Here is a 57,671-nt window from a genome sequence, read left to right on the forward strand (position 1 = left end):
CTTCATACAGCTGTTTGAAACGCTTCTCGATCGCGATTTGCGCTGCCACCGCTTTCTCGGCGTCCTCTAAATCCTCATGCATGTCGCGGATATATTGGTCCGTCAGTTTGATCGGATCTTCAGCTTTCTCAATCAGTGAATATACGTTCGATAACGTCAGGTCGCGAAGTCTTTTGAATACAGACATGTTTCATTTCCTCCTCGATATTGTGCTGTTCTCAGCGTTCATGCTACCTAATACGGCTATGGGTTCGATTGCGTTTCAAAAAAAACACACCTTGATATCCCTAATTTACCACAGCGAACGGGAACAAGGAAAGTAGGCGGACAAGAAGAAGGCTCCCGCCCTTGACGGAAGCCCTCTTGGTATTATAATGGCGCCTTGCGTCAGTTCGGCGAACGATTACTGTTAAATCGGCGCTTCACATCACATCGATCGGCGCACCGACGACCGGCTGCCGGCTCGGAATGGGCACCGTCTCCGGCGATTTGTACGCGTTCTCCCCATGAAGGCTGATATCGAGGCCGACCTCTTCCTGGTCCTTCGCGACCCGAAGCGGCACGATGAGGCTGATCAGCTTCAGCAGCACGAACGTGCCGACAGCCGCAAGGACGATGGCGACGCCGACATCCAGCAATTGAATGAATACTTGCTTCGGATTGCCGAACAATAGCCCGTCGTTGCCTGCTGGATTAACGGATTTGCTGGCAAAAATCCCCGTCGCGATAGCTCCCCATATCCCGCCGAGCCCGTGCAGTCCGAATACGTCCAGCGTGTCGTCATAACGGAATCTCTCCTTCAGGAAGTGGACGCCGAAATAGCAAACGAAGCTGGCAACCGCTCCGATCGGGAGCGAGGAGACGACCGAGACATAGCCTGCGGCAGGCGTGATCGCGATCAGTCCGGCAATGACGCCCGTAACCGTCCCGACCAAGGTCGGTTTGCCCTTCTTGTACCATTCGACCGCCGCCCAGGCAATGCCGCCGGCAGCCGCCGCCATATGCGTCGTCGCGTAGGCGAGTCCCGCAAGCGAGCCCGATGCGAGCGCGCTTCCGCCGTTGAAGCCCATCCACCCGAACCACAGCGCCATGCCGCCGATAAAGAACAGAATGACGTTGTGCATCGACTCTTACTGATGCGGGAAGCCTTCCCGCGGCCCGATCATAAGCGCCACGACGAGCGCGCTGACGCCGGACAGGATATGCACGACCGTCCCCCCGGCAAAATCCAGCCCGCCCAGCTTCATCAGCCAGCCGCCGCCCCATGTCCAATGCGCCATCGGCGCGTATACGACGACTACCCACAGCGCGGAGAACAACACCCAGGCGGAGATGCGGATCCTTTCCGCCGCCGCCCCGGATATAAGCGCGACGGTAATCGCCGCGAACAAGCATTGGAATATCGCGAATATCGTATGCGGTATCGTCATCGCGCCTGCCGGGTCCCCGCCGACGCCCTGGAATCCGAAGAAATCGGCTCCTCCGATCATTCCGCCGAGATCCGGCCCGAAGGCGAGACTATACGCGCAGAGCAGCCACACGATGCTGACGACGAGCATGCTGCTCAAGCTGTACATCATCGTGGAGAGCACGTTCCGCGAACTGACCATGCCGCCGTAGAACAGCGCCAAGCCGGGCACGAACATGAACATGACGATTGCCGAGGAGATGAGCATCCAGGCCGTATCACCCGTATCGACGACAGGCGCCGCCGCATCCTCCGCGAAAGCCGACGTCATCGACAGCAGCCAAACGACTGCCGTTGCCAACGTGATTTTAAGCATTAACGAACGAATGGATCCTGTCCCTCTCGCACCCTTACGCACTTTCATCTCCTCCTTATTACGACGCGGCAAACGTCGCGATGCCTGCGCCGACGGACAGAAGCGACACGGCCGCTTGAATCCAGCCGGCGCGTCCTCTACGCTTCGAGCGGTTACGCCACAAGCGGACCATGAGACGGCCCGTATAATACAGTGCCATGCCATTCAGCATGAACAGGATGAACGTCATCCAAGACAGCGGGCTTTCGCCGCCCATCGGCATCGTCATAGTCATGTCGGTCTCCGCCTGAACGTGGGCATGATGCATGTGCGTGGCGCCCAGCCCAATACTCAGACCGGCAAGCAGCGGAACAAGCAGCAAGTGAACGCCATGCAGGAGCAGCATCGCGACGACCGGAAGCGTCGACAGCGCGAACAGTCTTCTCTCTTCTCCTCTTCTATGTTCCCCGCGCCTTTCCTCGAGAGGGCGGTCTTCTTCGTTGCCCTGCGGTCTCTCCAACGTCCGCGCCATCAGCCATGTCCTTCGCTGGAACAGCACGAGCCGGATACGCTGGCCGAAGCTTTCTTGGCCGTCGGCGGCACGTCGAGCGCGGGGCTCGCGCTGAAGAAGCCGACCGGCTTAAGCAGGAATCCCGTATACGCCGCCGGCATGACCGGCCAATCCTCCGGACGTGGAATATGATTGTGACCCATGGTGTACCAGACGACGATATCCGTATCCGCGACAGTGCGATCGGATTGCGTCCATTTGGACAACCCATCGCCGCCGGCATGCTGATTCGGATAGTTGCCTGCCGCGTACATTTCATCTCGATCGTAAGGCGTCACCCATAGATGATGCTGGATGAAGCCTGCCCGCTTGATCAAATCCGACCCAGGAGCGGCGAAAGGGAAGCAGTTCTCGCCGGGTACGATTTTGTAGCCGACAGAGCCGCCCATCTCGTTCTTCACATTGTCGTTCACGAATTTCCAATACCGCGCCGTCTCCAGCTTCAAATCCCGGATCGCTTCCTGCTCCGTCGCCATTAACGTCGACCTGGCCATGAACGCATTGCTCATCGGGTTGCCCGGTCCGGGCGGCGCAGGCACCGTATCCACCTCGTACACGGAATTGTCGCTCCCGTCGATCTGCAGATCGAGACGGACATTGAAGAAATGCTGGTGATTCGGCGCATACAGCTCCGGCGCGACCATCGTCCCGTATAAAGGCTTCTCACCTTCCTCCAGACATCCGACGGACAAAATGCCGGTCAGCTTGATCTGAAATTCAATATTGCCATCCTGATAGAAATACCAGAAGAAGCCGTATTCGTAATTGGCCACGGTCGAAATCGACGAAATGACGAGCCTTCTCGAACGCCGCACCTCCACCTCGTTCGTGCGCCAATCGGTATGTTTCCACAGAATGCCGTAATCCTCCTCGTGCATGCAGATCGCATTCTTGATGACGACCGTCTCGCCGCGGCTGTTCGTCATGGCGGCGTCCAAGTAACGGATGAAGCCGACGCAGTCGCAGCCGAGTTCCAAGCTGTTGGCCAACTGGCCGATGCCGTATTCGCCGCTGTCGAACGCATTTTTCCGGTTCTGAGTGGGTCCGGGATCACCGTAGGGCACGACCATCTCCGACAATGCGGCACGATACAGAATCGGCCGCCTTCGTCCCCCGTCCTCGTAGCTGACCGTATGGATCGTCAGGCCTTCGCGGGCGTTGAAGCCGACGCGGAGGTTCCATTTCTGCCAATTGACCTCGTGCGCGTCGACCGTGAAGCTTGGGCCTTCCGGCTGCGTGATATCGATGGGCTTGAGACCGGTCCGAAGCGGTCCGGTCTCGCCAAGCGCATAGGCTGCCGGCTTCGTTGGAATGGACCGGTAGGGATACTCCTCGACGCGGAGCACTTCCATCCTATTGAGGTCGATGACGGGAATCAGGCCAAGCGGACGCGCATAGCCGTTCTCGCCGGGTTCGCTGCGCAGGAAGCAGAGCGGACGGGCCATTCGAATCGAGTTCTCTTCCGTCCCGCCGAAATTTCCTGCCGACCATAGATCAACCATGACGAGAGAAGGGTCGGTCACGCCAAGCCGTGCCAGCGCGCTTCGAAATGCCGGCGATGCTTTGACCGCCTGCTCGCATTCCACCTGTTCATCCAGCATGATCGTCGGCTGGACGCCGGGCACGTGCTTCCAAGAGATGACTTCGCCGGCCGTGATGGATACGACGCCTTCATAACAGGCGTTACGCTCGTTGTTCAAAATCACGACGAACGCTTCCCGCTCCGGCGGCGCGTCTGCTTCAAAGGCTAGCACGGCTTCTTTGTCCGGCTCCCGCAGCATGACGGACACGAACCGGTCGTAGGCGCCCAGCTGCAGCTTCTCTTTCAGGATGGAGACCGCGCATGCGATTTCCTCCCCGCTGAGCGGTTCCAGCGGATGCCTTACTTTCTGCTCCTGTATGAGTTCCATTCTCCATTCCTCTCTTTCGATCGTCTCTGTGTCCCCAACCTTCAGGCAAGGCTGATAGGCTGCAGCATGCTCCATTCGAAGTTAGAGCTTCGACGGAAACCAATCTGCCGTTTGCAGCATGCTCCATTCGAAGCTTTGGCATCGAACGGAAACCAATCTGCCGTTTGCAGCATGCTCCATTCGAAGCTTTGGCTTCGAACGGAAACCAATCTGCCGTTTGCAGCATGCTCCATTCGAAGCTTTGGCTTCGAACGGAAACCAATCTGCTTAAGTTAGGTTATCTCACATTATATTGACGAACGAACAAGCGCCAAAGGGACTTTTCCCACATAGCGGGATCGAATGAAAATTTACTGTTTTTGCCGCTCGGCACCGCCTTGATATCCCAGCTCGGTGGAGATCAGACTCGCGTATTTCTTCACGTAATAGCTGTATTTCTCGATCTTGTCCGGTTGAAACCGCAGCTCCGGTCCCGCCACGTTGATGGAGCCGACAACCGTCCGCTCGTAGGAGAAAATCGGCGCGGCAATGCCTGTCGTTCCTTCTGTCGCCTCTCCGGTCGTAACGCTGTAGCCTTGCGCGCGAATTTGCTGGAGATCGTTGCGGATGTAGTCGAGCGTAAGCGGCTTGAGGGACGGGGCTTGAGGCCAATCGACGCTGCTGAGGAGCTGGTTCTGGAGCTTGACGGGCAGGAAGGCTAGAATGGCGCGGTTCGAGGCGCCGATGTAGAGCGGCAAGCGAAGGCCGATCGGCTCGGAGATTTTCAAGATTTGCGGGGAATCGATGGAGTCGATGTAGACGCCTTCGTTGTTCTCGCGGCTGGCCAGATAGACGGTTTCCCTTGTCTTCTGCGACAGCTCTTCTATGTAGGGGCGGGCGACGGAGCGAAACATGAGGCTATCCCACATCAGAAAGCCGTATTTCATGAGCGACAAGCCGAGCTTGTATTTCTTCGTCTTGCTGTTCTGAGCGACCAGGCCGTATTGCGTGAGCGAATTCAGGATCCGGTGCGCGCTTTGGACCGGCATATTCAGCTGCTTGCTGATTTCCGTGACGCTGAGCTCCTTCTCCATCCCTTGGGGAACGAGCGTATCCAAGATTTCGATCGCCTTTCCGATAACACCTGACAAGCCCATCACCTCATCGTCAGATTACACGTTATATATTCTGTCATCAGTATAACAAACAACTGGCTTGGCCAGCAGCGTGTTTTCCCATTATGTGAGAAACTTGAACATTGTTTTTGCAACTACCAGTTCCCTTGCTTGTCGCGCGCAAAAAAACCGGGCAGGTTTCCCTGCCCGGCTCAGATTGTAGAGAAGCCCATACGTTTTTCAAAATGGCGGGTTTCTCTTTTTCGTTTCCAGTTCAGCATTCGGGCTTCGGAGGACAAAATACCCCGCTGAGCCGTACGTATCCATCCACCTCTGCCCGAGGCAAGCGGTGGAAGGTGACGCGGAGCATGTAGCTCAGGGTTCAACAATCAACATTCAGTATTCAACATTCAACATTCAACATTCAACATTCAACATTCAACATTCAACATTCAACATACAGCATTCAGCATTCAGCATTCAGCATTCAGTATTCAGTATTCAGTATTCAGTATTTAGTATTCAGCGTGCAGCATGCGTTCGGACGGAAACTTAACGGTTGCCAGCGTTGCTAATTCACGTATTAGGCTGCGTGCAAAACTCTAATGGTTCTGACAGACGTTATTGAGCGTAGAGGAGCTGATTTACTCGGGAATTACTTGCAATAAGCTCGCTGACAACCATTAGTGAACCAAGAGGGGCATTTTGAAGCGAATAGCCAATCTTTCAACCGTTAGAACCAGGATCGCTAGGTCCATATTCGGAAACACGGCGATATTGGTCTGCATTGGCGATCTGCATCTCAATTGGTGCGGTTTTGATTTTCTCGACACCCAAACCGGGCAGGAAACCCTGCCCGGCTCCCGCATGCTTCATCTTCTTGGTCCAGTTACGGCGTGCTTGGATATACGATCTGCAAGTCTCCCCAGTCCGCATGATCCCAATCGCCGCCGGCAATGCCGTTCGTAACGACCAGCTTCAGCTCGTTGACGCCGCTGATGTCCAGGTCGATCAGCTTTGTATCCGTGGTTGCCGTCATGACGCCGCTGTCGGCCGCTTTGACGCCGTCCAGCCATACCTCGAAGCTGACATCTCCGTTACCGAACGTCTCGTCGTCGACGCCGACGGCCGCATGGAAGGAGGCATAACGTCCGCCCAGCGTATACACGACGGTCGAAGCCGCATGCGTGCCTAAGCCTTTCGGATATTCGACGCCGTTCAACGTGATCGGTTTGCCGTCGGACGATTTGTCCTTATTGACCGAGCCCCATCCTGCCGTTCCCGAATCGAACGCATAGTCGCTGAGATACACGACCGGCGAAGACGGCGGCGCCAAGACGGCTTCCGCCTCATTGCTCGCTTCCGAACGATTGCCCGCCGCATCGATCGCCTTGACGGTAAAGAGGCTTGACGTGCCCGGAATCAGGCCGCCTGCCGTATACGACGTTGCGCCAGCCCCGGTCGTCGTGCCGACTTGGATGCCATTGCGATAGACAATGTAGCCCGTCACGGCTTTGTTATCCGTGGACGCGCTCCAAGTCAGGCTCGCGCTCGTGCCCGTTACCGATGCTGCGGCCAGTTGGCCCGGAGCCGTAGGAGCCGTCGCATCAGGCGCTTCCGTCGTCACGCCCAGCGCGGCGCTTGGATCAGAAACGTTACCCGCCGCATCTCTTGCCTTCACCGTAATGCTGTAGTTCGTAAGAGCCGTCAATCCGGTAAGCTTGATCGAGGTTTCTCCAGGAGCCGTGGAGCCTGCAAGGACACCGTCCCGGTACACGTCATATCCGACGACCCCGACATTATCGGAAGCCGGATTCCATGTCAAAACGATCGTCTCGTCGGTTTGGGACGGAGAAGCGACGTTCGTCGGCGCCGACGGCTTCTTCGTATCCTTCGCGCCCGGTCTGACGAGAATGATGGATTCCTTCAAGCCCGCGCGGCCTTCATTATCCCAGACGACGAGCGTGACGCGATAGATGCCGGCTTGATTGTAGACGAACGTAGGCCTCGACGAAGCGCTTGGAAGCCCCGTGCCGAAATCCCATAAGTAAGTCGCGATCGATCCATTGTCCGTCGACGTACTGTTAAACGTTACGGGCTCGCCTTCGCGGACGAGCAGCGGAATCGTAAAATTGGCTTTCGGCTTCGCGTTCGCGAATCCTTTCGAGGTCGGCTGCGCGTTATTCCCGTTCTTGTAGACGAGATTGCCCGACCATTCCAAATCCTTGGCAGCCGTCGGATACGGATCCATGGTAACGTCTTTGTTGCCATAAATCAGATTATTGGTGAAGCTCAGCTTGTCCACGCCCGGAGCGCCAGTAAGCTCGATCGCCTTGCGCCCGTTGCCCGAGATGAGGTTGCTGTCGAACGTCAGGTTCTGCGAATTGCCGTGAATACGGATGCCATTGCCTTCGTAGCCCGGGTAAGCTGCTTTCGGATTGCCGAGCTGCGTATTGATGAAGCTGTTCTTATAGAAATATTGGAACTGCTCGGTCTCCGAAGATCCTGCGCCTTGGAGCTGCATGCCCCACATGACGAGGTTTTTGACTACATTGTAGCCCCACAGCTGATGGCCCGTGCTCGGCGATTGCTGGATGCCGACCTGCTGGCCGCCGTCGACCACGTTGTCGGACGTGACCGTATTGTCCGCCATGATTTCAAGTCCGATCGCTCCGACGGAGCCGTCTGTCGCATGCACGACGTTCCGGCGAACGGCGATCGTCTTGGAACGAACCGCGCTGATCCAGTGATCGACGTCGTTGTCCTCGATAATGGAGTTGTCGGTGTCCGTATGAAGCTCGATGGACAGGCCGTTTTCTTTCTTGCCCGAGCCGGTGATTTTGTTACCGCGAACGATAGCTCCCGAACTGCCGTCATTGAGGAAAATGCCGCCGCGCCCCGTATCCGCGATGACGTTGCGTTCGATAAGCGCGTTCGTCGAATTCCATCCTACGCGAACGCCCGCGCCCCAGATGGATTGAACGCCGATATTCGTAATGACATTGTCCGAGACGGTCAGACGGTCCGTATGGTCGCCGAGCAAGGCATGCGGGCCGAACCCTTCGGTCGCCACGAAATCCCTCACCTTCAAGCCGCTCATCACGTTGCCGCTGCCGCCTTCGGATACGGTTGCCGACATCAGGATCGTGCTGTTGTTGCCGTCCAGCGTCAAATTCTTGATCGCCGCATTGGAGGCGTTGAGGAATTTGAACATAAACGTATCCGTGGTTCCCGCGTATTTGACGATGGTGCTATCGCGATTCTCCCCCTTGATGGTCACGCCTGATTTACCATTCACGGTGCCTGATAATACGTACGTTCCTTTAGGGATAAGAACGGTGTCTCCTGCCTGCGCGGCATCGATCGCCGCTTGGATACCGGCACGGTCGTCGAGCGTATCCGCCCCGTTCGCCCCGTATGCAGCAACGGAAATGAAAGCGTTGGGAAGACTGGGGCCTGCTGCATAGCCGGTCAGTGGCACGGTCGTCAGCGTCATGGCCATTGAAGCGAACAAACTGATGCTGGCCCGCTTGCTAAGTTGAAGCTTCATGAAGTGGAACATCTCCTCTACGACGATATTTGGGCAGCTTGCTTCAATGCTTGGATCGGATAAGCTGCTTTCCTATCGTGCAGGATATGCACGTCCGTTCGTACTGTCCGATACGCGATTCGGTCGAGATCGGACTGTGAATTTGCAAGAAAGCTGTGATTACGTGTAAGCGCATACAATTTTCAGCAAAAAGCGACAGCGTTTTAACTTGCAGAGCTTACCGTTTCGAGCGTCATCATCCACGAGGAAAAGCCTGTGCAAGCTATCGTCATTTCACCCCGCTTGTGGTAATAAACTGTACAAAGCCGCATTCCATGCTTCTATGGGAGGTTGATTCGAATGATCACGGAAGCCTTAATCGATGCCCAGCGCCAGCTGATCCAGGGCGACGGCTGCCGCGTGCATGCCATCGCGGAATCCAAGCACGGCGATACCGTCATCCTCTATTCGCCCGTCGGAAGTTTCGATCTCTATGCCCGGGTCATTTACGCCAGCGGGATCGCAACGAAACGTTATGTGAACGACTTGTCGCTGCATGTCTCTCCGATCGACGGAATCCGGAATAAAGCCTGGTTCCTGCAGTATATCCGTATTCTTGGGGACAAGATCAACTGCGGCTTCGGCTCGATCATGCTGGCTCAGCTTCTGTTGCTTGCCGAACGGGAAGGAATCGCCTACATCGAAGGCCGAATGCAGCAAGCGGAGCATCGCGCGCATGCAGATCGACTCCGGCACTTCTATACGAAGTTCGGTTTTGCCATCGACGATGAAGGCCGTTTGCGATGGCGCAATGAGAAACTCGCGTCTTATTCCTCATGCATGGAGACGACGAATCAAGCGCCGCGCCGGCGGTTTAAAATAATTTAAAAAAAGGACTTGCATCTTTTTATTTAATTATGTTAAGATACTTTTTGTGTTCAGGACACATTCGCCGGTGTAGCTCAGTTGGTAGAGCAACTGACTTGTAATCAGTAGGTCGGGGGTTCGAATCCTCTCGCCGGCACCATCTTCATCTCGGGACGTAGCTCAGCTTGGTAGAGCACCTGGTTTGGGACCAGGGGGTCGCATGTTCAAATCGTGTCGTCCCGACCATCTATAACCTTTATCCGTCCAACGGATCGTTTGAAAGCTCGAGCGCTGCTCGGGCTTTTTTTGTTGTGCGCAGGCACGGGTTCGATTGACGGTCATTTTGAGATCATGATATAGTCGGAATGCAAATGATGTAACCGGTATCATACTAATGGGTCAAAGGATGATGAAGATGACGCGCATGCCGCGGATCGCCGTTGTCGGCAGCTTGAACATGGATTTGGTCATCTCGCTGCAGCGGATGCCGAGAATCGGAGAATCGATTCAAGGCGACGATATTCATTACATATCTGGCGGAAAAGGCGCCAATCAAGCGGTGGGCTGCGCCAGGCTCGGCGCGGAAGTGAATATGATCGGCGCCGTCGGGGACGATGGGTTCGGCGAGCAGATCCTGAAACGGATGAACGATTTCGGCGTCGGCACGGAAACGATTGCGGTGCTGAATGAAGCGCCCACGGGCACGGCTGCCATTCTTCATACGGAAGGCGACAATTGCATCGTCGTCGTTCCAGGCGCGAACGGCCTGTGCACGCCGGAAGCGATTCAGTCCCATGCAGCCGTTATTGCCGGTGCAGACGCACTGATCGTGCAGCTTGAAATTCCGCTGCCCGCGGTCGAAGCATCGCTGCGAATCGCGCGCGAAGCCGGCGTCCGCACGATCATTAACCCCGCTCCCGCTCTGCGGCTGTCGGAGGAGCAGATCAGCCTCGGCGACTACTTTACGCCGAACGAAACGGAATTCGAATTTTATTGCGGCAGCCCTGCCGCGAGCGAAGAGCAGCTCTTCGCTCAGATGCGGGCTTGGCGCGATCGTTTCCCGCAGCAGACGTTGATCGTTACGCGGGGCAAACACGGCATATCCTGCCTGGACGGGGAGGAGATCGTCACGGTTTCCGCCCCTATCGTAGAGGTCGTCGATACGACCGGCGCGGGCGATTCCTTCAATGCCGCGCTCTGCTTCGGGCTCGCCTCCGGCTGGAGCCTGGAACGGACGCTGCCGCTGGCCGTGAAGGCGGCTTCGCATTCCGTAACGGTCTTCGGCGCTCAGGACGGCATGCCGTCGATGACCGATCTGGTGTAGCATCCAGCGCGTAATTCCCCCTCTCATCGCCTAATCTTGCATCCTATTTAGAGAGTTGGCCACGCAGCATTCCGCTGAGCCATAACACTTACGTTTAAAGACTGTCAACGAAGCAAAACCGGCCTCCTCAAGCTTGCTAAGCAAGCTTGAGGAGGCCGGTTTGTTTGTTATGGAGATTTCCAAGGGGATAGCCCGCCTAGAATGTACTTGCCGGCGTCGTGTCCGAGCACCAGCGCGTATTGAACAGTTCGCTCATCAGCACGTCATGCGCTTCCTTCGTTCCGATGCTGCGCAGTGCTTCCAGCGCATGGCCGCGAACGTAGCGGTTCTCGTCATCGAGCGAAGCCTCGAGCGCCGGCACGGCGTCGGCAGCATCCGGACCGATGCGCACAAGCGCCAGACCTGCCGTGAACTTCACCTGGGTGTCTTCATCCGACAGCGCTTCAATCAGCGCGGGAACGACGGAACGCGGGTTGCTGCTCATCATGCCGAGTACTTCCGCGACCGTACGGCGGATCTTGACGGACGGATGGTTGATAAGCGCCGCAACTTGCGGAACGGCCGCTTCCGCCTGTCCGCGCAGCTCCGAAAGCGCGAACAAGGCATGGTTGGCAACATGCTCTTCCGAGCTGGACAGCGCTTGCGTCAAGCCGTCAACGGCTTCCGCGCCGGCTGCCGAAAGTCCATAAGCGGCAATACGCGATATCTTCTTCGGACCTTCATTGAGTGCTTCGATCAAGCGGCCGATTCCGGCTGCGCCGCTTGCCGCCAATTCATAGGCAGCTGCAATCGCTTCCGGCTCTTCCGCATTGTTCAGGCGGTCAGCGAACTCCGCGACTTCCTCGGCAGTGCCGGGCTTAGAACCCGCGCGCGCTGCCACTCGGCCGGACAACCAGTTCCATACCTCATCGGCAACCGGCTGATAGACGGCACGTCCGCCGACTTCCGTAATATCCCCGATTTCTTGCGCTTGATTGTCCCACGACGGAGCCGCTGGCGCCTGCGTCCGCATAAATTCGAATTTGAGCATGAAGCGCGGAGTACCAAGCAGGTTCGGCGTCGAACGGTGCCAAATGTCGTAGTGGATGAGCGCGAACGTGCCTGCTTCGCCCTTCGCCGTTGCTTCCTCGGCCATCTCGTCGGATGCGAAGTTGCGCGAGTCCTCGAAATGCGTACCCGGCAAGACGCCCGTCGGTCCAAGCTCTGCCGGCGTGTCTTGCGGGAAGTACATGATCATCGCCCACCATGGGTGATGGTTGCGCAGTTTGGAATAGCCCCAGTAGCTGTCCTTATGCCAGCCGCCCGGCTGCGGAATGGAGTTGTAATGACCATGGCGATGCGTATGCAGCAAGTATTCCGGACCGAGAACGCTGGTAAGCGCGCCCGTAATGACCGGATGCTCGAACACGCGCTGCAGGTCGCGGATACGAGGCAGGATATTGTTGCCCGGGTTGCCTTCTTTATCGTAGATTTCGTTCAGCTGCGACACGAGCTTCTCATGGAACTCGCGAGAAAAGTCTGTTTTCAAAATTAAAAATCCATTGGCGATAAAGGATTTCATCTGTTCGTCGTTGAGCAGAAGCGGTTGCTGCGCCATAGCCTGTCGGCCTCCTCGTTCGTGTTTGTTTCTTCCCTCTCATTATAGAATCGCAGATTGCGCTTTCAAATGGATAGGGCTAAGAATGATGGTGCCAAAGTTAAGGTATCCTTTTCACCGGAGGGCGAAATCGTCTATGATGGAACCATAGGGCCGGCATGCCGGCGAATGATCGGCTCCGAGATTCGATCGGACCGGGTTAGGAGACTTGCGGCAATGAACATGAAACGCGAACACGGCGCTTTGACCGATCTACTCCATACGCTCCAAATCGACGTCCTTACCGCCTACAAAACGCAGGTGACGCGAGACTGGCAGGATTTCGACTTCGTGCCGGAGTACAATAAATTTTATTACATCCTGGAGGGCGAAGGCTGGCTGAAGTCCGGCGACGCGGAGCTGACGCCCGTATCCGGGGATCTCTGCATGCTTCCGGCCTATATCAATCAATCCTACTCCACGCTGAAAGGACGGCCTCCTTTCCTTAAGTATTGGTGCCATTTCACGACTTCGATCGGTCCCTTCGATCTGTTCCAATGGATCGGCGCGCCGCTCTCCATTCCGGTCATCGACCGCGAAGAAATGGATGCGCTCTTCAAGCTGCTCGTCAGTCTGCGTGCCAATACGTCCGTCGTGGCCCGGCTGCGCGAGAAATCCGTCATGCTGGAAATCATAGCGCGCTATTTGGAGCATGTGCCGATTACGATTCTCCAGCACCGGTCGGAGGATCTGAAGCGGATCCAATTCATCCAATCCTACATCGACAGCCATATGGAGGGCAGCCTGAAGGTCGAAGACATGGCGCGGGCCGCGCATTTGCACCCGAATTATTTCATCGCCTATTTCAAAAAGCATTTCGGCGTATCGCCGCTCAAATATATGAATCGCCGGCGCGCGGACAAAGCGAAAATCCTCCTCTCGACCACCGCGCTCAGCATCAAGGACATTGCGGATCAGACGGGCTTCAAGGAAACGAATCATTTCGCGAAGTTCTTCCGCAAGGAGACAGGCCAAAGTCCGACCGAATATCGGCTTCTGCACGGCAGCAGCTAGTCGTGTTCTTGGCCGTCATGAAATTTGAAGTGCCTATAACGTCCGGCTAATGAATGATTCCTAACAAATAATAAAAAGGCTATCCCCCAGCGTCGGCTGAGGCGATAGCCTTCTTCATTATTGCGGAAGCTAGCGATAGAGATAGGACTAGAGTTAGGACTCGGCTTAGAGTTAGTTAGAGTTAGAGTCAGGGCAAGAAGTAGAGTTACAACTGCCGCACCTGTCCGGTCATTACCTCCGCCGTCAGCCAGCGCCTCATAAGTACCAGCACGACCAGCGAAGGCAGCGCGATCAGAGCGCCGAACTGCAGCAGCGTCGCAGGATCGTATGTCAGTTTCGCGCCATCCTGCATCGTTGACCGGGCTATCATGAATTTCAATGTCGGCGGAAACATCGTCGGATTCGACAAGTAAATCATCGGAGCGTACAAACCGTTCCACATGGCAACGAATTGCAGCGCGCCCAGCGCAAGCAGAGGCTTCCAAACGTTCGGGATGTACGCTTGGAAGAACATGAACGTCTCCCCGCGTCCTGCGAATTGCTCTCTAAGAGCGGCATGCTTGCTGTTATAGATGCTCTTCAGCACGAAGATCGGCAGAATCGAGAAGAAACCCGTCATATAGACCGCATATACCGAGTTGACAAGCCCCAAGTCCTTCATAAACATAAAATCGAAGAAGGAGACGCTCCCGGCGGACATGATCGCAAGCAGGAAACCTTTGTACAGGAAACGCCCCGGCAAATCCTTGACTGTCAGCGGGAAAGACAACGTGAGCGTGATCAGCATGAAGACGGCCGAAGAGGCCAAATAAACAACGAGATACTTCGCATATTGAGAGCCCGAGAGCAGCGTGGACAATCCAGGTCCTTCATGCCGACTCGCGAAGGGATATACCAACAAGACATAGAGGGACGCCAAGACGGGCAGTGCGAATAGCAGGATGACGATTCCTCCCGCTGCTCTTCTCCCTTTTCCGGAGATATGAATCACCGACCCGTCTCCGATAGACGACGACGTAAACACATCCCGCACGTACAGACGCCGAATAATGAAATATGCGCCCACCGTACAGACGAATTGCAGCGCAAACTGAAGCATGGCCAGCGGCCCTTCCGTGTTCATATCCATATTCTCGAAGGTCGACCGGAACCGATACGTCTCGATCGCGTCGCCCGTTCGGAAGACAAGCGGATTCACGAGCGGATGAAGAAGCTCGAAATTAGTGGCTAGTACGGCGGAGAACTGCATCAGCATGAACGCCGTGATCGCCCGCATGGCCGGCACGATGCTGAGCCGGACGAAAGTAGCCCTTCGATCAAGCTTCCCGGCTTCACTCCCGTATATGGCATGCCTGGCACTGATCGCCGCAGTTGCAATCAAGGTTGGAATGCCGATCGTTTTGACAATTTCTACGAAGAGGTACATAGATTTGAACAGCTCCGGCCGCGCCCAAACCATTGAATGAATGCCGAACGGCGAGTGGTCATCAGAAAAAACCAACATGGCTATGTAGCCAAAGACAAGCGATGGAATAAAGTAAGGCAGCAGGAACAGCGTCGTGAGCGCTCCTCTCAACCGCGCACCGGCAAACGTGCTGATTGCGAGCGCCAGAATGAGCGCTGCAATTCCGCAGCATGCCGTATACATCAGCTTGAGCAGCAGCGTATTGGCAAGGATGTGGTGGAAGTTGGGATCCTGAAAGACATGCCTGTAATTGTCGAAACCGATCCATGGGCTGCTCCATAGCGCTTGGAACAACTTGTAGTCCACGAAGGAAGCATACAACGCTCGAAGCAGCGGAACCCCTTTGAAATAAACGATAAACAGCAGCGCTGGGATGACGAGCACATAAGGCAGTCGGTATCTCCATATCTTCCGAAACACGTTTACTTTGTCTGCAGCCGGTCGATCATTCTGCTTCAATGGATATTCTTCGTGTTGCTCCACGTTATTCGTGCGTGATGAGTCATGCGATCCTTGTCGTTCGTCCATTGCCGACCTCCGCCCGTTCCATTGTTTATGATGTTCACCATGAATTGCCATCTCATTCTAATTCAGGCTGCTGTTTGCCGGCAAGTAATTTCTGCCTGACAGCCGTCCACGCAAAAAAACGCTTCTTGGGTCCATTCCCCAAGAAGCGTTTTTATATAATAATGATGTTTATTTGCGGATGTTGTAGCCGATGAAGGCTTTGGAATCCAGATCGAACACGACCGTCAACGGTCCGAGAAGCTCGTCCTGATCGGTTTGGTACGTAACCGTTACGAGCTTGCTGCCTTTCGCTTTCGCGGCTTCAAGCAGTTTCTTCGCCTCGTCAGTCGAAGCCAATACGCCGGTATCCGCTGCGTTTACGAGCGCTACCACTGCTTCTTCCTTCTTCGTCTTCAGGTGCGATTCCTGGCCTTCCGGAAGCTTGCTCCAAGCCAGCGTCTGGAACTCGGTTACTGCTGCCGGCGCAAGGGAATCCGAAGCCTTGTCGCCAAGCGCGACCAGATAGTACAGCGGGCTGATCGGCGGAATGCTCTTCGTCATCTCAGGTCCGTAGTAAGCGCGAACTTTATCGCCGGCTTTCAAGCTTTCCCAAGTTACGGGCTGTCCTTCCGCATCGATGACGCTTGTTTCCTTGCCGGCGTTCAGCACGATCGAAGACAAAGCATCGCCGTCTTTGGCTGCGCCAAGCGTAACCTGCCAGCCGTCATCCGTATGCTTGACGGATTGAATAGCCTCTTCTTTGATCAGATGTTCGCTGCCGAGCGTTACTTTGGCGGCATGCGATTGACCCGGGTAGCTCATCGTCATGACCGGTCCGTACTCCGCAATCAGCTCCGTGCCGGCTTTGAGTTTGCTAACGTCGGCCGTTTTGCCCGTGCTGTCCGTCAGAACTGTATCTTTATCTACAGTTAGGATTACCCATTTGTTCGTGCCTCTGCCGACAACGTCGAGCTGGTAAGCGCCGTTATCAAGCTGCTTCACGCCTTGAATGATTCCCGAAAGCATGATCAATTGCGCCTCTTCTCCGCTGTCTTGATTTTTGGAAGTCAGCGACAAGCTCTTGTCTTTCGCGCTATAGATGACGTCGTAACCAAGTGCGGCTGCTTCGCTCTTCGCGGGAAGATAGGCTTGGCCGTTAATAAAGACCGGCTTCATGGATGTATTTTGTCCGTCTACTTTAACCGTGATATCGCTTCTAACGAGACCGCTGACCTTCTCGAGGACGCCGGATGCTTCTGCGGCAACCGCCGAACCTACCAGACCTGCGAGCGTAGCGACGATAATAAGTTTCTTCTTGTTCATATGTTCTTGCTCCTTCCGATGATCATCACTTAGGATGTTGGTTTCTCTTACATGCACTCAGACGGCATCCACTCCGCAAAGGTTGCAGACAGGTTTCATTTCCTACTTTAGACCTAGTTCATATGCAAAAGCCGGCTCGGATTCCTCCGCGCCGGCCGGCTTCGTTATTCGTTCTCGTACCAGGGATTCAAGTGCACAAGCACCTCGTCCACCTCGGGATGGGCGTCCTGCACCTTCTTCTTGATCTTGCGGATAATATCATGGCCCTCTTGGATCGTCAGCGTACCAAGCACGGCCACGCGCGCGTCCACCAAGACGTAGTGACCATGCTCGCGTGCCCGCAGGCGGTCGATCCGCTTCACGTCAGGCACTTCGCGGAGATGCTCCATAATATCTTCGATCTTATCGGGACTTAGGCTTTTGTCCATGAGAACGTCGACGGTTTCCCGCGCCATATCGAAGCCCAGCTTCAGCACCAGAATCGATACGATCACGCCGGCTGCGGGGTCGCCGTAGCTGAGCCAGTCGATGCTCGATCGTTCGCCGATCCAGGCAAGGGCGATCCCGATCGATGCTGCCAGCGATGCGTACACGTCGGCCAGATGATCGTACGCGGTTGCCTGGAGCGCCTTGCTGTTGATGCGATCGCTGATGCGCTTCGTGTACATGTACAACGCTTGCTTGATCAGCAGCGACACGATCGCCGCGATCAAAGCGATGATATGCGCTTCGCCTGGCGGTTCGAAGAAGGCCATGATCGCATGGTAGCCCATGTAGATCGCCGCGATGACGAGAATGAAGGCCACGACGCCCGCCCCCAGCACTTCGGCTTTGCCATGCCCGTAGGGATGATCCTCGTCCGGCGGCTTGCCGGACACCCGCATCGAGCTGTACGCGGTAGCGGTCGCGATGATATCGCCGGCATTATGAATGCCGTCCGCGATTAATACTTGGCTGCCGTATACGATACCCACGATCAGCTTAATTCCCGTTAGCAGCACATTGCTGAGCAGAGATACCCACATGGCAATGATGGACGATCGATTTTCCAAGTTGTCTCTCCTCATTTCCTTTCAGGCGGCCGACGCTTTTCTTGTAGAGGCATCTTACCATTCTTGCCCATTGAAAATCAAATACGCCGTTCACCATCAACAGAACAAAAAACAAGCCCGCCAATGGGATTCGGCGAGCCTGCGGGCGTGCACTACAGTGCGGGTTAATTCACGACTTATGAGCCTATTTACAATATACGAGGTTATTCAGCTAAATATGATTCCTACGCAACATTCGAGTCTATTCACTACAAACGAGTCTATTCACAACTAAGCAGGGCTATGCGTCCAGCGCCTTGGCTTTGGCAGCGCGCGCGAGCGCCGGCAGATGAGCTTGGTTCTCCTGGATCTGGCGCAAATGGCGCATCCGTTCCGGGCCGGCTCCGTTCAGCACGGCATCACCGTGCAGCTCTTCGACCCAATACGGCGCGAAGGTGCTGACGTATTCCCGCAATTCGTCCATATGCTCGTCGGTATACCGACGGGAGAAATTGATAAGCATGACTCGGCGGTTGTTGCCGCCGTTAAATGCCGCATGCTTCATATAATTGTTGAATACGAGCAGATCGCCCGGGCGAATCTCGATCGGAACCGCGGGGAGGTCCATCCGGTCCACGCCCCATTGCCCTTCCATGTCGGAGTTATGGATCTGCGCTTTCAAGATTTCGGTGAACTGGTCGCCGATGAAATGACTGCCGGGAATGACCCGCAGCGCGCCGGTATCCTTGGTCACGGGATCGAGATAGAAGGATAGATTGATGCTCTTCAGGTTGCCGGGCCACGTTTTGTCCATCGTCGTATCGGAATGCCAGCCGGTATCGCCGACATACTTGTTCCCTGCGCTCGTCAAGTAATTGTAATCCTCGCCAAGCAGCGTGGAACAAATATTCACCACGCGCGGATCATCCAGCAGCGATGCCAGCTTCTCGTTATGGCCGAGAAACGCGACGATCGTCGACGTCTTCACGAAATTATGCGGCTTGCCGTTGAAGTTGCCGCCCAGCTTCTGAAATACCTGATCGAACGCTTCCGTAATTTCCATGATTCGATCCTTCATCAAGCCTCTGAATACCAAATAGCCGAACGTGTCGAAGAACGCCTTCTGCTGCGGCGAAACGCCGAAATCCGTCATGATGAAACCTCCGATAACAATGAGATAATAGGCCCAAGTTTCTTGGCACCCCTATCTTAGCCCGCACCGAAAACGATTGCAAGATTAGAATAAGCCTTGGCCGATCGCGACAAAAGCCGGATTTTGCAGCGTTTTCCGCAGCCCGAATCATCCCGCTCCTGCGTGCAACAGGCGTCCCCGAGAACGCTTTATCGTCGCTCGATCAGCTGCTCGCGGCGCGGGCCGACGGAGATACGCGTGATCGGTACGCCGATCTGTCGTTCGACGAACGTCACGTAATCCCGAGCTTCCCTAGGCAGCGATTCGAAGGTCCGGCAGCCCGTAATGTCGCATTGCCAGCCGCGAAGCTTCGTGAACGCCGGCTGCGCGCTCTCGAGCAGCGAGGTAACAGGGAAAGCTTCGGTGACCGTGCCGTCCTGCAGCCGGTAACCGGTGCAGACCGGGATAGAATCCAAGTAACCAAGCACGTCCAAATTCGTCAGCGTCACCGAGCTTGCGCCTTGCACGCGGCAGCCGTACCGCGTAGCGACGATATCCAGCCACCCCACTCGTCTTGGACGCCCTGTATTGACTCCGTATTCTCCGGCATCGCCGCCCCTGCGCCGCAGCTCCTCCGCTTCCAAGCCGTTCAGCTCCGTGACGAACGGTCCCGCCCCCACGCAGCTGGAATAAGCTTTCGTTACAGCGACGATGTCGCTTATGGAACCTGGCGGCAGCCCGGCGCCGACGGAAGCGAACCCGGCCAACGGGGACGATGAGGTGGAGAAGGGATAAATGCCATGATCCGGATCGCGAAGCGCTCCTAATTGGCCCTCGACGAGAATAAGCGCCCCTTCTGTATCGGCCTGCGCGAGCAATGCGGTCGTATCCGCGATATACGGCTTCAGCTTCGCGCCGTACGCCGTCAGCGCCGGCATGAGGTCATCGACTGACAACGGTTCGTGGCCGTACAAATGCTGCAGCACGATATTCTTGGCCGCGAGCGACTGCTCCAAGCGGCTGCGCAGCCGTCTGCCGTCGTACAAATCGGACACCTGCACGCCCAGCTTGGCGTATTTGTCCGCATAGAACGGCGCGATACCGCATTTCGTCGAGCCGAAGCCTGCGCTGCCGAGCCGCTCTTCCTCCAGGCGGTCGAACAGCCTATGATAGGGCATCACGACTTGCGCCCGATCCGATACAACGACCTTCGGCGCCGGCACGCCTCTCGCAGCCAGCCCCTCGAGCTCGCCGAAGAACATCTCCGCATCCAGCGCAGTCCCTGGACCGATGACGTTCGTGACATGAGAATAAAACACGCCCGACGGCAATAGTCGAAGCGCGAATTTCCCAAACCCGTTCAAAATGGTATGACCCGCATTGCTCCCTCCCTGATAGCGAACGACGAACGACGCCTTCGCGGCCAATACATCCGTCACCTTGCCTTTCCCTTCATCTCCCCAATTTGCTCCAACGATAGCCGTAACGCTCATGGCCGAATCCCCCTTCATCACGCTTGCGAGTAAGCTGCAAGCTTGATTATAATGGAAGAATCGACATTATAATAATTGATATAAATAATATGAGGTATAAGGGGATGTAATGCCTGTGAAGGAGATCAATCTCGAATGGTACCGGAGTTTCTATTGGTGCGCGAAGACGGGCAGTCTCTCCCGTGCTGCCGAGAAGCTTCATATTACGCAGCCTGCGGTGAGTCATACGATTAAGCAACTGGAGGATGTTCTCGGAGGTACTTTGTTTCTGCGCGGCGCACGAGGCGTACAACTGACAGCGGAGGGTGAGCTGTTATTTCGCTACGTGGAGCAAGCCTTCAATTTCGTGGAGGCCGGTCAGAAGAAGCTCCTCGAGATGCATCAGCTTGCCTTCGGGGAAATCCGGATCGGTGCGGGGGACTCGTTGTGCAAGCATTATCTGCTGCCCTATCTCGAACAGTACCATCGCCATTATCCCGACATTCGAATTCGTGTCACGAACCGGACGACGACGGAGACGTTGGCTCTATTGAAGGAAGGGGCGATTGATCTCGGCATCGTCCATCTTCCGGCCGAGGACGGCAAAGCGGATATCGAGGCCAGCAAGGCGCAGCAGGATTGCCTCGTCGGCGGGCCAAGCTATGCGCATTTGGCCGAACAACCGCTGAGCTTGCAGGACCTGTTGCAATACCCGCTCCTCATGCTCGAGGAAGGAACGAGCACGAGACGTCATTTGGACAACTATGCGGCGAACTTCGGGGTGTCGCTTATTCCGGAGCTGGAGCTGGGAAGCATGGATCTGTTGGCGGATTTCGCCAAGCATGGGCTCGGACTCGCTTTCGTCGTGCGGGATTACTATACGGGGGAGCTGGAGTCGGGGAAACTGATCGAAATTCCGTTAGCGGAGCCCATTCTGCCTCGAAGCATCGGCATCGCCACTCTTCGTGGCGTTCCAAGTTCCGCGGCTGCAAGGCGGTTCCTGGAGCTGCTGCCCCGTACCGGAGAAGCCCGCAGCTAATCAGCTCATCTAACCGCGTTCCGGCAAAGCTGGCAACCATTGGCCGCTCTTGATCGTGCGCACCCCTGCCTCGCATACGCCGTAGGAACGCCACTGGCAGGTATGGCACAGTACATTGATATCTTCAGGCTCCACGCCGCTGCGCACACGTTCGATAACGCTCGTCCATGGCAGCGTGAGTCCAACCTCGAGCCCAAGTTTCTTCAGCACGTTCCCGTCCAGCTCGGTAACGGATGCATTCTCGCAATGAGGCTCGACGCCTACGGGGAAACAAGCGCACAAATCATCCGGTCCAAGGACAACCGTTACCGCCGTTTCCGGCTCGTCTTTGAGCCGGTTATACACATTCGCCATGTTGGCCGCATACGCTTCGGAATATCCCATCCCGCGAAACCCAAGCAGGCATAATAGATGATGACCTCGAAGCCGAATCGTCATTTTCAACCGCCCCCTCTCCCCCTACTGCTCGCGACGTTTGACGCGATACCAGTAAGGATACAGCTCTTCGTAGTTCATTTTCGCATAAAGCCGGTTCGCGGCATCGTTTTCCCGTTCAACCAGCAGGTAGCTTTGCGCAGCCCCTTGGGACCTGCCCCACTGCAGCATATGCTGGATCAGCTTCTCGCCCATGCCATTCCGGCGATAGGACGTTGCCGTCACGATGCTGTACAGACCGACATATGCCCCTTCGATGACAGCCAGGCCGCAGGCCGCAGGGATACCGTGCAAGTAGAGTGTGAAATAGCCTGTTTTCATCATGATCGCATGCATGATTCTCGCAGCAGAACCTTCATTGCATGTTGGAATGCCATTGAAGCCGCACATGAGATCCAGCCATCCGTACGATAACTGTTCCTCGCATTCAACCTGTATACCGGGCTCGTTCGATGCGGGAAAACGGATTTTCGAGAAGTCCGATAATAGCATAACACGCGAATGGGATTCGAGCACATAGCCGCGCGCATCCAATGCTTGATCGAGGCCGCTCGGGGCGAACGGCGTCAGCTTAAATATCGTATCTTGACCGGCGCGATGATAGAACGATTCGCATGCGTCGATTTTACGAGCGAATAGGTCCGCCGATCCTTCACTCGCATAGAAAGGGTGGACGGAATTCGCCCGTTTCGTATAGCCTTCCGCCAAGCGCAGCACCCATCCGCCATGAACGACCGTCTGCTGGGCCGGCCAAGCATTCATCGTCAATTCTTCGATCGCAACCGTCAAAAGACAAACCTCCTCAATCTCAATCATCCGATAAAGTTATGAATTAATATACAACGTTATGTATTTAAATTCAATACAAAAAAGCTGTCCCCTATTAAGGAGACAGCTTCTTTAAGCCATTCGATCACGATTCGATTATTTCCGATCAGGATCCAATTATTTAGGAAGTTTAATTCCCATCGCTTGAGCCAAACGAGTGAAGATGCCCGTGTTCTCGTATACGCCTGCGAACAGCTCCGAACCAGGTCCCATGACCGTAACCGGCACGTCGACCGCCGTATGACCGGAGGTTGTCCAGTCGACGACGAAATTGAGCTTGGAGTTCGCGATTGCGAACGGTCCGTCTTCCTTCGAAATCGCATCGCCCGACTCGTCGTTGGCATCGACCTCTTCGATCGAGAAGCCGCCCGTTTCATGGTCAGCCAATACGAGGACAAGGGTATCCGGATGCGACTTCGCGAAGTTCTTCGCGATTTGAACCGATTGGTCCAGCTGTTGGCCGGCCTTGATCGTCAATTTCGCGTTGTTGTTATGCGCCATTTCGTCCGTTGCTTCCTCTTCGACCATCAGGAAGAAGCCTTTTTTGTTCGCGGACAGCGTATCGAGCGCCTTCTTCGTCATGTCAGGCAGCGGAACGATCGGATTGTAAATATCGCCTTCGCCTTCTGGACGCTGCTGGAACATCTCTTCGTTCGCGAACAAGCCGAGCAGCTTGCCGCCTTTTGCTTTTTGCATGTCCGTCTTATTCGAAACAAACGCGTAACCGAGCTTTTTCGCCTTGTCTACGAGATTGCCTTGCGTGCCTTTGCTCTTCTCGGACGGATCCTCTGCCGGCTCGTCCTGGAACTTGCCTGCTTGTCCGGCCGGGTACCAGAAGTCTTCGCCGCCGCCGAGCAGGACATCGACTTTGGACTTCGTCAGGTACTGCAGCGCGATGTCGCTTTGCTTGGAACGATCTTCAACGTGCGATGCGAATGCCGCTGGCGTTGCATCCGTCACTTGGCTCGTCGTAACAAGACCTGTCGACTTGCCGATTTCTTTGGCATATTCAAAAATGGTTTTCACATTTTTCTTGTTCGCGTCCACGCCGATGGCGCCGTTATACGTTTTCACTCCGCTGGCGAATGCCGTTGCAGCCGCTGCGGAATCCGTTACAGGAATCGTGGAGCTCGTATGAAGCAAACCGAGGTAAGGCATGGCGTCCATCGCCAATTGCCCTTTCTCGCCGACCGTTGCCAATCGGATCGCGTCGCGCTGGGCCGTGCCCATGCCGTCGCCGACGAACAGGATAACGTTCTTCGCTTGTTTCGATGCCGCTTCGGCTTCGTTCTTGCCATGGCTCGATGCGAAAGTGGTGATCACAAGCGCTGCTGCCGTTAGGCCGATTACGGAAGTCTTCCAACCAATTCTGGATTTCATTTGTACGCCTCCTAATCTGTTTTCTATTGCATCATAGAGTTCGAGTATTAAGAGGATGTACGGGCAATATGAAGATCCTGTTAATCGCTAATGGAAATTTATGGGGAAGCCGTGATTACATGCCTTTGGAGATCCTGCTGTCGAAGGTTTGGATTTGCTTGCCGCCTTCGCAACGATCCGCATACTGCCCCTGCGTGTATTCGCCAATGACCTTGTCCCAGAATAATTGCGCGGGTTTGTTAGACTCCACTTGGAAGACTTCCCACGGTCCGCGATGCCTATCGAATAATCGGTGGGCTGCCTGCTTCCCGATCCCAAGCTTCCTGTACTTCTTCATGATGAAAAATTCCGCGATGGAATAATAGTTTCTCTCCTCTTTTTCAATCCGGCGCACGAATACAAACCCGGCAAGAATGCCATTTCGTTTCACCAAATAAGGAAACCGATGGTCGGGCTCCGACCAACAAAGATCGAAATGCGGATAGGGTCCATATCGCCCGTCTTCTTCTACCTCGAAAGGAAGAAACTCCGAGAAATCGTACGTGTAGAGCTGCAACAGGTTCCTTAATGCTTCTTTATCGGCAATGGAGGCATGAATTAACTCCGTGCCTGCGTTTTCTAACTGAATGCGATGTTCCATGTCACTTCTATCTCCTTCCGCGGCTGCCTTGCGGGTAATTCAGACGGCCATGGTACCGCAGTATCATGTTCTCATCCTCTCTTCCTGCAGCAGGTGACTATTCGAGATCAAAAGGATATTTTCCTGCACGGCCCTTCCCTTATGAATTCCGCCAACTAGGGTCATACTAGCTTCATACAGTTTCCGTTACTATTGCCGGAATCTCACCAGAAAGGAGTTCCGTCCCTATGCAATCGAACAAAGATGCCCCTGCAGGAGAACAGCAGTCCCCTAACCAACATATCGCCAAAAGCAAGCTTCATCCCAGCGTCGACCTTCATTTCGACCGTACATGGCTGACGCAGCTCCAAGAACGCGTCGATCGTAACGGGCCTTGGGACGACTGGACGATGTATCAGCTGGCAGTAGAGGCGGAGCAAACGAAGCTGGTCGAAAGCTTCGACGATCTGCAGTGCCTTCGCAGCCTGCCTTCGTTCGAACCGATGCCCCATCAGATCAGCACGGCGCGTAAAGTGCTGCACGAGATGAGCGGCAGAGCCATTCTTGCCGACGAGGTTGGACTCGGCAAGACGATCGAGGCCGGACTCGTCCTGAAGGAATACATGGTCCGCGGGCTCGTCAAGCGGGCGCTAATCCTCGTCCCCGCCTCTCTCGTGCTGCAATGGGTACGTGAGCTGAACGCCAAATTCGGCATTAATGCGTTTGCGCAGAAGAAGGAACACTCCTGGGGCTATGACGTCGTCGTCGCCTCCATGGACACCGCCAAGCGTGACCCGCACCGCGAGAAGCTGCTTAATCAGGATTACGATCTGCTCATTATCGATGAGGCCCATAAGCTGAAGAACAAGAAAACGACCAATTATCAGTTCGTGAACGCCCTGCGCAAGAAATACTGTCTCCTTCTGACGGCGACGCCCGTGCAGAACGACTTGGACGAGCTCTATAACCTCATCACGCTGCTGAAGCCGGGTCAGCTCGGCGGTCAGAGCGAATTCGCGGCGAACTTCGTCGTCGACAAGCGGCTGCCGAAGAACGAAGGCCAGCTGCAGGAAGCCTTGCAAGCGGTCATGATCCGCAATCGGCGCGGCGATGGGGGCATTCATTTCACGAAGCGGATCGTCAAAAACATCCGGCTCCAGCTGTCGACCGAAGAGCAGGCGCTCTATGACGGCGTTACGAATTTCGTGCGGGAGCGCTACAACGAGGAGCAGGGCGATTGGACAAGCATGCTGTCGCTCGTCACGCTGCAGAGAGAAGTGTGCAGCAGCCGCGACGCCGTCTTCCTGACGCTCGTCAACATGTTCAAGAAAACGCCGGAGGAGTCCCCGATCCGCGCGAAGATTTGGCAGCTGGTCGAAGTCATCCGCGGCATCAACGCCAATACCAAGGCGGAGAAAGCGATGGAGCTCGTCCGCGAAATGAACGACAAGGTTATTATTTTCACGGAGTACCGCGCGACTCAGGAGTACCTGCTGCAATATTTCCGTTCGCACAATATGGTCGCCGTACCTTATCGGGGCGGGATGAACCGCGGCAAGAAAGACTGGATGATGGACTTGTTCCGCGGCCGCGCTCAGGTATTGATCGCAACGGAAGCCGGCGGAGAAGGCATCAATCTGCAATTCTGCCACCATATGATCAACTTCGACCTGCCCTGGAACCCGATGCGCGTGGAGCAGCGGATCGGGCGCGTGCACCGGCTCGGACAGACGAGCGACGTGCATATTTACAATCTGTGCACGGTCGGCACGATTGAAGAGCATATCGTCAGCCTGCTGCATGAGAAGATCAATCTGTTCGAGCTCGTTATCGGCGAGCTGGACCACATCTTGGAACGGTTCGAGAAGAACGAGACGCTGGAGCAAAGGCTTGCCCGTCTTATGCTGGAAGCCGGCACGAATAAAGACGCGCTCAAGGAAGGCATCGCGGAGCTCGGCAATTCGCTCAGCCGGATCAGGGACGAGGTCGAGCTCGAAGAGCCTGCCGATCTGGCAGCCGTCAATTCCGTCCTGAACGCCGTCGGGCAGACCATCGAGGTGAGACCATGAACGAACGCCAAATCCACAAGTTCGTCGGGCGGTATCTAGAGGCGACGGACTGCCAGATCGTCGAGAAGTCCCCGGCGCATTATCATGTGAAGCTGTCGCCCCGCGCGGACCGCGATTTGACGAACCGTCCCTTCTATTGGAGCTTCGTCGACCGCACCGGCGCCGATCCGGAGACGATGTCCATGCTGCTCGTAACGGATAAAGCCAAATACGATGAAGCTGCCGCCGCGAAAGCCGCCCAGCTTCCTCCCCCCGCCGCTGCGCCGGGCAGCGGCTCCGGGACATCCGCAGACGCTGCATTCGGCCGTTCCTTCGGCTATTTGAACAGCGCGTCGAATGTAAACGTCAGGCTTCCGCGGGAGGATCTGCATTTCGGTTCGCGCCGGCTGGATCAGCTGTTCCAGTCCGCCAAGATCGGCGGCAATTACCTCTGTCTGTTCCAAGAGCCGGAGAAGCGCACCAGTCACCCGCTTCATTCGACTGCTTACAGCGCATGGCTCGGGGTTAATATGAAAGTAGAATTCCAATGCGACATGAAACGCGAGGAGATTCATTCCTTCGGCATCTCGCTGGCAACCGGCCAATGCCTGGAGCAGTTCAGCGACCGCCTGCTTCAGCATCGCATGACGCCGAAGCTCCCGCCGAACGTGCATACCGCCAAAAACGCGATCACGCTGAACAAGGCGGCCTCCATTGCCGAAGGAACGCTCGAACGCAAGCTGCGAACGTATGATTACAGCTGGGCGGATGCCGCTTCCAAACGGCTCGACGAGGAACTGTCGACCATTCGTCATTATTACGAGCCGTTAATCGAAGCCGTCGAGGAAGAGAACCGCCCCGCTATCGCGGAACAGTACGAGCGCAGGCAGGAAGAAATTCGCTGGCAATATGAGCCGCGCGTCAGCGTCTCCGCCATAAATTGCGGCATTTTTTATTTGCAGGGCATCGGTTAGCGGTTTTGCGACAAGAACTGGGGCGACCGGCTGGCCGTCCCCTTTAATCGGCAAAATTAGAACAAGGCTTGTCCCGCTTCCCTGACAGAAACCAACAACTTCCCCGGCGGCATTGCGATACAATGGCGTTGTCAGGTACTGTCAGCCCTTCGTCAACCATTCTACAGAAACAGCAGGTGATGCCGTTTATGAGAACTTGGACCGCGATGATCGCCGCCGTATTGTCGGCGTTGCTGCTTACGACCCTATCGCCGCTGGCAGCTTCGGCTTCCGTGGCTTCCGTGCCGGCCGCTTCCGTACAAGCCGTCAGTACGCCGTTGCAGCAGCATGTCCAAACCTGGACCGATGCGTTATCGAATCAGTCCGCCTTCAAAGCCTGGAAATCGGCTGCGACGACCATCGTTCCGCTCGGCCCGGGCACGCACGGCTGGCTCGTCACGTTTACGGCTGCCGGGAAACCGGTCGGATACATGATCGTCAACGCAACGCCCGAAGGCGATTACGCGCTTGGCGAATACGGCGCTGGCAGCCATCCTGCCTTTGATCCCAATACGATGTACGATGCGCTGCTCCGCCAAGGCTTGATTGGCAGCTATAGCGAAATCGCCAAAAAACCGCTCCATCTGGAACGGCTCTATCTTTCCCCTATGCTGGCCGCTTGGAAATGGACGGCCCCTAACGCCGAAACCTATTACTTGGATGCCTGGACGGGAGAAGCGCTGCCCATAACGGATAGCGCCTGGGTGGCGCAAACCAAATCACGCCATCCGGCAGCCTTGTCCGCCGGGAAATCAACGGTCGAGTTAAGCAAGCTGGCGGCAGCCAAAACGAACCGAACCTTCGATCCGTTCGAACGGATGCCCTGGCTGAATCAAGCGCCGCTCTCGAATCAACAGATAACCGGACTTACGGGCATGCTCGATAAGCTGGCGCAAATTCGGTATACGGCCGAACTTTTCAAGTCATCCGTCCTTTATGTCCTTCCGGCCGTCGGCTATCACCGTTGGAATAACGACAAGCTGTTCGTGGCGTTCGACCAATCGTTTCCCGGTACGAGATACATTCCGATTGAAGCGCTGAACCAGGAAGGCCGATTTTATCGGTGATCGGATCACTTTAAGGATCACTTTAAAGCTGATAATTTAATCGCTCTAGATTTTTTCTTCTTGAACCAATTTGAATTCCGCAGTCTCAATATCTCGAGACTGCATCCATTGCGCGATCGCGAAACCGCCCAGACCGAACCAGCGCGTCAGCCAAGGCTCTTTGGCAGCTTTGGCTTTTTTGCGTTTTTCGCTGCGTTCTCCCTGCGGCGTTTCCATGAAGTCCACGACTTTGCCCGTCATGTATTTGATGTAATCCTCGGGTTTTTCCACTGCCATAACAGCCACGCTCCTCTTTGCATGAACTTTGTTGTTGCTCCTAATAAACAGTGTCCCCGCGAATGATTTCTTTCAAACATGAATGAGTTCCCTTGGTATGTGCCACGCTAAGCATAATCAATTTGGAAAAGGAGGATAATGCCGATGCGAGGACAACGAATGATGCAGTTATCGATTCGCTTGGGCTTGTCATTCTGCGCAGCTGTAATCCTGATCAGCTGTTTGGCTTCGAGACAATCGTATTCCGAACCGGTGAATCAAGCAGAAGAGCAAACGGCATTGCCCGACGCCTCCCTGCAGTTCTCGCTAGACAGCATGCTGCCGACGGATTACAGCCGCGCGCTGCCGACGGCCCAGGTATTGATCGACGTCGGGCACGGAGGAATTGACGGCGGCGCCCATCATGAGGAACTCCTGGAGAAGGACATTAATCTAGCCGTCGCCAAAAAATTGTATTTGCTGCTCCAAAACAACGGTATCCGCGCGATCCTGAACCGCAACGGCGACTATGCGCTCAGCGACGATAACCGTTGGAATCCGTCGTCTTCCCGGCACAGACGGGATTTGTCCCAGCGCAGTCAGCTGACGAAGGAAATCGATGCGCAGATCCTGATCAGCATCCATGTGAATTGGGCGCCCGACCGAACCGAATACGGCCCTCTCGTGCTGCATCAGAACGAAGGACAGAGCGCGCTTCTTGCGTTCTGCATCCAAGACGCGATGAATCGCAGACAAAACACGAAAGGGCTCCCCCGAATAGGGAAGCCCTTCTATTTGCTAAATGTCGTCAAGAAGCCCGCCGTTATCGTCGAGCTGGGCTTCATTAGTCACGAAGGCGACCGGCGCATGCTGACCGACCCCGTCAAACAAACGGAAATCGCGGCTGCCATTACATCAGGGGTGCGGAATTATATCCTTCTCCGCTGACGGAACGAGCATTTCCGACAGACGTACGAATCGCGTCTCCCCCTGCATTTGGGGAATGGCGGCATTCAGCACGGCTGCTGTCAATTTACCTGGCGGACCTACATGGCCGATCGTAATGCAGGACTCGTTACTCTCCAGGTATTTGCGAAGCACGCCGATTTGCTTGGAAATATGGCTGGTCGTATAGACGTCGTCGAGAAAGACTTGGTTCGACAACAGCGGGACGCCCATCTCGGCCGTCAGCTTCGGGAGCACCGTCTTGTACGTCGTCCGGCTGTCCAGGAAGAACAAGCCTCGTTCCTTCACTACGCTCAGCACGACGCGCATGACACGTTCATCCGCCGTTACCTTGGAGCCCATATGATTGTTCATGCCGACGGCATGAGGTACATCATCTATGGCGGCTTCCACGCGCTTGCGGATCTCCGCATCGCTCATGGCAGTCGTAATGGCGCCGGGGCCGAGCCATTCAGGCTTGCCCCGAACCGGCTCCATCGGCATATGGACGATGACGTCGTTGCCAAGCTTATGGGACAGCTCCGCGTCCTGCTTCGTGGTCGGCATGAACGGCATGACCGCCGTCGTGAATTTCACGGGCAGACGCAGCATCTCCGGCGTCCCCGTCATGCCATTGCCGAAATCGTCGATGACGATCGCCACTTCGCGATGACGAATGATTTGCCGTTGCTGTCGTTGTTCCTGTTTCGCTGCCGCTGCCGTCTCGTGCCGGGGCGCCGCCGCCGCGGCCGCAAGCGTGCAAGCAAGCAAAACCAAAGCAAACTTGCCCTTGTTCATGTACGTTCGTCCTCTCTTCAATCTGCATTCCTTTCATTATTTGTCAGCATCAGGAAAAATATGTATGCATGCAAGGTTAAAAAAGAAAGTCGAGGAGCGCTCCTCGACTTTTCTTCCCCTCTTGATCGGCTATAAGCATGTCCGCCTTACACCTCGTATACGGCCGCGCTGAGATTAATCGGACCGATTACGGTTGCCTCCGATTCTTCCGTTTGCTTCTCCACGTACAAAGAATATCCGTGCGCGCCGGGCGGCACGTTAATATCGATCACTTGCAGCGTCACGATGCCGTAATGCTCGTATCCCTCTTCAAGGCCTTGCAGCGCGTAAAAAATTTCTTGGTTGCCGCGAAATACGCGGAACAACACGTCTACGACGTTACCGGACGTCGCTGCAGCTCCGATGGTAGCCGTTAAAGTTACGCGATTGTTTACCGCTTCCGGGATAATAAAGATGCCGAGCTCAGCCAAAATGACTTTGGCCGGCGTTTGCGGAACGTCGATTTGAACGGCATTCGTAACGACGGCTGGAACGCTCACATTATAATCGATTAATTTTTTCACCATTTGCATAATCAACTCCTTTCTTTCCTGATATTGACATGCTATGAAAATAACGATGCGTTAGCTTGGACGAGTTACTTAAATACACTAAAATGCATAAAAAAGAAGCCTTGCATCAGCAAGGCTTCTTGAGTTTGTATGGTTGGTGCGGTCGAGAGGACTCGAACCTCCACGGCTGTTACACCACTAGAACCTGAATCTAGCGCGTCTGCCAATTCCGCCACGACCGCACATCCGGCAGATGTCGCTTCAAGCTTTCGTTAGAAGCGGCGAAATTTAATATATCACGAATCAAAATATAAAGTCAACAGAGAAAAGTTTTTCCTGCAACATAAAGGAATAAATTGGAATTAAAACCTTATGTTTCAACATTGATTCAGAGCTTCGCTCAATTGACTCCTGCCACAAAAAAGAAGCCTTGCATCAGCAAGGCTTCTTGGGTTTGAATGGTTGGTGCGGTCGAGAGGACTCGAACCTCCACGGCTGTTACACCACTAGAACCTGAATCTAGCGCGTCTGCCAATTCCGCCACGACCGCACATCCGGCAGATGTCGCTTCAAGCTTTCCTAAGAAGCGGCGAGAGTTAATATACCATGAATGAAAGTTCGAAGTCAACATAATCTCAACAAACTCCACGATCCGGATGCGAGTCATCGTCCGGAGAACATCTGGTCGGGTTTTGCTGGCAGTCAACGACTTACAGCCGGACACGTACTCCATCCATAATGAAGCTGCTGCTGTTGATTATGACTTCCTGCTGCTCGAACAGCCCCTCGCTGACCGCCGTCACGTATTCGTTCGAATCGACGACCTTTACCGGCGTTTCCGCGGCATAATACGCATTGCCGAGCGGCCCTTCCTCGGCTCTGACCGTGAAGACGTAGGACCCCTGATCATTCTTATGGACGGCTTCGTTCGGGACGAGGATCAGCTGGTCTCCTCCCGACTCGGACAGCCTGACCAGTGCCCTCTCGCCTCCGTGCAGGCTATCGTCCTTGAATGCGACGGTCAACTTGTACGACGAGCTGACTTCCGTATTCGCACCGGACTCGTCGCCGCCCGTCATATCCGACCCTCCGGCCGCAACCTCCTCGATAGCCGTTATTGTGCCTGAGAGCGTCCGGTTATCCGCCTCCGCCAGCGTAATCTGATCCAGCGTATCGTCGATATGGAGCAAGGCGGCCGTTTCGCCCGGAACGAGCAATTGAAGCTGGTAGCCCTTGGCTGCGTCGGACAGCGTAATATCCGGCAAGCCTCCCGAATCGAGTCCCGATGCCGCGTTGACCTTCGTGACGATACCATCGAATGGCGCCGTGATCTGCCTGCTCTCGGCAATCGTTTTCTGCAGATGCTGTACGTGCTGCTGCCCGCTCGCGATGTCGAGCTTGGCCGTTTCGATCGCGCCTGCAGCGGCAGCCTTCGCAGACGCGCTATCCCCGCTCGCAGCTTCGATATAATTGGTCTCCAACTGATGAATGGACAGATTGAGCTTCTTCAGCGCCGCCTGTTGATCGGCCAGCTCCAGCAAGGCATCCGAGTCGTCGTATTGCACCAGCAGCTGACCTTTATGCACGCGGTCTCCTTGCTTAACGAGCACCTTCGCGACTTTCCACCCTGCCGGATTCGCAAGCTCTCTCACCTCGCCCGGTTGTATCGTAGCGCTGCCTTCGTAATCATGCGCAAGCGAACCCGTGGACGGAACGGCCGTATAGACCTTCGGCAGCGATAACGCCCGCAGCGAATTGCCTGCAAGCGTACAGCCGGCTAGAAGCACGAGGAACACGCTCGCGATGAACCGAATCTTGCGTTTTCTGGACTTTGACGTCCGTTCTTCCATGACGATCACTCCCGAGTTATCCTTTGATGCCCGATTGTTGAATGCCTTCGACGAAGTAGGACTCCGCATATAGGAACAGCAGCACCATCGGGGCCATGTACAGCGCGGAAGCGGCGAAACCGATGCCCCGCGCCGATTGATTGATCTGCGCCAAGTAAAGCGACAACGGCTGCTTCGCCGCATCACGAAGGAAAATAAGCGGCTGCTCGATCATATTCCAGTAGTCGATGAACAAGAGAACGGTCAATGCAGCCAATCCCGGCTTGATAAGCGGCAGCATGATGCGCGCGAAAATCGTCCATTGCCCGGCTCCGTCGATCTTGGCGGCTTCGGTGTAGGCATACGGTATATGGGACATGAACTGACGCATCATGAACACGCCGAACGCGCCGAATATGCCCGGAAGAATGATCGCGGCTGCATGATTCATGAGACCGAGCTTGTCGATGACGAGATAGTTCGGCACGAGCGTGACCTGGAACGGCATCAGCATGGTCATCAGATAGACCAGAAACAGCTTGTCCCGCCCGATGAACCGCAGCTTGGCGAAGGCGTAAGCGGCCAGCGAGGCGACGATCGTCTGTCCGATGACGATCGGCACGACGAGCGCCGCCGAATTCCAGAACATGCCGAGAAACTTCGGACTCAGCACCAGCACCTGCGCGTACTGCTTGAAGGACAGCCAGTCCGGAAGGAGCTTCAAATTCACGAATGCGTCGTTGCCGCCCGCCGCGGTATCGACCATCTGCCCAAGCAGATCGTAATTGCGGCCGATCTCCTCCTCCGTCATCAGCGAGTTCGTCAACGTCAGCAGAATCGGAATCAGCATGGCGACGGCCACCGCTCCGATCAGAAGAGACAGGACGAGCTTTGGAAGCCAGGATAATTTCTTCATGATACCCCCCTGCTACTCCACGTTCTCCCGGAACCGCCGTTCGATGCCGAGCAGTCCCGCTACCAGCAGCACGATGCAGCCGACCATGATCGTGGCGGCGGCCGTCAGCTTCTGGATGTCGAGCGTGAAGAACATGTTGTTCATATAGTGCTGCAGCATGTACAGCCTATCGTATGGATAGTCCCCGGCGAGCAGGTACGTCTCCCGGAACACCTTGAAGGAATTGATAATCGAGATCAGTACGACGAAGAACATCGTCGGCGTCAAATAAACCAGCGTAATATGGCGGAATTGATGCAGCCGCCCGGCTCCTTCGATGGCAGCCGTCTCGTAATAATCTCTCGGAATCGACTGGAGGCCGGCCAGGAACAGCACCATGTTATAGCCGATGTTTTTCCAAATATACATGACGACGATGATGCTCATCGACCAGTTGGATTGCATCCAGTCGATACGATCCATATGAAAGCGGTGCAGCAACGCGTTCAAGGTGCCGTTCCAATCGAAGAACATTTGCCACACCATGACGATGGAAGCGACGGGCACGACGAGCGGCATCATGATCGATGTTCGAAGCCAGTTACGCATGTAGACCTGCCGGTTCAGCAGCAAAGCGAGCAGCAGGGACAGCGCGATGAGCAGCGGAACGCTGATGCCTGTGAACAACATCGTATTGGATGCCGCTTTGCGGAAGGAGCCGCTGCGCAGCAGCTCCATGTAGTTCTCGAAGCCGACGAACCGGCCGCCAAGCGCGCCGTCCGTTAAGGACTCGTAGATGCCGAGCAGGAAGGGAATGAAATAGAAGACCGCAAACCCGATCAAGCTCGGCGCCAGGAACCACAATGCCTTGATGCCGTCCTTGCGGAGCCGCATGGCCATGCCGGCTCTATTCATTGAGCAAGGTTGTCGCTTTGTTCTGAATGAGGCCGGCGACGTCCTCCGCGGATTTCTGACCGGCGAAGAAGGCTTTCGAATCGGCGACGACCAGCTGCCACAGCTTGTCGGACTTGTTTTCCCCGACCGCATGAACCGCTCCGTTCACATACCCGCTCAGTCCGTCCAGCATCGCCTCGTCTACCTTGAAGGTCGCCCCTTGCAGCGGACCTTCCGGAAAGCCCTTGATCGTGCCTAGGTCCTTCACCGCTTGGATCTGCTTGGCATACGCGGCTTTATTGATCGGAAACCCGGTCGTGGTCAGCGGAGCCTGGATTTCCTCGGACATCAAGAACGAGATGAAATCCCAAGCCGCAGCCTGAACCGTGGAATTCGCATTGATCGCAACGCTCCGGTAGGTCTTGAAATAACCGCCGGCTGCCGTATCCTGCGCATGGGGCTTCGCGTACAGCTTCACATGTTCGCCCAAATTCTTGTTCGCCAGCTTCACGCCTAAGCTGTAGCCCTGCATCGATTCCAAGTAATCCTTCGGCGAGTTGATCTGGATGCTCTGGAAATACGCATTCACGCCTCGCCCCATCTTGTAGACGACGCCGTCATCGAACAGCGCCTTCACCTGTTTCATCAGGCCGGTGAAAGATGCAGAATCGAAATGCGCCTTATGCTCGGCGTCGTCGATAAACAAGTCATGATTGTCGCTGACCATTTCGCCAAGCAAATATTCCGGGCTTTCGTACGTTAATGCCGACTTGAGAGGGCCTTTGGCGACCAGTTCGCCGGCTGTCTTCTCGAAATCGCTCCAGGACCACGTCAGATCGTCGAACTTCGAGCCGGTGTTCGCGATGGCGTCCACGTCGCCCGCGAAGCCCATCAGGAAGAAGGTGAGCGGCATGCTGTACAGCCCCTCTCCGACTCGGACGTTGTCCAGGATATTCGTGAAATAATCGTCTTGATGAAAGTCCGAATCTTGTTTCATAAACGGACTCAGATCGGCCAAGAGGTTATGCTTCACGTAATTGTCGGTCGGAAGCAGGTCCATCGCGAGGATGTCGGGACCCTTGCCGGCCAGCATCGCCGTGTTGGTGGCGGTCAAGTAGTTCTCGATGTCCGTATCCAGCGTCTCGTTCTTGTAGGTGCCTTCCTCAAGCTTGATGTCGATATTCGGGTGCAGCGCCTCGTACTTCTTGATTGCATCCTCGAACCTGGCGTCCTGCCAGAAGGTCGAGAAGACGATCGTCTTCTTGCCGCCCGCATCCGGCGCCCCGCCGTTCGTTCCGCCCTTCGTATCGCCGCCGCCAGGCCCGGCGTTCGAACCCGTTTCAGACCCTGAGGTTGTTTCGCTGCCTCCCGCGTTCCCCGTGCTCGCGGGAGCGCCGCCGTTTGCGTTTCCTCCGCTGCAAGCCGTCAATGCGAGCGCCAATAAACAGCTCGCGGCAATGCCTAATCCGTATGTTTTCAATTGCCTTCTCTCCTTCATATTCAGCTTCGGTTCAAGCCCGTCTGGACTTGCTCCTACCGACTATAAAGAAGAGATATCTCCAAAAGGTCATCCGCTTGTGAACAAAATGTCTCCAAAATAAAAAAAGCAGACTGGACGAAAATCCGTCCGGTCTGCTTCGTACAGGGAGCTCCCATTCCTCCTATTGAAATTGGATAATAAACGGCATATAGGTATCGTCGGGCGCCGCCTCGGCGGCCCCGCTTTGCACAGCCGGCCGCATGAATTGTTTCCGCCCGCCGACCAGCAGCGCGTCGTTGCTTGGACTCCAATACATCTGCAGCGGCAAAATCCCCTGATAAACGGTATTCCGATACAGGATATTGTTGCCCTGCAGCTTGCCCGCGAAGATCGTATCCTTCTCAAACTGCGTGTAGGCGATCACTTTCCGGTCAGCCGAGAGACAGAAGCTGCCGACCTTCTCCAGCAGAACGGACAATTCGCCATTGCGGCTGTCGTACTCGAACAGGGTGCTGTCGGCGCCAAGAAACACGAATTGATCGTCATTGACCCAGGCGGTCCCGTCGCTCACCGCCGGATGATCATATTGAATGACGTACCCGTTTCCGCTGCGCTTCGCTAGCACGATCGTATCTCCGGTATCGATCAAAGCCCCGCTGCCATTATCCGATAGTATAACCGCTTCAAAATAGCTCTCCTCTTCCAGCCCAGTCAGCGGATAGAGCTTTGCCGCTCCGGCTTTCGTATCGTACACGCCGAGTTTCGTTTTGCCCCTAGCCGAATCCGCGGTAAGAAAGGAGACGTACCGGCTGTTATCCGACCATTTCAAGTAACGCGAACGAAGCTGCCATTGCGCGGAATCGGGCGGCGCAATCGATTTGATCTTGCCATCGGCCAGCGTGATCACCTGCAAGGCGATGCCGCTTTTGTCCTTGGTAAATCCGGACAGCGACTTCCCGTCCGGCGACAGCTCGTAAATATCCGTCTTCACGTTCAAGCTTTGCAGCAGCTCGGCCTTGTCGTATGGCGGAGAGAACCGCTGCAGCTGCCAACTCAGCTCTTGCGACGGCATATTATCCATGAATAAGCCGACGACCGCTTCCGGGCCGGACCAACCGAGCAGCTGCCCTTTTTTCGTGGTCGCGTCATTCAGGCGGTAGATCGTTTTGACTTGAAAGTTCTGCCCATTCGTACCGTTCGTACCGTTGGCACCGTTCATCTGCTCCTCTTCCGTGCCCGGAATGATGATCGTCTCGGAACGCGAGCTGCTCATGCATCCAGTTAGCGTAAGCAGCAGCACCGCCAACACCAACGCCATATGCAAGGCTGCCATTCGTCTTATCTTCATTGTTCTCGCTCCGATCCCGCGGCTGGAAGCTCCACGTGCACGCTTGTCTGCTGGTCGACGCTCGACATCCGGATCGTCCCGCCGTGATCGTCGACGATCGTCTTCACGATACTGAGTCCCAGACCGATGCTGCCTTCTTCCTTGAATGCGCGGCCCGCCGAATAGAAGGGCTCGAACGCATGGGCAAGTTGATCGGGGGCCAGCGTATCGCCTCGATTGGCAAAAACAAATCGGACCCAACCGAAAGCATCCATTTCGCCGCTGATGGTAATCTCCGACTGCGGTGCGCTGTACTTGATCGCGTTGTCGAGCAGATTAATGAAGAGCTGGCGCAGCCTGTCCGCTTGCCCGAGCACGTATAGCCCGTTCCCCGCTTCCAGCGTGATGCGCTTGTTATAGCGTTTCGCCCGGATGGCCATCGCGTCGCGCACATCGCGCAGAATGGCGCCCAGCTCGACAAGCTCCGCTTCCTCTTGACCGGCGCTGCGGTGAGTGACTTCGAGCAAGTTCAGCACCATCCCGTGCAGGCGGCGGCTTTCCTCGACGATGTGGTTCATGCCTTTGTCGAAGAACGCCCGATCGCTCTCTCCATTCTCCCGGATGATCTCGGCATAGCCCAAGATGGAGGTCAGCGGCGTCTTGAGCTCATGGGTGACGTTGTCGAAGAAACGCTTCTCTTGCGCGTTCAGCTCCTTCAGCCGGTCGCGGTCGCGGGCGATGGTCCCGATTTGACGGCTGATTCGTCCGATCATGTCGTTAAAGTTGGCCGCCAGCCGTCCGATCTCGTCCTTCCGCCGGAAACCGATGCGGACGTCCAGATTGCCGCCGATCACTTCCGTGGAAGCCTTCGTCAGCTTGACGAGCGGAATCGTAATATGCCGCGACAGGATATAGGAGAACAAGAAAGCCGCCGCGAAAATCGCCAGCGCAATGTAGAAGATGATGTTCAAGATCCGGCCGCTCTGCTCGTAGATCGGCGCGAAATCCTTGGCGAACCGCAGAATGCCCACCTTCACGCCGTCGATCACGACCGGATACGAATACAGGACGGATCCGGCGCTTCCTCCGTACGTCACGGTATAGGCGGTCTTGCCGCTCAAGGCCTGCTTCAGATCGGATGTGTCGCGGCCTGCGAACAATTGACGATCGGACGAATAGAGCAGAATACCGTCGACGGTGTACGCGCTGACATCGCTGGAGGTGGCACGATGAAGGTCGTCCACCATTTCCTCGGCCATTTGACCGAAATAGAGATCGTTGTTCGTGAAGTGGTTGATGAGGAAGGCTTGGCGGACATAGACGTTGCTGTTGTTTTTCAGCTCGATCAGATCGGAGGTGATGATCTTCTGGTTGCTTGTCCGGATCACTTCCTTCAGCGTTCCGTTCAGCACGAGGAAGGACAAGCAGAAGATGAGGAAGAAACCGACGACGAATTTGGCGCGAATCGTCCGGAACATTCCGTCAGTCCGCCCGTCGCTCGAATTTGTAGCCGATGCCGAACACGGTCGTGATCAGATCCGCGGCATCGAGCTTCTTGCGCAGCCGCTGGATATGCGTGTCGACGGTCCGCGTATCGCCGGGAAAATCGTAGCCCCAGACGAAGTCGAGCAGCTCCGAGCGCGTGAAGATTTTGCCCCGGTGACCGAGCAGCGTCATCAGCAGATCGAATTCCTTCGGCGTCAGCTCGACCGGCTCGTTGTCCTTGGTCACCATCCGCTCATCCGCCGCGATGGCGATATTCTTGAAGCGCAGCTCCGCTTTCCCCGCCGCCTCTTCCACGTTCTGGTTCGCCTGCGCCAGCCGCCGGAGAATCGTGCGGATCCGGGCGACGACTTCGCGCAGGTCGAACGGCTTCGTAATATAATCGTCCGCGCCGAACTCAAGCCCGAGAATCTTATCCGTGATGTCGGATCGGGCCGTAATCATGAGAATCGGTATATTGAAGTTCGCGGTCACCTTCTTGCAAATATCGAGGCCGCTCTGGTCCGGGAGCATCCAGTCCAGCAGCAGGATATCCGGACGGAATCGTTCCAGCTCCGCGAGGCCTTCAGCCCCGTTCGCCGCCGTCCGCGTCTCGAAGCCTTCTCTTGTCAGCCCGTACGCGAGCAAATCGGCGATCGCTGCCTCGTCTTCGATGATGAGGATTTTCGTTTTATCCATGCAGAGCTCCAATCTGGTTCATCGCCATCAACGGAAATGAAGCTTATATAAAGGATAGTAGCATACTTGGCTTCCAGTCATGAAATGCCGTCGGTGCGTATCGGTATCAACCCATTCACTGTTCTGGGTTGAAGTCGGCAGATGAATCCGCGCCTTGTCCGGAAGCTTGCAAGTAAGACTTCAAGCCATCCACGATTGCCTGCGCCGCTTTCATCTGTCCGTCCTCGCTCAGCAGTACGGATTCCTCGCCGGGATTCGTGAGGTACCCGGGCTCGACCAAGACCGCCGGCATCTTGCTGAGGGAAAGCACCTTCAGCTGCTCCTCCTTCACGCCGCGGTCGGGAAAGCCCAGCGCCTCCACCACCTTCTGATGAATGGCCGTTGCGAGCGGAATGCCATTGTCATACCGGTAATAGGTTTCCGTTCCCCCGACGTTCGGATCCTCGAATGCATTGCCGTGGATCGATAATAAAGCATCCGCGTCCCAATCGTTAGCCACGCCGGCGCGATCCGCCAATTCCACGAACGTATCGTCCGAACGGGTCATCCGCGGCGCGAACGCGGGGTCTTTCTTCAGCAGCTCGTAGACTTTAAGCGCGAGGGACAGGTTGCTGTCCTTCTCCCAGCTGCCGCCGCTTCCCTCGGAGCCCGGATCTTTGCCGCCGTGGCCGGGATCGATAATGATGCGATAGACATTTTCCGGCGGTTCTTCTCCATCCGCCGATGACAATCCTTCGGGCACGCTGCCTGCTAACGGTCTTGTTCCCTCTATATGGTGGCGTACGATGGAAGCTAATGAACTGCCCAGTACGATCAACAAAATGGCCAATACTGCCAAACGGACGGATCTCCTTAATCGCCTGCGTCGTTTCATGATGTCCTCCTGATCGATAATCGTTCCTGTTCGTCTCTTAGTTATAACGTCTGAATGTCATCGGAAGGTTGATAACTTGTAAACAAATTGTCTCCAACTCTATCAAAATGCTTAAATCAGGTTCGAACAGCATAAAAAAAAGCCTTTCCGGGAGGAAAGGCGGAGCGTAAAGCCGATGGCCGGCACTCTTTGCCACGCCACGGTTCGGAACAACAAAAAAGAAGCCCTGCCGTAAGCGGGGCTTCCTAGGTTAGTAAAGTTGGTGCGGTCGAGAGGACTCGAACCTCCACGGCTGTTACACCACTAGAACCTGAATCTAGCGCGTCTGCCAATTCCGCCACGACCGCATCTGGCAGATGTCGTTTCTCGTATTTCAGAAGCAACGTTTATTAAATTATCATAAAGTTGCCTGCAGTGTCAACATTTTCTTTAACGATTCGACTCGATGATTCGAAGAGACGGAATGCCGCTGTAGATATCGCTGCCGTCGCAGACGATCCTGCAAGCGCCGGGTTCCATATGAACGTCGTAGCGATGACCGCGGAAGCTGTAGCCGATGATCGATACGCGTCCATCCTCCGGCGGCTGAGGACGGATAAACAGTCGTCCGTCAAGCTGCGGCCGAATGCCAGCCATGCCGAAAATCACAGCTTGGGCGCCAGCCATGCCGGAGATATTGTTGGCGCGCTTATGCGCCGGAGCCATCGGACGGTCGCAATAATGCTCCTGCGGCACATAAGGCAGCCGGGCACCGATCCACAGATGGCGCTTCAATACGTCCCATGCCAGCTCCGGCCGTCCGATTTCCCATAGCGTCTGCGCCAGAATCGGCCCTTCCCCGCCGAAGCTCCCGCCGCCTGACCAGTCGGGATCGTTCACTTCATAATGAAGCTCGTCTTCGGCGGATATGCTGGAAACCCCGAATTCGCCGAGAAATGCCCCGTCGCGCAAATGGGACAGCAGCGAGCTTTCCATCTCGGGCGTGCAAGCCCCCATCCGCAGCGCGTCATAGGCTTGAATGGAATAAATCATTTCCTCGTGCCCGCCGGGATACAAGCTGCGGAACCACTTCGCCTCTCCATCCCACAATTCCTCCTGAATGGCTTGGCGGATGCGCGCCGACTTGTCCCGCCAGATTTCCGCCTCGTCCAGGTCGAGCTGTGCCGCTAAGTCCGCCAAACGGTCGTAGCACCACGCCCTCTCCGCATTCGGACTTGCGACGACATGCTCATAGCCGCTGCCGCGCATCTCCAGCAGGTGATGGTGGTTGCCGTAGTCGAGCAGCTCGCCGCGATGGAGAAGGCGTTCTTCATCGATCTCCAGCACCCGCTTCAACACGGGATACAGATGCCGGTCAACGCCATGTTGACTGAAGAACGACCAGGCAAAGTGGAAAAACGCCCATAAGCTGTACGAATAAGCAAACGGCTCGTCCCCCGTCCCGTCTGGAGCGAAACAGATATGCCGATCGATCCCGCCCTCTTCCATGAAACGCAAGTACTGCTGCGAGCCTTCGCCGCCAAGCAGCATCGTCAAGGTTTGGCCCACGTAACCCGCCGCATCCCAAGGATAATTGTTGATGCCGCCGCCGTCGATGCCCGACGTGACCGGGAACGGCTGGATTTTGAAATCCGGATGATCCCATAGACAGATCAGCCCGCTAATCAACGAGCGATGGTAATAGGCTTCCAGACCGGGAATATCCGTCTCGATTCGCGGGATCGCCGCTTCAGAGCGAGCGATAAGCGACTGCCAGCGCTCTTCCGTCTCCAATTCCCAGACGGCCAGTCTTGCTGCCGCAAAGGCGTTACGTATATCGGAGTTTTCGAAATGGCTTTCGCTATTGCGTTCGACTAGGCTTTCAACCGCGTTTCCGGCTTCGCTCATGACGACCGCTATGCGGAACACGCATTCCTGATCAGGCTCCATGGACGCGGAAAGCAGGTCATGATGCAGCGTAATCCGCATTTCGCTGCTCTCCCACACGAGTTGGTCGCCAAGCCGTTCCGGAATCGGACCGCCTTGCGGCGGGCTGAAATTCCAGGCGCCAAGCGGAACTTTGCGCACGCTGCCCGGCTCCAGTCTCGGAATGATATCGAGCTGAACGCTTCTGCCGCAACGGTTCGTAACCCGCACGACGAGCACGAACCCGGCCCTGCCTGTCAACGGCACCAGCTCGCTGACGACGCCCAGGGATACAAGTCCCTGCTCCTTCAGCCAATGGTACGTGCCGCGGCGGATGATGCGATCCGGGCGCCACACGGCCCCTGCATATAAGAGCCCGCAGTCCCGTTTGCCTAGATTTCCTGTATCCTCGATCGCGATGCCATCCGCCAAGAAATCCAATTGAAGCTGGAGCCCGCCTGCCGCATAAGGCGGCGAGTAACAACCGTTCACGCCTGTCACCGTACCGTGCTTGGGGGCCGTAACGCTGTACAGGCTGCTCACCCCGATATGATTGGGCGGCGAAGTGCTATGGCGAAGATCAAGCTTGTATTTATCCAACAGGTCATTCACGACCGGATTCCCTCCTTGCGTTCACTGAATCGGCGCCGGCTTATCAGCCTTTAACGGCACCGACGGTCAAGCCTTTTACGAAATATTTCTGAAGCAGCGGGTACACGAACACGACGGGGCCGATGCCGACGATCGCCATCGCCATCCGCACCGTTTCGGTCGGAATCGCCGCCGAGGCCGTGCCGGCAACGGAAGCGTCCACCAGACCGGAATTCAAATATTGAATATTGTAGATGGTCTTGTACATCAAATATTGCAAGCTCACCAGATGGTTGTCGCTGATGAACACCGAGCTCGTGAACCAGTCGTTCCAATACGCCAGCGTCTGAATCAAGCCGATGGACGCGATGACCGGCAAGGAGAGCGGCAGGATGATCCGGGCGAAGATCCGGAATTCGCCCGCGCCGTCGATCTTGGCCGATTCGATCAGCGACACCGGAATCGTATTCGCGAAGAAGGTACGCATGATAATGACATTGAAGGGCACCACCAGATGCGGAACGATAAGCGCGAGCAGCGTATTGTTCAGGCCCGCGGCATTATAGACGAGATACCACGGTACGAGCCCTCCGCTGAAGAGCATGGTGAAAAACACGGCAAATGCGATGATGTTGCGGTAAGGCATGTCTCTGCGGGAAAGCGGGAAGGCAAGCAGCGAAGTCAGCAGCAGGCTCCCTGCCGTGCCGATCACCGTGACCAGGATCGATACGCCGTAGCCGCGGAAGATTTGCGTCGCGTCTTCGAACAAGTACCGGTACGCGTACACTGAAAATTCCCGAGGAATAATGTTGTAGCCATGGGTCACGATCGCTTGCTCGTCCGTTAACGACACCGCCACGACGAGCAGTACCGGGTACAGGCAAGCCAAGCTTAGCAGGGCGAATATCGCAACCAGTATCGCGTTCGCCCCGCCCGATAAGCCATTGCTTGAATATTCCTTCTTTACCGCGCGTTTTTTTTCCGCAGGACGGCCGGCCGAGACTTGAGAGTCGGCGTGAGCATTCATTTCGGTTCCCTCCTAAAACAGCGCGTTTTCGCGGCTTGACTTGCGCACGATGAAATTGGTCAGCAGCACGAGCACGAACCCGACCGCCGATTGGTATAAGGAAGCGGCTGCCGACATCCCCACGTTGCCGCTGACAAGCAGCGACCGATAGGTGAATGTATCGATAACGTTAGTCGTCGGGTAAAGCACGCCCGTATTGAGCGGCACTTGATAAAACAAGCCGAAATCCGCATTGAAGATGCGGCCGATTTGCAAAATAACCAGCACGACGATAACCGGGACGATCAACGGAATCGTTATTTTCCGAATCTGCTGCCATTTGGAAGCTCCGTCAATAACGGCCGCCTCGTAATATTCCTGATCGATTCCGATAATGGCCGCCAAATAAAGGACCATGCCGTAGCCGACATTTTTCCAAAGGTTAACGAGCGGTAGAATGACCGTCCAATACTTAGGTTCGGTATACCATGAGATTTCATGGAAGCCGAGCGGCTCTAGAATCGCTTTGTTAATGAAGCCGTACCCGCCGAGGAAGGCGTAAGCCAGATAACTGACGGCGACGAAAGACAAGAAATAAGGAAACAGCAGACTGCTTTGAAAAAACTTGGCCAGCTTCCGGCTTCGCAATTCATTCAGGGCAATGGCCAGAAGTATGGCGCCGACCGTGTTCACCACGATAAACAGTCCATTGTAGAGCACGGTATTACGGGTTGCGATTAAAGCATCCTCCGTCTGAAACAAATACTTGAAATTTTCGAACCCCTCCCAGGGACTACCCAGGATGCCGCCCTCGAAATTATAGTTCTTGAAGGCGACGATGCCGCCGAACATCGGAATATAGTTGTTGAACGCGAGTACCGCTGCCGGCAAGATCAGCATCAGGAACAAGGCGCGGTATTTCACGAGGTTGAAAAGCAAGCCAGCGCGACGGTTCATGAGCTCCGCTCCTTTCACGATGAATTGAAGAGGCCGGCAATCGCAGACATGCCGGCCTCGCTATTCGCCTGCTGGCGCTGCTTACTTGCTGCTCAGGAAGGCATCGACTTGCTTCTGTTTCTCGACAATGACTTTGTCGAGTCCGGCTTGCTTCATCTTGGCGATAAAGTCAGGCAGATCCTTGTCGGGATCCATGACGCCCGTGCTGAGACCGTCGATGAACGAATTGAATATGTTGTTGATTGCCGCTTCTTCGTTCTTGACCGGTTCCGCGTTATAGCTGAAGCCGACGATCGGCGATGGTTTCGCCGAAGCATTGAACGCCTTGTACGCTTCCCACTTTTGCGGATCCTCGTTATCCCACAGATAGTTGAGGAATTGGTTGCCGAACATATAGTTGTTGCCCGGCGCGTAGCCGCTTTGACCGGCTTGAACGCCGTCCGGCAACTTGATGACCGTATCGCTTGCTTTCGCGAAATGCTTGCCTTCCACGCCGTTCACGAGCGTGTTAAGCAATTGGGCGTCCGTATGCAGCAGGTTGATCAGCATCATGGCGCGCTCCGGATTCTTGGACGTCCGGGAGATGGCGGTCATGGCGCCGTTCAGATCGCCGCTTGTCGTGTACGGTTCCGTCATGACCACTTGCACCATCGGATGGCCCCATTGCTGGCTGAGTACTTTATCTTTGCCCGGTGTGAGCTGCTGCCATTGCGCGAAGACCGTGCCGGCCTTGTTGAAGGTGGCTGCGTCTTTTTGAGTAGCCGGATCCTTCTGGAAGTAGCCTTTGCCATACCAGTCCTTCATCAGCTTAAGCGTTTGCAGCATTTCGGGCGATTCCCACTGGTCGACGACCGTCGTGCTGCCATCCTTCTTGATTGCGCCGGGTACGGCGCCGATTTGCTCGAACGGGATGAGGGTAACGTTGTTTTTGCCGCCCCAGAACGGCGTCACGGTCGGCTCTTTCTCTTTGATCGTCTGCAGCATCGGCTCCAGATCCTCGTATTTCTTGATTGAGCTGATGTCGAAGCCGTATTTGTCCACGAGGTCTTTGTTCAGCACGATGCCGAATTCGCTTGCCATTTCTTTCTCTACCGGCACCGCGTAATTCTTGCCGTCGATTGCCGTGCCCGTAAGCAGCTCCGGATTCATTTGCGCTTTCGTCTCCGGGGCGTATTGATCGATCAGGGAAGTAACGTCCAGGAACGCGCCTTTGGCGACATTGCCGCTGAAATTATCCCAGCCTGCCGTGAACAAGAGGTCGAACGGCTCGCCGGACGCGACCATCAGGTTGATTTTCTGGGCCCAGTTGCCCCAGTCGACCGCGCTGATTTTGACGGTGGCGTTGATTTTGTCCTTGAGCAGCTTGTTCATTTCCGCCTCGACCAAGGCGACGTCCTTCTGCTCGGTGCCGGGGTAATAGATCGACAGCTCGGCCGGCTCCAAGGCCGGCTTATCGTCCGCCGGCGCAGCGTTGTCCGTCTGCGCGGCGTTCGCGGTCTCCGGCTCCGCTCCGTTCGCCGCATTGGCGGCGTTCGTGCCGTTCGCGTCGTTCGAATTCCCGCAGCCCGTCAGGGCGAGCGATGAGACGAACGCGACGGTGAGGAGCGTGGTGGCGATTTTGGATTTGCGTTGCATGTAATAAAACCCTCCTTTGTTTGTTGAAGCGATAACGATGTCCCGTAACAGTTCCCATTGTAGACGCTTTCGCTCCCGGGCTGAATCAAATTATCTACGACGGCCTTCAAAATTCTATCGGATATGCAAGGCAAGGATGCTGCCGCAACGCAGAAGGGCAATCCCCGAATAGCGGGATTGCCCCATTGGTCCAGCCTTATAGGAAATATGCGGCCAGCGCGGCGAAATCTGCCGTGTCGATGATGCCGTCGCCGTTCATGTCGGCGTCTCGATAGGTCTCGTCCCAGCCGGCGTCCGTCAACGTTTTGCCGTAGAAGCCGGCCGCAAGACCGAGATCCCCGGCGCTGATCCTGCCGTCGCCGTTCAAATCGCCGGTCTGAATGACCGTTTGCGCGAACGATTGGATGGCGGCCTGCAGCGTCTGGACGGACTGATCCGCCTGCGCTTGCGTCGCGTCGGCTGCATTCGCGACAGCCTGCGCGGCAACGACGGCCGTTTGGAGCGCCGCCTTGGAGCCAGCCAGATGCTGCCCTGGACGCGTGCCCTCCGTCGCGGCGTCAAGCAGACCCTGCGCCTGCGCGATCGCCGAAGTCAAGGCCGCTTTGTCGACGATGACGATCTGGACGTTGTGCGCCGCGTTCTCCAGCTGCGATTCTTCGCCGTCGAACGTCGAGACGACGTTATCCGTCACCGAGATCGACGTCGATGCGGCGGCTTCCGGCGTTTTGGCCCGGAACGTGAATTGCAGCACGTCTTCATCGCCGGTTATGGCATTCGCGGTACCGGCGGCGGCCAAAATCAGATGCACCGTTCCCGGGGCGGCCGATTGTCCGGCAATATCGAAGCCCGGTTTCAAGCCGACTGCCGATACGAATTCGAACTGCGACGGATCGTACCGAAGCTTCAGATCTTCCGCCGCGATGCTGCCCTGCAGGTCGGTCAACCCGTAGCGAAGCACGTACGTTTGACCGGCCGGGACGGACGCCGCTCCCGTCAGCGACGCCGAAGCGGAGATCGGACCGTCCGCCGGATTCGATTCGGCCGTCTCGTACGTGAAGTTCGCTTTGTTGATCGTGCTCGTCCAGTTGTCACAAGCCGGATCGCCGTACGGGAATACGATCTTCAAGTACCGGATGCCGTCCGCCAGTCCGTCCGCGCTCAAGCTGAGCGTGTCGTACCCCGACGCGTTGCTGAGGATCTGCAAATGAACGGACAGCTCGGCGAAGCTCTGTCCGTCCGCAGAACCGTAGATCGTGAATTTGACCGTCTTCGGCAGACTGGTCCAGTTCGAAACGTTGATGTCGAACGACCGGACATCGCCGTCCGGCGATTTGTAGATGACGTATTCCGGTTCCAGGCTGTCGTCATTCGAATGAATGATCCGGTCGCCGTCGCCGGCATACTTCTCCAACTGCCCCCCGAACGCATTGGCGATATGGCCCGATTTGCCGATCAGCTTGGACAAGTCAGCCGCTTCGTCCGTGAAGGTCGCGACCTGTCCTTCATCCGGAGGCGTCTCGGCTCCGAAGTACTTGAAGTCGACGTTCATCAGCTGCTCTTTCCAATTCTCCAGACCCGGGAATTCAATCTTCAAATACTTGGTTCCCGCCGGCAATCCGCTCGCGGCGTTGCTGAATACCGCATACCCGTTCGCTCCGCCCGTCAACTTGGAAGCGGACGTGATTTTCGTGAAATTCACGCCGTCCGACGAGCCGTAGAAGGCGAATTGCGGCGTGCCCGAGAACAGGCCCGTCGTAATGTCGAAGGAGTACATGTCCCCTTCCGGCGAACGGTAAACGACATATTCCGGCGTTGTCGGATTATCAATGTTATGCGCGATGCGGGTAGCATCGTTCGCGAAGTTCTCCGGATGGCCCGAAGCGTTTACGATCAGGGCCGATTTGGCGTACAGCTTGCTCAGATCCGCGTTGTTATCCGTGAACAAGGCAAGTCCGTCCGGATCAGGCGTCTCAGTGTCCGGCAGCGCGAGACTCAGGTTATGGTTCAACAGGTTTCCGAAGCCGGAAGTATCCCGCCAATTATCGGCGGTTCCGCTCCACATGAGCTGGCTTTCACGGTTGCCGGCATTGCCGCCGTCGTCGTCGTTGTTGCCGACATCGAAGCCGAGCGTAATATCGCGGGCCGGATCGATATTCAGCGAGGTCCAAGGAATGGCCAGCTCGACCGTATAACCGCCGGCAATGTCCTTCTGGGCATATTGCACGTTGGCCAAATTGCCGATCATAGACAGCTGCGCGTCATGCCAGCCAAGCGTCAGCTGGTGGTCGTACGAATCATAGGCGGCGCCTTGATTGTGGTCGGCGTCGAGATAGACTTCCACCGAGTCGTCCTGATAGGTTTGGGCGCCGGCCGTATCGTTGCGCAGATCCGCATCCAGCACTTCAATGCCGACGTACAAATTCTGCGTATCGCCAAGTGTTCCGAAGCTGACGCTGTTATTGGACGTGCCGGTAATCGCTTTGGCAACGCTGCCGTTCAGCGACCAGGACGGCTCATTAAGCGCCCCGTCGACCGTCATCGCGCCGGAAGGTTCCAATGCGGCAGCCGCGTTCTTGCCGTCGTTCAAAACCAAACTCCCGAATGCGGCCGTACTGCGCCAATTATCCGCGTTGCCTCGCCACATCAGCTGGCTTTGACGCAAGCCGCCGTTGCCGCCGTCGTCGTCGTTATAGGCCGCGTCGAAGCCGATAACCGAATTGTCGGCAGGGGGTTGAATGCCGATCCCACTCCACGGTATGGCCATTTCGACCGTAAAGCCGCCGTCGATATCCTTCTGCGCGAAGGCGATACCAGGAATATCCGCGCCGACCGACAGCTGGTCGTCATGCCAGCCGAGCGTGATCTGATGATCGTCCGTGCCGAACACGGAGCCTCGGGCGTTGTCTCCGTCGAGATAGATTTCGACCGAATCATCCTGATAGGTTAAGGCGCCGGCCGTATCGTTGACCAGGTTGGCGTCCAGCACCTTCAGCGCAACGAACAGCTTGTCTCCGTTCCACATCGAGCCGAACGTGACATTGTTGTCGGATGCGCCGGTAATCATCTTCTCGACCCGGTTGTTGACCGCCCAGCCCGGTTCGGACAGATCGCCGTCGATCGTCGGCTCGGTCGCCGCCCGGTCCGAGACCGCGACGCCCGGCGCCAGCGCGCCGTCTTCGACGGGATCGGCCGTGACGTTCACGATGGCCTGAGAGACGTTGCCGGCCGGATCCGTCGCCGTTACCGTAATCGCGTTCGATCCCTTGGACACGCGGACGACGGCCGTGAACGTACGGTCGGCCTTCAGCGTCGCCGGCGTTCCGTTCACGCTGATCACGGCATCCTCGTTCACGCTGCCGTTCAATACGTAACTGGTGCCCGAGGTCGAACCTTCCGACGGTACGGTCAACACAGGCGGATTCGGATCATATACGACCCGGACCGACGCGGGCGCGGCGGTTTGGTTCAACAGATTAGAAGCCGTGACGGCGATCGCATTCTCGCCTTGGCTCAAATTCAAGACCGTGCTGAACGTTAGCGGAACCGAGGCGCCTTCATTCTCGCCATCGTCCGAACCGCCGTCCGGGCTGCCGGTCGATACGATCTTCAAGTCGTCGATATACGGATCGTAATAAGCCGCATGATTGGTTTCGAAGCCGACTGCCTCGACGCTGCTCCATTGCACGGGGAGCGAGCTTGCCTCGCCTGTCGCCGCGTTGAAGTGCGGAGCCGCGTCAAAATCGGACAATGGAATCGTCACCTGCGTCCACTTGGCCCCGTAATCCGCGGCGGCAATGTAGCTCGAGAGCGGCAGCCGCGCCTCGACGGCCATTCCGCCGTTATCCGATATGAGCACGGCGGAGAAGCTGTCCACTTTGCTCTTCGTATACACCTGGAATTGGAGTGCCGCAGTGTCCTGGACGGCGGCATAATCCTCCGCCGAAGCTTGATTCGACGAATTCAGGAAATTCAAGCCGGCGCGGGCAAAGCCGGCCGTTAATTTCAACCGGAGCGAGCGCTCCCCTTCGGCCGGCGCGAATACCGACCGGCTGTCCCACACGACCTGCGCGTTTGTCGTGAAGCCGCCTTGCGCGCTGGATAACCCTGCACCTGACGATACATAGTTATCGTTCAGAATCTGCCGGATGACGTCGCCTGCCTGACCGCCGCCTTCATTCGGCGTTCCCACTTGGATCGTCTCCTGCTTGACCGTTTCCCCGCCGGCCGTCTGCTTCACGGTCACCGCCGCGCTGCCGTTCGTGCGGCCCGAGACGGTATATTCGCCCTGCTTGACGTACTGCAGTCCGGTCTGGTCCAACGACAGCCCCAGGTAGGCCGGATTGTACCTGACGAACAACGTCACGGGCTCGCCCTCGTTGCCCGCCCCATCCTTCGCCACGGCCGTGATCGTATTGTCCCCGGGCTGAAGCGCCACGGTCGTGCCGAAGCTGTTGTCTTCCGCGACCGGCACGGCTTGTCCGTTGATCTGAAGCGTGCCCGCCTCGTCCAAATGACCGGAAACCGCGAACTCCGATTCTCTCACCGCGTAGGACGCATCCGTCGCGGACGCGCTGCCGGATTGATCGAATACGATATGCGGCGGTGCCGCGTCCACGTCGGACGTGACGACGACGGATACGCTTCTGGCCGGCAGGACGACCGCGGAAGCCTTACCGTCTTGAATATTGCGCGAAGCCGCCAGCTGCATGTCTTGGCCTTTGGCGACATCGGCGGTCAACTGATACACGTTTGCCGTCGTGCCGGTCAGACCGCTCACGTTCACGGTTTTCGCGGCGTTCGTCGGATTGACCATCAGCGCGGTCGTTTGGCTTCCGTTCACGAACGCGACCGCGTCCATCCAGACCGCGTCCGTCGTCGTCAAGCCCGAGGCCGGATCGGCGCTGACCCGTCTGACGGCCGAGCCGACGGGAACGTTGTTGAACAGATTGCTGAGCACGTAGAACGCCTTCGATTTGGTCACCGTATAGCCGTCGCCGTCGAGAAGCACCTCGCCGACGTCGGTCGGATGCCTGCCGTTCGCCCAGCCCAGCCACCAGAACCAATAATTGTCCTTGATCAGCGCCATGTCTCCGGCCAGACGCTGGGCGGCGTTGATCGCCATGTCCATCTCCGAGACGCCGGCGATGAGCGTGCTGTATTCGGTTTGCCACAGGTCTTTGTCCGGCACTTGGTCCAATGCGGCGCGATAATTCTTGTACACGTCGTTGTTGTCGAAGCCCTTCGCGAAGTAACTATGCGACGCCAATCCGCCGATTGCCGCGTTCAGCTCCGGGTCGCCGCGCAGCGCGGAGAAATCTTCCCCGAGCAGCAGCTCGTTCTCGTGGTAAGCGGCGCCTTCCGGACCCAGGATTTGCACGCCGGTCAGTCCCGCGGCGTCGAGCTTGGAACGAAGCAGCTTGGCGACGCGCTGATATTGGGTGCCGTTGTCTCCGCCCCAATAGCACCATTCGCTGACGATTTGCGACAACGGCTCGTTCTGGAAGCTGAGCGCCTTGGGCACGCTGGCGCCTTTGTCCGCAAGCCATTGGATCGCCTTGACGAGATAATCCGCATAGGCAGCTTCCTTATCGGTACGGAGCCTCACATGCTCCGAGCCCGTCCATCCGTTCACGGTCGGCAGCGTCTTCATCCCCACCGGCGGCGACCAGACCGAAATCATGTAATCGTGCATCCCTCTCGTTTCGCCGGCATTGACGATATCGAAAATCTCCTGCATTTTGCTGTCGATCAGGTTGCCGTCCCCGTCCCCGGTCACCGCTGGAATCATGACCCTGAACATCGTGGCGCCAAGGTCCTCGAACAGCGCTTGCTGCGCCGCCGTCTTATCGGTAAAATCGCGATTCCAGTCCGCGCGATTCCACGACGGGAAGATTCCCCAGCCCTTCACCGTCTGCTGGTCGACGCCGGAAATAGCGACGTCGTACACCGGCGCTGCCTCCGCGCTCGCCGCGCTTGCCGGTTCGACGGGCACGCAGTAGAACGCGACCAGCGCCGCAAGCGCGACGCCGATCATCCTTCGAAACGATAACGATCTCATTAACCAATCTCCTCCTCTGCTTTTTCACCTCCAAGTGTATACGCTTACAAGCGCAAGCTACATCAAATTATCTATGACGAACTTCAATTTTCTATCGAGTTTGGGCGCGCGGCGACGAATAGGTCTCTAAACCGCGCCATGATCCTGCTATGATCGAATTACGCGCCTGTTTTATGCCAAGTTTCTCCCTACTTCTCCGGCTGCAGCGGCTTTCTCGGATCGAAAGCCGGGAACACGTAGTCGTTCAGGTTGACAAGCTTCTGGTATACGGCATCGTTCAGCGAGCGGTTGTACTGGGCAGACAGCTTATCGAGCGCTTCCTTCGGATCTTGGAGCCCCTGCAGAATATCCCGGTACGCCTTCATCCGCACCGCATCCCCCAGATTGCTCGGGCTGAACTGCGTCGGTTCGTACTTCAGAATGAACTTGGGCTCCTTCGGGTAAATCGACTCCGCGGAGGTTGGAAGGAATTGCTGCATGCCGGGCAATTCCGGCCGATACTGTTCACCTTCCGTCAGATCCCGCCTTGCCGGAATGAGATCGCCCTGCTTGTACATCTCGCCAAGATAGCCGCTCGACATCAGGTATTGCCACAGCCCGACCGCCGCTTCCTTGTCCTTCGTAACGGCATTGACCGCATAAGGCGGCTCGGGCTCGATCATCAGCGCGCCTTTGCCCTTATCGGATGCGTCAAGCAGCGGCGGCATCGCGATTCCCCATTGGAACGAAGCCGGATGCATACGCTCCAAAGCTGCGATATCGCGGCTGGATACGATCATCATCCCGATATTCCCTTCCGCGAATTGCGTCAGCGCCGTATCGGGCTTCAGCGACATTTCCCCGGGGAACAAGCCGCCTTCCCGTTTCATCGCAAGCATCGTTTGAAACCAAGGCATATATACGGAAAAGTCGTAGTTTCCTTTGGCATAATCGTAATAGTACGCTCCGCTCAGCGTGCCTGCCATCTCCAGCGGCTGCTGAAAGCCGGCTTCGTCCTCGCTCGCCGGCAGCGCGAAGCCGTATTTGCGATAACCGGTGCCCGCCTTGGAAATGCCGACGGCGCAGGTTTTCAATTCCGCCAGCGTAGCGGGCGGCTTGCCCGGGTCGCATCCTGCTCCCGACAGCAAATCCTTGTTGTAGACGAGCCGGATCGTCAGCATGCCGGACGGGATCGCGTAATAATGCTCGTTTTGCTTCGTATAGTCGGCCGCCCACGCGGGAAAATCGCCGCGTACGGAATCCGGCGCCTCTTTCGATAAATCCAGCAGCCAATTCTTGTAAATATAGCTGGTGAGCCATCCGGTACCGATCTGAAAGACGTCCGGACCTTCGCCCGAGGTCATAAGCATGTTCAGCGACTCGTCGTACGTGTCGCGCGGCAGACTGAGCAGCTTGGCGGGCGACTCGGGATGATCGCCGTTGAATGCCGCGATCAAGCGTTCGATATCCTTCGTTTGCGCGGAGTCCTGCACGGCCAACGTGATCGGCTCCTTCTCATCCGGTCCGCCGCCTGCCTCGGGAGCCGAGGCTTGCGGATTGCCCGGGCCGCCGCAGCCCGCGCATGCGAGAACGGCCAACGCGGCGAGCATGAATCTCGCTTTACAAAAATCGACGCTTTTCATCATTTTCCACTCCCCTTATAATGATGTGTAAACGTTCTCACCAGTCCGTGGAAAGGAGCCGCGTCCCCATGCTCACGCTCCGTAAACTATCCGGCTTGCTTACGTTTAACCGGGTAAGCCTGAAATACCGATTGCTGCTGTATTTTCTGCTGCTCGTGATCCTGCCGACGTCGATCATATCCGTAACCGTTTACAACGAATCGTACCAAACCATCACCCAGAACATGAATGCCTCGGTGCAAAAAAACTTGGCCATGATGGAAACGGTGCTGGTCAAGAAATTCGATGAAATGAACGGCGTGGCCAATTCCATCTACCTGAACCCGGATATGCTGGACATGCTGTCCGCCGACCGCCCCTCCGACCAAGTCGGATTCGTCAACGAGCTTGCGAACTTCAACAAAATACTCGATATCTATGCGCAGCCCGAAGGACCAGCCAAACAGTTCGTGCCGAAGCTGTACATGCTGGACAGGCCTGAATACGTGCAATATAATTTCTCGCGCAACGTGTCCACGATCAGCGAAATCGAGAAAGAGCCTTGGTACGCCGCCCTGCCGCCGAAAGCCCGCTATTCCATCGTTGGCCTGCAGGCGGAAACCTCGGCTAGCGGCACGTCGTATACGATCAAGCTCGCCAAGCGATTGTTCGGCTTGAAAAACATGACGATCCCCTACGTTGGCCTGCTTACGATCGATGCCGACATTAACGACTTTAACAGCATGCTCGTCCAGCTCAAGCCCTCCGCGAACAGCTCCATCTTCATCGTCGACAGCCGCGGGAACGTGATCGTGAGCCCGGACCTGGGGCTTCTCGGCAGCAGCTTGTCGGAAGAAGCTTATATTTCCAAACTAATTAACCGGCCGGACGCGGTCGGCTCGTTCGACGAACGCATCGGCGGGCAGGCCGAGCTTGTCTCCTTCCGGCGAATTGCATCGCTCGATTGGACCGTCGTCTCCGTCTCTCCGATCAGCGATCTTAATGGCAAGCTCGTCTCGTTCCGAAGGGCCATGTACGGCGTACTGGCACTCTGCATGGTGCTCGCCTTCGTCATCGCCCTGCTGCTCTCGAACAATATCACGAAACCGATACGCAAATTCATCAAGACGATGTCCTATGCGCAGGAAGGCAATTTCGACGTTCGGGTCCAGTATCGCCGAAAGGACGAATTCACGTATTTGTTCAGCCAGTACAATAAGATGATAATGCAGATCAAAGAGTTGATCAACAAGCTGTACGTCAGCGAAGTGAAGAAGAAGGAAGCCGAGCTCAAGGCGCTTCAGTCGCAGATCAATCCGCATTTCCTGTACAACACGCTCGATTCCATCAATTGGATCGCGCTTCGTCACGATGTGCCCGACATCAGCCATATGGTCACGAGCTTGTCGGACTTCTTCCGCTACAGCCTCAGCAAAGGCCGGAGCATCATCCCGATCGAAGACGAGCTGCGGCAGGTCGAAAGCTATCTGTCGATTCATCGTTTCCGGTTCAAAGATAAGCTCGATTACGCGCTCCGGGTGGAACCGGAGGTATACGGCCACTTGACGGTCAAGCTGGTCCTGCAGCCGCTCGTCGAGAATTCCATCATTCACGGCATCGAGAAACGGCACGGCAAAGGTTATATCGAGATCAGCGCCCGCAAAATCGGCGAGCGGATCGAAGTCGAAATCGCCGACAACGGCGTAGGTGCGGATGCCGACGCCCTCAACGCCATGCTGGCGGGCGAAGGCGAGGCTGGCGATTCGTTCGGCACGATCAACGTAGACCAGCGGCTCAAGCAAGTGTTCGGGGAACTTGCGGGCATCCGATACGGCAAGAGGGATGGGCCCGGAATGCTCGTGATCGTAACGATGCCTGCCGTGACAACCTGGGAGGAGAATGAAGATGCTCAAGATGATCATCGCCGATGATGAATATAACGTCCGGGAAGGGCTCAAGGAGGTCGTCCGCTGGGATGAGCTCGGGATCGAAGTAATCGGAGACGCCGCCGACGGTTTGGAAACATTCGAGCTATGCCGGAAGCTGAGGCCCGATATTCTGTTGACGGATATACGCATGCCGATGATGGATGGGCTGGAAGCCGCGCTGAAGCTGAAGGAAGACGGCAATCCCGTCCGACTCATCATCATCAGCGGTGCCGAAGATTTCAACTATGCCAAGACGGCCCTCAGTCTGAATGCGGACGGTTATATCTTAAAGCCCATCAAAATAGCCGAGCTCCAGCAAACGGTCCGCAAGGTCGTTGCCTCCATCACCATGGAGCGCAGCCGCGAGACGCAGACGGAACAGCTGCAGCGGCAGATTCATGAGAACATGCCGCTGCTGCGCGAGAAGCTTCTATCCCAAGTGACGATGGGCATGCATACGAACGAAGCGGACATTCGGAACAAGCTGGCGCAGTATGGGCTTCCATCCGCGAAGGAAGATCTATGGACGGCGGCCGTGCTGCAGATCGACGAATACGAGAAGGCAATCGAGCGCTACAGCGATACTCGCAAACAGCTGCTAGGCTTCTCCGTGAACAACGTACTGGGTGAAATCGTCTCCCGCGACGGCATCGGCATCGCCTTCGTCATGAACGAGAACGAGCATGTCATCCTATTCAGACAGGCGGAGTTGCAGCGCGTAACCACCAGCCTGAAGGAAATCTGCCAAGAGATGATCGGCAGCATGCAATCCTACCTGAAGCTGTCCGCCTCCATCGGCATCGGAAACCCGGTAAGGCATGCGATCGATCTCCACGGCTCTTATCAAGAAGCGCTCGCAGCGATCAAATATAAGTTTTATACCGGGAAAGGCTC

General features: G+C 56.2%; 42 protein-coding genes, 5 tRNA genes and 1 pseudogene (2 of these 48 running past the window's edge). 12 read left to right on the forward strand and 36 right to left on the reverse strand.

Annotated features, from left to right (window positions below):
* From AC0YNU_RS03200 to AC0YNU_RS03225, 6 genes and pseudogenes are all read right to left on the reverse strand, one after another.
* Positions 1 to 187, reverse strand: the start of a protein-coding gene (locus AC0YNU_RS03200) for a PspA/IM30 family protein (protein ID WP_475753041.1). It extends 485 nt beyond the left edge of the window; the window shows 187 of its 672 coding nt (coding positions 1-187); it begins with the start codon at positions 185 to 187; its stop codon lies beyond the left edge, outside the window.
* 235 nt (positions 188 to 422) lie between these two features.
* Positions 423 to 1,676 (reverse strand): annotated as a pseudogene (locus AC0YNU_RS03205) (ammonium transporter).
* A gap of 166 nt (positions 1,677 to 1,842) precedes the next feature.
* Complete coding sequence (locus AC0YNU_RS03210; protein ID WP_475753043.1) at positions 1,843 to 2,295, reverse strand: hypothetical protein; 453 nt, start codon at positions 2,293 to 2,295, stop codon at positions 1,843 to 1,845.
* Positions 2,295 to 4,244 (reverse strand): primary-amine oxidase, encoded by a 1,950-nt coding sequence (locus tag AC0YNU_RS03215; RefSeq protein ID WP_475753045.1) that lies wholly within the window; start codon positions 4,242 to 4,244, stop codon positions 2,295 to 2,297. Before AC0YNU_RS03215 ends, AC0YNU_RS03210 begins: the two co-directional genes overlap by 1 nt.
* A 350-nt stretch (positions 4,245 to 4,594) precedes the next feature.
* Complete coding sequence (locus tag AC0YNU_RS03220; RefSeq protein ID WP_475753047.1) at positions 4,595 to 5,374, reverse strand: IclR family transcriptional regulator; 780 nt, start codon at positions 5,372 to 5,374, stop codon at positions 4,595 to 4,597.
* A gap of 853 nt (positions 5,375 to 6,227) precedes the next feature.
* Positions 6,228 to 8,888, reverse strand: a complete 2,661-nt coding sequence (locus AC0YNU_RS03225; protein WP_475753049.1) for an NPCBM/NEW2 domain-containing protein — start codon at positions 8,886 to 8,888, stop codon at positions 6,228 to 6,230.
* Between the two features lie 339 nt (positions 8,889 to 9,227).
* Here AC0YNU_RS03225 and AC0YNU_RS03230 point away from each other — a divergent pair, with 339 nt between their 5' ends.
* From AC0YNU_RS03230 to rbsK, 4 genes are all read left to right on the forward strand, one after another.
* The gene (locus tag AC0YNU_RS03230; RefSeq protein WP_475753051.1) at positions 9,228 to 9,755 is read left to right on the forward strand and encodes a hypothetical protein; all 528 of its coding nucleotides are present in this window, start codon (positions 9,228 to 9,230) and stop codon (positions 9,753 to 9,755) included.
* A 63-nt stretch (positions 9,756 to 9,818) separates the two neighbouring features.
* Positions 9,819 to 9,894 (forward strand) — tRNA-Thr (locus AC0YNU_RS03235).
* Positions 9,895 to 9,903: 9 nt separating this feature from the next.
* Positions 9,904 to 9,980: transfer RNA gene (locus tag AC0YNU_RS03240), tRNA-Pro, on the forward strand.
* Positions 9,981 to 10,149: 169 nt separating this feature from the next.
* The gene (gene rbsK / locus AC0YNU_RS03245) at positions 10,150 to 11,058 is read left to right on the forward strand and encodes a ribokinase (RefSeq protein WP_475753053.1); all 909 of its coding nucleotides are present in this window, start codon (positions 10,150 to 10,152) and stop codon (positions 11,056 to 11,058) included.
* A gap of 196 nt (positions 11,059 to 11,254) precedes the next feature.
* Here the strand turns inward: rbsK and AC0YNU_RS03250 are convergent, their stop codons facing one another.
* Positions 11,255 to 12,655, reverse strand: a complete 1,401-nt coding sequence (locus AC0YNU_RS03250; protein WP_475753055.1) for a HEAT repeat domain-containing protein — start codon at positions 12,653 to 12,655, stop codon at positions 11,255 to 11,257.
* 216 nt (positions 12,656 to 12,871) lie between these two features.
* Between AC0YNU_RS03250 and AC0YNU_RS03255 the strand changes: the two genes are divergently transcribed.
* A complete protein-coding gene (locus AC0YNU_RS03255; RefSeq protein ID WP_475753057.1) occupies positions 12,872 to 13,708 on the forward strand; it encodes a helix-turn-helix transcriptional regulator in 837 nt (278 codons plus the stop codon).
* 205 nt (positions 13,709 to 13,913) lie between these two features.
* Here the strand turns inward: AC0YNU_RS03255 and AC0YNU_RS03260 are convergent, their stop codons facing one another.
* The 5 genes from AC0YNU_RS03260 to AC0YNU_RS03280 form a co-directional block, all read right to left on the reverse strand.
* Positions 13,914 to 15,701, reverse strand: a complete 1,788-nt coding sequence (locus AC0YNU_RS03260) for a hypothetical protein (protein WP_475753059.1) — start codon at positions 15,699 to 15,701, stop codon at positions 13,914 to 13,916.
* 168 nt (positions 15,702 to 15,869) lie between these two features.
* Positions 15,870 to 17,003, reverse strand: coding sequence for a hypothetical protein (locus AC0YNU_RS03265; RefSeq protein WP_475753061.1), 1,134 nt, complete (start codon positions 17,001 to 17,003; stop codon positions 15,870 to 15,872).
* Positions 17,004 to 17,167: 164 nt separating this feature from the next.
* Positions 17,168 to 18,070, reverse strand: coding sequence for a cation diffusion facilitator family transporter (locus tag AC0YNU_RS03270; protein WP_475753063.1), 903 nt, complete (start codon positions 18,068 to 18,070; stop codon positions 17,168 to 17,170).
* 265 nt (positions 18,071 to 18,335) lie between these two features.
* Positions 18,336 to 19,187 (reverse strand): phytanoyl-CoA dioxygenase family protein, encoded by an 852-nt coding sequence (locus AC0YNU_RS03275; protein WP_475753065.1) that lies wholly within the window; start codon positions 19,185 to 19,187, stop codon positions 18,336 to 18,338.
* Positions 19,188 to 19,375: 188 nt separating this feature from the next.
* On the reverse strand, positions 19,376 to 20,659 hold the full coding sequence (locus tag AC0YNU_RS03280; protein ID WP_475753067.1) for an adenylosuccinate synthase: 1,284 nt from the start codon (positions 20,657 to 20,659) through the stop codon (positions 19,376 to 19,378).
* Positions 20,660 to 20,774: 115 nt separating this feature from the next.
* Here AC0YNU_RS03280 and AC0YNU_RS03285 point away from each other — a divergent pair, with 115 nt between their 5' ends.
* Positions 20,775 to 21,677 (forward strand): LysR family transcriptional regulator, encoded by a 903-nt coding sequence (locus AC0YNU_RS03285; RefSeq protein WP_475753069.1) that lies wholly within the window; start codon positions 20,775 to 20,777, stop codon positions 21,675 to 21,677.
* Positions 21,678 to 21,686: 9 nt separating this feature from the next.
* On the opposite strand, the gene AC0YNU_RS03290 is transcribed toward AC0YNU_RS03285, so the two are convergent.
* From AC0YNU_RS03290 to AC0YNU_RS03305, 4 genes are all read right to left on the reverse strand, one after another.
* On the reverse strand, positions 21,687 to 22,115 hold the full coding sequence (locus AC0YNU_RS03290) for a DUF1284 domain-containing protein (RefSeq protein ID WP_475753071.1): 429 nt from the start codon (positions 22,113 to 22,115) through the stop codon (positions 21,687 to 21,689).
* A gap of 21 nt (positions 22,116 to 22,136) precedes the next feature.
* Positions 22,137 to 22,901 carry a GNAT family N-acetyltransferase gene (locus AC0YNU_RS03295; RefSeq protein ID WP_475753073.1) on the reverse strand — a complete coding sequence of 255 codons (765 nt, stop codon included), beginning with the start codon at positions 22,899 to 22,901 and terminating at the stop codon, positions 22,137 to 22,139.
* A 156-nt stretch (positions 22,902 to 23,057) separates the two neighbouring features.
* Entirely contained in the window at positions 23,058 to 24,320 is a 1,263-nt protein-coding gene (locus AC0YNU_RS03300) for an alkaline phosphatase (RefSeq protein WP_475753075.1), read from the reverse strand.
* A 115-nt stretch (positions 24,321 to 24,435) separates the two neighbouring features.
* Complete coding sequence (locus AC0YNU_RS03305) at positions 24,436 to 24,960, reverse strand: GNAT family N-acetyltransferase (RefSeq protein WP_475753078.1); 525 nt, start codon at positions 24,958 to 24,960, stop codon at positions 24,436 to 24,438.
* 227 nt (positions 24,961 to 25,187) lie between these two features.
* Here AC0YNU_RS03305 and AC0YNU_RS03310 point away from each other — a divergent pair, with 227 nt between their 5' ends.
* The 3 genes from AC0YNU_RS03310 (at position 25,188) to AC0YNU_RS03320 (ending at position 29,067) form a co-directional block, all read left to right on the forward strand.
* Complete coding sequence (locus tag AC0YNU_RS03310; RefSeq protein ID WP_475753080.1) at positions 25,188 to 27,008, forward strand: DEAD/DEAH box helicase; 1,821 nt, start codon at positions 25,188 to 25,190, stop codon at positions 27,006 to 27,008.
* Positions 27,005 to 27,961, forward strand: a complete 957-nt coding sequence (locus AC0YNU_RS03315; RefSeq protein ID WP_475753082.1) for a YqhG family protein — start codon at positions 27,005 to 27,007, stop codon at positions 27,959 to 27,961. The genes AC0YNU_RS03310 and AC0YNU_RS03315 overlap by 4 nt, the downstream gene beginning before the upstream one ends.
* Positions 27,962 to 28,149: 188 nt before the next feature.
* Positions 28,150 to 29,067, forward strand: coding sequence for a hypothetical protein (locus AC0YNU_RS03320; protein ID WP_475753085.1), 918 nt, complete (start codon positions 28,150 to 28,152; stop codon positions 29,065 to 29,067).
* 45 nt (positions 29,068 to 29,112) lie between these two features.
* Here the strand turns inward: AC0YNU_RS03320 and AC0YNU_RS03325 are convergent, their stop codons facing one another.
* Entirely contained in the window at positions 29,113 to 29,343 is a 231-nt protein-coding gene (locus AC0YNU_RS03325) for a YqzE family protein (protein WP_475753087.1), read from the reverse strand.
* 144 nt (positions 29,344 to 29,487) lie between these two features.
* Between AC0YNU_RS03325 and AC0YNU_RS03330 the strand changes: the two genes are divergently transcribed.
* Positions 29,488 to 30,270 (forward strand): N-acetylmuramoyl-L-alanine amidase family protein, encoded by a 783-nt coding sequence (locus AC0YNU_RS03330; RefSeq protein WP_475753088.1) that lies wholly within the window; start codon positions 29,488 to 29,490, stop codon positions 30,268 to 30,270.
* Here the strand turns inward: AC0YNU_RS03330 and AC0YNU_RS03335 are convergent.
* The 19 genes from AC0YNU_RS03335 to AC0YNU_RS03425 all read right to left on the reverse strand — a co-directional run bounded on the left by AC0YNU_RS03335 (position 30,238) and on the right by AC0YNU_RS03425 (position 54,873).
* On the reverse strand, positions 30,238 to 31,065 hold the full coding sequence (locus tag AC0YNU_RS03335) for a divergent polysaccharide deacetylase family protein (protein WP_475753090.1): 828 nt from the start codon (positions 31,063 to 31,065) through the stop codon (positions 30,238 to 30,240). The genes AC0YNU_RS03330 and AC0YNU_RS03335 overlap by 33 nt on opposite strands.
* A gap of 146 nt (positions 31,066 to 31,211) precedes the next feature.
* Positions 31,212 to 31,631, reverse strand: coding sequence for an exosporium protein C (locus AC0YNU_RS03340; protein WP_475753092.1), 420 nt, complete (start codon positions 31,629 to 31,631; stop codon positions 31,212 to 31,214).
* Between the two features lie 140 nt (positions 31,632 to 31,771).
* Positions 31,772 to 31,858: transfer RNA gene (locus tag AC0YNU_RS03345), tRNA-Leu, on the reverse strand.
* Positions 31,859 to 32,079: 221 nt separating this feature from the next.
* A tRNA-Leu gene (locus AC0YNU_RS03350) sits at positions 32,080 to 32,166 on the reverse strand.
* A gap of 160 nt (positions 32,167 to 32,326) precedes the next feature.
* A complete protein-coding gene (locus AC0YNU_RS03355; RefSeq protein ID WP_475753094.1) occupies positions 32,327 to 33,466 on the reverse strand; it encodes an efflux RND transporter periplasmic adaptor subunit in 1,140 nt (379 codons plus the stop codon).
* A 16-nt stretch (positions 33,467 to 33,482) separates the two neighbouring features.
* Positions 33,483 to 34,361, reverse strand: a complete 879-nt coding sequence (locus AC0YNU_RS03360; protein WP_475753096.1) for a carbohydrate ABC transporter permease — start codon at positions 34,359 to 34,361, stop codon at positions 33,483 to 33,485.
* Between the two features lie 12 nt (positions 34,362 to 34,373).
* Complete coding sequence (locus AC0YNU_RS03365; protein WP_475753098.1) at positions 34,374 to 35,255, reverse strand: carbohydrate ABC transporter permease; 882 nt, start codon at positions 35,253 to 35,255, stop codon at positions 34,374 to 34,376.
* Entirely contained in the window at positions 35,248 to 36,714 is a 1,467-nt protein-coding gene (locus tag AC0YNU_RS03370) for an ABC transporter substrate-binding protein (RefSeq protein ID WP_475753100.1), read from the reverse strand. Before AC0YNU_RS03370 ends, AC0YNU_RS03365 begins: the two co-directional genes overlap by 8 nt.
* A 181-nt stretch (positions 36,715 to 36,895) precedes the next feature.
* Positions 36,896 to 38,062 (reverse strand): hypothetical protein, encoded by a 1,167-nt coding sequence (locus tag AC0YNU_RS03375; RefSeq protein ID WP_475753102.1) that lies wholly within the window; start codon positions 38,060 to 38,062, stop codon positions 36,896 to 36,898.
* On the reverse strand, positions 38,059 to 39,519 hold the full coding sequence (locus tag AC0YNU_RS03380) for an ATP-binding protein (RefSeq protein ID WP_475753104.1): 1,461 nt from the start codon (positions 39,517 to 39,519) through the stop codon (positions 38,059 to 38,061). The genes AC0YNU_RS03375 and AC0YNU_RS03380 overlap by 4 nt, the downstream gene beginning before the upstream one ends.
* 4 nt (positions 39,520 to 39,523) lie before the next feature.
* A complete protein-coding gene (locus tag AC0YNU_RS03385; protein WP_475753106.1) occupies positions 39,524 to 40,222 on the reverse strand; it encodes a response regulator in 699 nt (232 codons plus the stop codon).
* A gap of 115 nt (positions 40,223 to 40,337) precedes the next feature.
* Positions 40,338 to 41,060 carry an N-acetylmuramoyl-L-alanine amidase family protein gene (locus AC0YNU_RS03390; protein WP_475753108.1) on the reverse strand — a complete coding sequence of 241 codons (723 nt, stop codon included), beginning with the start codon at positions 41,058 to 41,060 and terminating at the stop codon, positions 40,338 to 40,340.
* A gap of 296 nt (positions 41,061 to 41,356) precedes the next feature.
* Positions 41,357 to 41,443 (reverse strand) — tRNA-Leu (locus AC0YNU_RS03395).
* Positions 41,444 to 41,525: 82 nt separating this feature from the next.
* Entirely contained in the window at positions 41,526 to 43,613 is a 2,088-nt protein-coding gene (locus AC0YNU_RS03400) for an MGH1-like glycoside hydrolase domain-containing protein (RefSeq protein ID WP_475753110.1), read from the reverse strand.
* 43 nt (positions 43,614 to 43,656) lie between these two features.
* A complete protein-coding gene (locus AC0YNU_RS03405) occupies positions 43,657 to 44,619 on the reverse strand; it encodes a carbohydrate ABC transporter permease (RefSeq protein ID WP_475753112.1) in 963 nt (320 codons plus the stop codon).
* A 12-nt stretch (positions 44,620 to 44,631) separates the two neighbouring features.
* Positions 44,632 to 45,555, reverse strand: a complete 924-nt coding sequence (locus AC0YNU_RS03410; protein WP_475753114.1) for an ABC transporter permease — start codon at positions 45,553 to 45,555, stop codon at positions 44,632 to 44,634.
* Between the two features lie 81 nt (positions 45,556 to 45,636).
* Entirely contained in the window at positions 45,637 to 47,190 is a 1,554-nt protein-coding gene (locus tag AC0YNU_RS03415) for an ABC transporter substrate-binding protein (RefSeq protein WP_475753116.1), read from the reverse strand.
* Between the two features lie 196 nt (positions 47,191 to 47,386).
* Positions 47,387 to 53,248 (reverse strand): sugar-binding protein, encoded by a 5,862-nt coding sequence (locus tag AC0YNU_RS03420; protein ID WP_475753118.1) that lies wholly within the window; start codon positions 53,246 to 53,248, stop codon positions 47,387 to 47,389.
* A 188-nt stretch (positions 53,249 to 53,436) separates the two neighbouring features.
* Positions 53,437 to 54,873, reverse strand: coding sequence for an ABC transporter substrate-binding protein (locus AC0YNU_RS03425; protein ID WP_475753120.1), 1,437 nt, complete (start codon positions 54,871 to 54,873; stop codon positions 53,437 to 53,439).
* Between the two features lie 65 nt (positions 54,874 to 54,938).
* Here AC0YNU_RS03425 and AC0YNU_RS03430 point away from each other — a divergent pair, with 65 nt between their 5' ends.
* Both AC0YNU_RS03430 and AC0YNU_RS03435 read left to right on the forward strand, forming a co-directional pair.
* Positions 54,939 to 56,780, forward strand: a complete 1,842-nt coding sequence (locus tag AC0YNU_RS03430) for a cache domain-containing sensor histidine kinase (protein WP_475753122.1) — start codon at positions 54,939 to 54,941, stop codon at positions 56,778 to 56,780.
* Positions 56,755 to 57,671 carry the 5' portion of a response regulator gene (locus AC0YNU_RS03435; protein ID WP_475753124.1) on the forward strand. 712 nt of this gene lie beyond the right edge of the window, so only the first 917 of its 1,629 coding nucleotides appear in the window; it begins with the start codon at positions 56,755 to 56,757; its stop codon lies off the right edge, out of view. The genes AC0YNU_RS03430 and AC0YNU_RS03435 overlap by 26 nt, the downstream gene beginning before the upstream one ends.

It is taken from the genome of Paenibacillus sp. J31P316, from assembly GCF_056269105.1.

Bases quoted from the DNA above. Each gene is read 5' to 3' on its own strand.
- AC0YNU_RS03210 (WP_475753043.1), bottom strand. From the start codon at position 2,295: ATGGCGCGGACGTTGGAGAGACCGCAGGGCAACGAAGAAGACCGCCCT.
- AC0YNU_RS03215 (WP_475753045.1), bottom strand. From the start codon at position 4,244: ATGGAACTCATACAGGAGCAGAAAGTAAGGCATCCGCTGGAACCGCTC.
- AC0YNU_RS03225 (WP_475753049.1), bottom strand. From the start codon at position 8,888: ATGAAGCTTCAACTTAGCAAGCGGGCCAGCATCAGTTTGTTCGCTTCA.
- AC0YNU_RS03230 (WP_475753051.1), top strand. From the start codon at position 9,228: ATGATCACGGAAGCCTTAATCGATGCCCAGCGCCAGCTGATCCAGGGC.
- rbsK (WP_475753053.1), top strand. From the start codon at position 10,150: ATGACGCGCATGCCGCGGATCGCCGTTGTCGGCAGCTTGAACATGGAT.
- AC0YNU_RS03250 (WP_475753055.1), bottom strand. From the start codon at position 12,655: ATGGCGCAGCAACCGCTTCTGCTCAACGACGAACAGATGAAATCCTTT.
- AC0YNU_RS03255 (WP_475753057.1), top strand. From the start codon at position 12,872: ATGAACATGAAACGCGAACACGGCGCTTTGACCGATCTACTCCATACG.
- AC0YNU_RS03260 (WP_475753059.1), bottom strand. From the start codon at position 15,701: ATGGACGAACGACAAGGATCGCATGACTCATCACGCACGAATAACGTG.
- AC0YNU_RS03265 (WP_475753061.1), bottom strand. From the start codon at position 17,003: ATGAACAAGAAGAAACTTATTATCGTCGCTACGCTCGCAGGTCTGGTA.
- AC0YNU_RS03270 (WP_475753063.1), bottom strand. From the start codon at position 18,070: ATGAGGAGAGACAACTTGGAAAATCGATCGTCCATCATTGCCATGTGG.
- AC0YNU_RS03275 (WP_475753065.1), bottom strand. From the start codon at position 19,187: ATGACGGATTTCGGCGTTTCGCCGCAGCAGAAGGCGTTCTTCGACACG.
- AC0YNU_RS03280 (WP_475753067.1), bottom strand. From the start codon at position 20,659: ATGAGCGTTACGGCTATCGTTGGAGCAAATTGGGGAGATGAAGGGAAA.
- AC0YNU_RS03290 (WP_475753071.1), bottom strand. From the start codon at position 22,115: ATGACGATTCGGCTTCGAGGTCATCATCTATTATGCCTGCTTGGGTTT.
- AC0YNU_RS03300 (WP_475753075.1), bottom strand. From the start codon at position 24,320: ATGAAATCCAGAATTGGTTGGAAGACTTCCGTAATCGGCCTAACGGCA.
- AC0YNU_RS03305 (WP_475753078.1), bottom strand. From the start codon at position 24,960: ATGGAACATCGCATTCAGTTAGAAAACGCAGGCACGGAGTTAATTCAT.
- AC0YNU_RS03310 (WP_475753080.1), top strand. From the start codon at position 25,188: ATGCAATCGAACAAAGATGCCCCTGCAGGAGAACAGCAGTCCCCTAAC.
- AC0YNU_RS03315 (WP_475753082.1), top strand. From the start codon at position 27,005: ATGAACGAACGCCAAATCCACAAGTTCGTCGGGCGGTATCTAGAGGCG.
- AC0YNU_RS03320 (WP_475753085.1), top strand. From the start codon at position 28,150: ATGAGAACTTGGACCGCGATGATCGCCGCCGTATTGTCGGCGTTGCTG.
- AC0YNU_RS03325 (WP_475753087.1), bottom strand. From the start codon at position 29,343: ATGGCAGTGGAAAAACCCGAGGATTACATCAAATACATGACGGGCAAA.
- AC0YNU_RS03330 (WP_475753088.1), top strand. From the start codon at position 29,488: ATGCGAGGACAACGAATGATGCAGTTATCGATTCGCTTGGGCTTGTCA.
- AC0YNU_RS03335 (WP_475753090.1), bottom strand. From the start codon at position 31,065: ATGAACAAGGGCAAGTTTGCTTTGGTTTTGCTTGCTTGCACGCTTGCG.
- AC0YNU_RS03340 (WP_475753092.1), bottom strand. From the start codon at position 31,631: ATGGTGAAAAAATTAATCGATTATAATGTGAGCGTTCCAGCCGTCGTT.
- AC0YNU_RS03355 (WP_475753094.1), bottom strand. From the start codon at position 33,466: ATGGAAGAACGGACGTCAAAGTCCAGAAAACGCAAGATTCGGTTCATC.
- AC0YNU_RS03360 (WP_475753096.1), bottom strand. From the start codon at position 34,361: ATGAAGAAATTATCCTGGCTTCCAAAGCTCGTCCTGTCTCTTCTGATC.
- AC0YNU_RS03365 (WP_475753098.1), bottom strand. From the start codon at position 35,255: ATGAATAGAGCCGGCATGGCCATGCGGCTCCGCAAGGACGGCATCAAG.
- AC0YNU_RS03375 (WP_475753102.1), bottom strand. From the start codon at position 38,062: ATGAAGATAAGACGAATGGCAGCCTTGCATATGGCGTTGGTGTTGGCG.
- AC0YNU_RS03380 (WP_475753104.1), bottom strand. From the start codon at position 39,519: ATGTTCCGGACGATTCGCGCCAAATTCGTCGTCGGTTTCTTCCTCATC.
- AC0YNU_RS03385 (WP_475753106.1), bottom strand. From the start codon at position 40,222: ATGGATAAAACGAAAATCCTCATCATCGAAGACGAGGCAGCGATCGCC.
- AC0YNU_RS03405 (WP_475753112.1), bottom strand. From the start codon at position 44,619: ATGAATGCTCACGCCGACTCTCAAGTCTCGGCCGGCCGTCCTGCGGAA.
- AC0YNU_RS03410 (WP_475753114.1), bottom strand. From the start codon at position 45,555: ATGAACCGTCGCGCTGGCTTGCTTTTCAACCTCGTGAAATACCGCGCC.
- AC0YNU_RS03415 (WP_475753116.1), bottom strand. From the start codon at position 47,190: ATGCAACGCAAATCCAAAATCGCCACCACGCTCCTCACCGTCGCGTTC.
- AC0YNU_RS03420 (WP_475753118.1), bottom strand. From the start codon at position 53,248: ATGAGATCGTTATCGTTTCGAAGGATGATCGGCGTCGCGCTTGCGGCG.
- AC0YNU_RS03425 (WP_475753120.1), bottom strand. From the start codon at position 54,873: ATGATGAAAAGCGTCGATTTTTGTAAAGCGAGATTCATGCTCGCCGCG.
- AC0YNU_RS03430 (WP_475753122.1), top strand. From the start codon at position 54,939: ATGCTCACGCTCCGTAAACTATCCGGCTTGCTTACGTTTAACCGGGTA.